Consider the following 57671-nt stretch of genomic DNA (forward strand, 5'->3'; position numbering starts at 1 on the left):
TGGCTTGGGGTTGGGACGACCGGGTACACAATCGGCTACTTCAGTGGAGGCTCCTGGCCGGATCCTTCGCACAGTCTGCATGTGCCGGTGCCTTTGCAGGCTGAGCACTTGTTTTGATTGACGGTGCCCTCGGCTCTCCACCCGGAGCCGTTGCACGTCTCGCACGCGGTGGTTCCTTTACAGGCCGAACAACGCATGATCGTTCTCCTTCTCTCAATTAGTAGGGGTGGATCGACCGGAGGATGCGTTCTGCCTCAGGATCGACACGTTTGGGACGGGCGTTACTGTTCAAGCCTCCGAGGCTGCCCATGGTTCGCAAAATCGTGTCGGCGAGTATCGCGCTGCTGTGCCACATATTTCGATCGAACTCCTCGGCGTCCTCAGGGGGACTGTCTTGGTCGTCTCGCTGCTCCCACGGAAAATCGAATGGAAGAATCAGGCGATGAGATCGGGGGAGCTGCTCTACCGCGTCACGGAGTTCATCGCGCCATGCGGTCCACTCTTCCACAGAGAAACGCGGTTTCCCGTTGTCCGACCGCAGAGCTTTGAAGCTCTGACGGGCGATCACCCTGTCGGATTCGGTCAGGAGAACCACGAACGGTAAGCGGTCACGGTACTCGACGTCGTCGATCATGCGGACTAGGGTGTGCGGTTCGGGGTATTCCCCGACGACCGCTCGACCTACGTGGTGGATGAACGTGTCCTGCGGTGGATCGAACAGAAGACGCGCGAGACCGTCGTTGCGCAACTTGTTCATCTCCTCGATATGGTCGTCACGGTCGCGCTCACGGGGCGGTGTTGCCGTTCGCTCGATCGAGGAGCTGTTGGTCAACCCCCAGCCGAGTGCTCTCGCGGCGATCGCAGCGACATGGTGGCGCCAGGATGACTGGGTGAGGGCGACGACCAGGACGGTTCTCGAGTTCAGCTTCGGAAACAAGATGGGCGCCTTCGAGGGAACTCTGTCGCGGGTGAAGGCGGGGATGGACAGGTAGACGACGTCATTGGGCGCCGCCTCGAGCGGCGGGGTGGGGCGTGGTCGAACATGGTCGGCCAGGAAAACGGCCCGATCGCGGATCACTGCCCCGAACTCCTCGATCAATGCGGCACGCACGCTTTGGCCAGGGGCAAGAAGTCCCGGACGTGCAGGTGTCACTGCAATTCTGGTACCCGACAGGACTTCTGCTTCGGGCGAGGGGCCGGAGCGGTGAGGCAGAATCCCCACAGCCCATCGTCCGGTAGCGGTAATGTCTTCGACGAGATCGAGCTGTACCCCTCCTGCCTGGCGGCGGCGGGCGAGTTCGTCTTCGAGTTCTTGGGCACGCATCTGCCATTTCTTGCCGTGAAGGATATGAGAACGTTCGTCTTCGAGTGCTGGAAGCAACGCGCGCAACAGTCGGTCCGGAGCGATCCCGAGTGCCTCAACGAACGTCGGAACCTCGTCGAGTCTCGGTCCGGAATTATTCGATGAGCCCCTCATCAAACGGCGCTTGAGGGTTGCTTCAGATTCGAAGTTCACCGCCCTTCTCAACTTGTCCCATGTCAGTCCGCGCTCTTGTCTCGCAGCTTCATAAAGGCTGGCGAGTCTCTCGGATGCCGAGAACGGTGAAGGATCGGACGTAGCGTTGTTCACGATTGTGGAGGTCCTCTCATGTCTGAAACACCATCTTCAGATGCGGTAGCACTAGATTCAAGATCAGGAATTGGCCGAAGTGGAACAGTTTCTGTTGACCTGTTTTGGGCAGAATCTGACCCTGTTCAGCCTCGTTCTGGTTCGTCATCGTTGAGAACGAGACGCCGTCCGGCAGCTCGACAACAGATCAGGAGGCTGATATGGGAATCGTGGACAAGGCCAAGGCTGCTGCTACAGCTGGAAGCATCATGTGGAACGTGGCCTCGGCACCGATCGAGAACACTGGTAACACTGCCGACACGAAGGCAGAAGGCAGCGCCCTGCTGCGCGACCGCGCGAACAACGAGGCGGCCCGCATGCGCAGTGAGACCAGCGCGAAGGGCACCCGCAACGGCGGCAACAGCCGCAACAAGTAGACCGCACTTCGGGGGTGGCCGGGACTTGCCGGCCACCCCCGGCTGTGCTTGACCAACCCGTCTCTGTGCTTGAGCGCGCGGTCGCATGAAACCACGTTCATGACACTGGACTCCGTTTACAAGCTCGGATAGGATTCCGACGTCTATTTGCCGAATGATTTTTCTGTTAATCGAAAGAAATGGCGATTATGGGTTTCCTTGATTGGCTGGGATTGACCTCGCAGAAGGAAGAGAGCGTCGCGCGGACCGCCCCTACAGCCCGGCCGCATAGTCGGCGTCGATCGCCTGATCAGCACCGGCTTGCGTCCTTTGATACATGGACAGATCCAGCAGCAAGTACCGGTTCTACCACGTGGGAGAAGCGGCTGGATTCGTATGCACTTAAATGCGCTGAGCAACTCCGAAATTCTGGTGTAAAGACATGGCGTTGCGCTGCACCACGTGACGGGAAAGGAACCTATCGGGATGCTTTCTGGCTGATCTCCGTCGATGTTGATCAGGCCGAACGTGGGTATCACCGGACCGCGCTGGCCGGTAGAGCCGATGTACGAGAAGGAGACTTCACCGGGCGAATCGCTGGAGACGCATTGCTTCTGTCCACAACCGGAAGACTATGTACGGCGAAGGCAGAGATGTTCTTTCCCAAGAACGGGCACTGCTCCGACACCGAGATGGACTCGATCTTTCACCATATCGGAAGAGACTTGTTTCTTCTGGGATCATCAGGGTGGGCCTGGAGTAACCGTGGCCGCTGGCGGCAGACATCACCATTAAAAGCGTACGGGTTGGTCATGGTGGAGCGCATCGAGTTCCGCAGTAAGTACCCTCCGTATAGTTTCGAAGGAAAAGATCCAGGTAAAGGCTCGAGCGCTGCACTCAACAGTTTCGTGAAGTCTGGCGGAAAAGTTCAATGGCCCAGGAATTTCGCCGGATTCGACTACTGAGAGGTGACCGTGGGATGCTCCAGGATCGGACTCGGGACGGCTGCATGAGGCGCCTCGGAATCACGGAGGCGGTAGGGCTGGACCTCGATCTGGCCGGGACGCGATGATGCCCGGATCTGCTTCGAAATCTCCCACCGCCTGTAGGTGGATTATAAGGATTATCCATCAATTGAGTCGCCGGATGACCGGCCCCGGACGGGTGACGCATTGCCACATCGTGGTCGGGGACCGTCGAGCGAGGCGCCGGTTACTCGCGTCGGCCCTCATCCGGAGGGGATGGAATCCGCTTTTTGTTGTCCCGGTCCACGAAATACAGCGTCCAGAAGATCGCAGCACCAACGATCGCACCTGCGAGGAAGCCGGCGTTGCCCATACGGGTTTCGCCCATCGCTTCATCCGGATTCACGACGGCTCCCATCCAGCCGGGTACTGCGAGCGTGAAGAATACCGCCCCGAGGATGCGCCAGTGCACCTTGAGGAACGGCCATATCACGCGTGCCCACACCCCGGGCTTGCTCACCCCTGATCTGGTCGAGGCAGGCGGTACGGACATCGACGACAATGCCCACCAGTTCCGCCACTGTTTTCCGAAGGCACTCTGGACGGTGCCGGTGCGGGCGGCGGTGACGGCCGCGTGCCGGTTTTTGGGGATGAGGGTTCCGTCCGGCTCGTAGATGAACAGCGCGATGGACATCACCTCGGCGTACTCGACGGCGTGTTGGGAGTAGTCGGAAGCGGCGAAGAAGAACAGCCTTTTCGACAACTCGTGCCCGCGTGCACTGACCAGGTTCTGCAGCTCGGGGCGACCGACTATACCGCCGCGCCACTTCACCTGGGCCAGGGCGCCGGACGAGCGTACGTCGGAGCCGCCAGAGGTCACGGCAGCATCGACAAAGCCCATCTCACGGTTAGGTCGGGTCGGGGGTCCGACGTCGACAATCCGTACTTCAGGTTGGTCCCGGTCGACGCATTCCTGCGCGTGACGATCGATGAACTCACACGCTGTGCAACCGGCGGGCGGCTGCTGCGTACTTGTTGCTCAGGTCGGTGTGGACCTCGGCGATGTACTCGAGCGACCTCTGGGTTGGATTGACCGCTCGTTCGCTCGTGTGAAATGTCGGGTACGACGAGATGCCTGCCGCACACGCCGGGTCGATCTCCTCGAGGACACGCCAAATACGCTTGGCAACAGCGCCGTTGAGGATCACAATCTCAAGGTTCGGGATCAGCAGGAGGAATCCGCGCAGCGCCTCGGCTGCCTCACGGTCCGATCGGTCGGTCTGGGGGTGCGGCTTCGGCCACGGGTAGGCATTCCACGACACGATCTCCGAAATGCGGATGCCGGCTTCATCCAAGAAGAACTTCTGCCGAGCGGCCGTGAGGTCGACGTTCTCCAGGCAGATCATGCCGGATCCGTCGGCACTGGTCAGGCCGGTCTTCGGGCCCGGGTCCTGCATGAGCGTGAGCAACCGCGCGTCGACGCCACCGTAGGTCGGCGCCACATACGGAATGGACACGCGACGCCCGGCCCGCAACTTGTCGACGTACTCGTTGATCGGCCGGACGCTCGGGTCGTACCGCCTCCTGTACAGATCGTTGCGATAGGCCTTATCGCGACACCGCTGCCCGGCAAGTGCTTCCTCGGATGTTGCGGCGGTCGGCACTATCCGCTTCTCCTTGGGAGGAGCGGGCGAATCGGCTTCCGGATTGATCTCAGCGCGAGAACCGGGGTGCCTGCGGAAACCGGGGATGATGCTGTCGATCACCAGCGGAGCTCCCGCGGGAAGTGCGACTTTGTCGCCTACCCTTCGCTTCCGGACGGCCTGGCCCATCGGTGACGAGTACGAGACGGTCTCGTACTCGCTGTCGGTGTGACGCTCGGTGAGCACGAACGTGTCTCGGTGACCGTCCAGGTATCGGACGGTCACGATAGACCCGGCTACCACCCAGTCCTCGGTCGGTCCCCACGCGGCGAGCCGGTCCCGGTCGGCGATGTACCGGGCATGAGCGACCGTCAGATCCCGTTGCCTCGCCTGCACCTGCCGGAGCTGACTGTCGTATCGCTGGTAGTCCACCAGCAGGTCACCGCCATCGCGGCACTCGTCCATCTTCACGCGGAGTTCCCGTTCCTGCTCCGCGAGTTCATCGCCGGCCATCCGATACTGATCGAGTTCGCGGTCGAACGACTCAGGACCGGTCGGCTCGGTGATCGGCCCCCTGAGGTTCCCTCGTCGACCGGTAAGTCAGTGTCGGGCAGGGGATCTGGCTCATTGGACGTCGTTTCGCTGCCAGTCGCGACCGTCATAGGTTGAGCATCTGATGTCACCGTGCCCTTTGGGGATGCCATGTCAGTTGGATCGTCGGCAGGTTCCTCTGGAACCCGCTTCAACGATAAGGACGGCAAGAGGCGCTTCGCTCGGCGGCGTAACTCCTGCAATCGAACACGGCGACCATTCACGCGCCACATCGTAGCGACGCATCGACTTGATCAGGGCGTACCTATCCACCACCCACTCGTCCCTCGCACGCTGTGCTGGGTCGGAAGTTGCTCTCGTAACGTGCTTTCAACACAACAATTCGGAATGAACTTATGAGACGTTGCGAGCTGGGGCGATCGGTCCTGCTTCCGTCGGCGACAGACCACCCCTCTACCAAGGTTTCAAGACGCGCAATCCAACCCGCACCTGTCGGCATGGCCGAGGACGCGACCGAGACCAGGATGATCCTGTGCGAGAGCATGTCCGCGGCTACGTGAACTGGCCACAGCCGAGGTCCGTGTGCACAGTGACTTGCGGACCGCTCGAGATGCGTGACACGACCGAGGCGCTGGGGTGGGTTCGGCCAACGGAGCGGCGACGACCAGCGACGTGGGGGCTGAACGGTCCGCTGGTGGTGGGTCTCTGCGCGGCGGCAATCCCTCTGGCGACGAGACGGGTGGCCGACTCAGACCGTCGAACATATGAGATCGTCTCGTCGAACACTCGCGACTCACAGGCCGAGGCGCGGACACTGAAGGAGTTGCTCGATGACGTCCGATGACCGACCGTCGATGACCAGCGGATACCCGCCCCACTGCCCGACCATCCGCCGCGGCGATCAGGCAATCGGGTTCAGTCCATCGCCCAACGGCTGCTTCATCCGCGCATGGTGGGCACACAATGGCCACCCGATCGGCGCCTATCCCACCGTCGAACTGGCCGTCGACGCCGCGCTCGCAGCCCTCAGGAGCGGCGACCTCACCCCGGATCACGGTGACGACCCCACCAAAGTCGCTCGGGAAATCACTCGCATCGAGACAACACTGCGCGAAATCGACTGACCACGCTGCAGTTTCGCAACGGAAACCAGAAGCTCGATACGCTCACGCCCCGAAAGGCGTCGGCGGCGTTCAGGTGGATTTTGTCCGGAGTCCGCACCTTTCCCTTGCATCCTGGCCCCCTCGCGTGCCGGGGCCACAGCACTACCCGCAACCGACTCACCCTGGTACGCCCACGGATGGGTCAACTGGAATCCGTACAGGTGCACAGGCTTGTGTCCGACGAGGGAGTCGATCAACGGGTCCGAGATCTTCTGGCCCGGAAGAAGGAACTGTTCGAGAGTTTCGCTCGCGAGAGCGACACTGCAGCGAGCGCGCCGGAAGCCTACGACATCACCGAGGCGGAACTGGCGCGCGACATCATCGCCGCGGAACGCGAGCGGCTCTTCGGGTACGGCGTGCCGGCGGCTCCGGCACAGCAACCGGCAGCCACACCCGCGCACGTTCCTGGCGCGTCGAGTCCCACGCGGGACTCGACCGCGCCGGAATCGGCGGCGACGGCGCCCATCACGCCCGCAACTCCGAACGCCGCCGGTGAGATGCTCGAGCCGCTACTCGACGAAGCGACTGTTCAACCGGTGGACGATCCAGCCGCCGATCGACCGTGCGGCGTGCCTGCTCGCGGCAAGGCAAGCACCGCACCGCGCACGCCAGCAGCGGAGTCGACTGTCCTGATGCCGTATCCCGTCTTTCGTCAAGCGCTGCCGTCGATCTCGAAGACACCCCCCGACACAATCGTCGACAACGTCGTATCGATTGTGTCCGTGGAAGGCCCGATGACGGGATGGCGAATCCACCAGGTGTACACCGAATGCGCATCAGGCCGCGACCTGAACGGTGAGGTCCCGCGCCTGCTCAACCGCGCGATCTCGGCTGCCGAGCGCAGCGGATTGATCGTTTCCGAGAATCCGTTGGGGCGATCCGGGAACAAACCGCTCACGTTCCGGCTCCCCACACAATCGACTGCGATCGCCCGCGAGCTCGGCCCCCGGACAATCGACGTCGTTCCGCCGAACGAGGTTGTGCAGTACGGCCGGATTGCGGCAGCGGGGAAGATGTCGGTCTCCGAGGAAGCGCTGATCGGCCGTGTGGGCAGGTTGTTCCAGAACCCGCCGCAGTCCGCAGATCTGCGGCGTGCTGTTCGAGTAGCGAAGCGAATCCACTCCCCCTGACGGCATGAACACGGGACCAGACGATCAGCATGGGAATCCCGACGTGGAGATCGCCACCCAGTTCTCCGTCTCTCTGCCGCGAGCAATGGCGGGTCCGTCGCGCATGCAACGCATTCACGGGCGCCCGTCGAAATCCTGATCGAGGGGACATCGCGGTGTGGTCTGCGAGATCGAGTCGTCGAGGCCCTATGGGGTGAGCGACGTGGCTGCTCATGGGACAGCCTGGGTCCTGCAAGGCACCGAGATGGTAGGGAGCAATCCCGGGGCGCAGCCAGACTGCCGAGCTGCCGCCGGCGGCGGTCGTGGACCTACGCCGAGCGGCCGGAGGCGCCGCCTCGCAGCATCCCCTGTGTCAGGGGCGAGGAAGTCGCCCGTCGCCGCATCCTTGCGGTCAGGTGACGGTGTACTTGTGGGCGCCCGGAACCGGGATAGGGGTGCCTTCGCGGAATCGGTGCGGTGAGCACTGGGCAAGGGCAATCAACCGTTCCCGTAAGGCGGTCGCCGGGTCCCATCCGGTTCCTCCTTTCAGAAGGAGGCGGCGGGCCCCCATCGCCGTTGCGTCACGTTTGGGGTAGGAGAAGATTTCCTTCCAGGAATGGTCGACGGCGTCGTGTCGCACGTAGAACGTGGCCTGACCAGCGAGGGGGCTGATAGCGATCGCGTCGTCTCCGACATGACGGCCGTTGCGGTCAATATGTCGGATGACCAACACCAGGTAGGAACCGTTGATGTTGCTGTCGAACGGCCCGGCAAGGTTGTTCCGGGAGGGGATTCCGCGTAGTCGCTGGCATCGGTCGGGTCCGAAGTGCTGTTCGAGATCCTTCAGTACCTGGAGTTTTTCCGGTGCAAGGCGGGGTCCCGAGTTCGGTGCGGTGCGGCGATGTTCTCTACGCGCATGCTCCTCCAGGTCGGTGCCTGGGGGCAGGACTTCGAAGTCGATCCGCTCTTCCTCTAGTTCGAACTTCCTGCGCGTGAGACTGTCCTCGTATCGGCGCAGGAACTCGTACCGGCCTTCACGCAGATCGCGGAACTGGTCCCGGATCTTCTGCACTGCCCGGCCAGGATCGTGCGCCCGATCGTCCAGCAGCGTCTGTAGCAGCGCGTTCGTGATGAAGGCACGTGTCGTCGATACACCGGCCTCGTCGAGGCGCTTGAAGATCTCCGTCATGAAGTAGTCGTGGACCTCGGAAGCATCCGGGATGTCGCTGACCAGGAGGAGAGCGATCATGTTCTCGAGGTGGCTAAGAGTCTCGCTTTGCGCTGTGATCGTGTCGACGCCGTGCTTCCATCGTTCCCAGGACTCTACCTTGGCCAAGAGTTCGGTTGCTTCGTCGACATACGCTTTATCCGGTTGCCCGTCACCGAATCCGGGTTCATCGAACGAACCATACTTTTTGGTCAGGTGCTGCCGGAGCGTCCTGCCGTCGTCGACGGTCATCGCGATGAACCGAAGCACGTCCACCGTAGGCAGCGAGCCACGCTGACCGTCGAAGAGGACCCGGAGACGGTACCGGTAGCCGAGATAGCTTTGTGGCATTTCGACAGAGAAGGCCTCGAAATGCCCCAGCGTCGTCCAGGTTTCGTCCGTGTAGGCACGATGGGGTTGGTCCTCGGCGATGAGGTCGGCGACCTGGTCGAGCAGATCGGTGGACGCGGTATGCGGGAGATTCTGCACCTTCACTCCTCGGGGTGTCTTCCGTCGAGCTGCGTTCATCGAAGCAGGTAGTGGCGCTAAAGTTCGTGTTCTTCCCGGTCGATACATCGTTGACCGGGAAGAACACGCAGGCGACCGGTGAACGGGTGCCGACGGATCGGGGTTGGGGCGGTGGGGAGCCGATGGTCCGATGCGGTGCGTTCCCGGTCGTTCAGCGGTGGCCAATACTGATTGTGAAAGCTGCATCGACCGAAACCGCTGCGGTGTGGACGAGTCCTGCGGTCAGCCGTAGTTGCGACTGCGCCAGCCGGGTGTTGTCGAAATCCGTAGCTGGGTTGTGCAACTCCGCTGTCGCGTTGGGGTCCAGTTGCAGCGCACCCGGGATGTGCACCTGCGCGAGCCGGACGCCTTCTGTGATCGCGGCGACGAGGTCACGCGCATGCATGGGCGCTCGATGCCGGCCGGCGTCGAGGCTGACGTCCTCGTCTTCGGTGACGTCATTGCCCAACGCGGCATCGAAGGGGTGCACCGCCACCGGGGCACCGAGTCCACACCTGTTGTAGGTCTGAGCGAAGGCGTACCAGGCGTGAGAGGAGCGTCGAGCCTCGTCCCGCGGCTGGTCGAACACCATCGTTTCGGTCAGCATCCACAGGCGGGTGAGGGTCTCGGCGCCTTGGCCGAGCACCGCCCATCCCGCGCGGTGGTGGCCGCTGCGGTGCAAGGAGGTGACCGCCTCGCAACTGTCGAGCAGCTGAGCGAACCGCACCACGATCGTGGCCAGATAGAACCCCTCGGTGTCCGGCCACTGATGACCTGACCTCGGCTCGCGCCGAGGATCTGTGGTCTCTTCTGCGACCAGGCGGCGTGCGGGCTCAAAAACGGTGCTGCGGGCTGCCTCGATGACGATCTCCGCCGCTTCCACGGTGCCCGCCACCGCGGCCCACGGCCCGTCCGGCGCCATCCGGTCGGACAGGACGTCGAGGAACTCGGTGCTGGTCGCGACGGTTCCGGTGTGCTGCTCGATCATGCGATGCCCCAGGTGGGGCACGGCACCGAGCACCGGGCGAGATCGGTTTCGTCGAGATAGAAGCACCACAGTTTCTCGCCCGGTAGCCACAGTCGGCTGGGTTGGCCGGCCCATCGTGCCAGCTGCACGGTCGCGCCCGGTGCCCGGTAGGCCTGTTCGAGTGCCGGCTCGAAGTCGGCGTCGGCGCTGAACAGCACGACCCCGTCGAAGCGGCCGGACCCTTGAGAGGTGCACAGATCCAACGTGATCGCGGTATCGACGCCCTTCTCGGTGTAGGTGCCGGTGACGGGATCGAACGCACTGGGGCGACTGCGGACACTCACGCGGGGATCGCGTTGCCACCGGCGAACCATCACCTGCTCGGTGGCGTATCGCTGGGGGTGGCGGTGGGGGTCGCATACCCCCATGTGGACGGTGATCTCGTCGAAGCGGATCGGCCGGTTCGATTTGGCGGCGATGACGTCGGCCATCCGGCCCATGTTCAGGTCGACGGTGTTGCTGGGCCGACCCCAGGGAAGTACGCTGACCATGCCGTCCAGCACGTTGAACAAGTCGACGACGAGCTTGAAAGACGCAGGGGTATCACTCACGAGTGTTCTCCTTACAACCGAATCCGAACGCTCGCCCTCCTGGCTACCAACCGATTCTCGGGCGGGGCATTTGTATATTTACAGCCGTCGCCGAATTCCGCAAGCCCGATCTGGGGTGAATTTTCTGTGCAGTCCTCCAGTGGTGCTGCGATAGGCTCGCTAGCGTGAGAGTCCACCGCCCGTGCGGGCCGATATTGGACCGACGAAAGCTCCTCTACCTGCGGGTTTGTGTTAATTTTGAGACTTTCCATTTGAAGCACCTCAAAACAGGGATGATTAAATACCCCTTCGGATATGGGATCAACAGAAATAGATCTGAGAGCTTCAGATTTTTCAGATTCGGATGATGTCCTAATGAACGAGTGAGATAAGGACGGACCTTCATTGCCGTTTTCTGGTTTGAATCAGTGTCTTATCTTCAAACGCAAATTTCGTACTTCGATTTGTCTTCTCATCAGAAAGATCGGGTTGGAAGGGCAGGGCGGTGTCGACCCGGCGCTTCGTCACTGTGACGCCGGACGTTCGGCCCGACGGTGCACGCCGATGGGAGACATCGGACGGGAGGTGTGTCGAGTCGAGTTGAAGCTATCGCGGGAGTTGCCGTGCCAAGGCCCTATCGACACCACGGCCGGTTTGAGGCGGTCGTGTCGGTCGGGCGTGTCTGAGCCGAGATGACGACTGCGGTGGGCGAGGGGGTGCGTTCGCAGACGTCAATTCTTGGTGGTGCCGTGGCCAGGAGTCACGAGTGCACCGGTACAGCCATGTGCGACCGCGGTGCAATGGTCGACGTTGTGGGTCGAGGCGCAACAGGAGATCTGCGTGTAGGACCGAAAGAGCGCTGCCGGTCGAGTAGGGACCGAGGCTGGATGCGGACAGGTCAGGTTTGACCCGCACGGCGATCGGGATCCTGTATTACACGAACCGGGTCGTCGCTGATGCGTGCGTGTAGGCAGGGTGGCGCAAACGGCATGCGCGGCGGAGATTCTTGTGGACAACGAACGCCCTGGTCACGTCTCCAGGCTGCGGCTGGGCGGGGCCTGCACGAGAAGACATGAGGGTACGGACCGGCGATGTGTGCACCATCTCCGTCGGGCGGAGTGGCTAGCAACCACCTCCGCCCCTGTGGGCTCCCACGGCGCAGGCGAGACCATCATCAGCGGGGACTGCATCGACGGCGATTCCGAAGGCTTCGACTATCACGCGCTTGCGTGGGGTTGACGCGGTCAGCAGGCGCGGGCGGGGAACACCAGAAGCGTTCCGTCGCTGTGCTTTTCGATCTCGATGACCATATCAGAGCTCGGGGAGGTTGTGCTGTGCGTGGGGGCGAGCGCACGCAGCCGGTACGACGTGTCGAGCAGATTGTCGACCTGCTTTCGGGTCATCACCTTGTCGATGAGTCGCTTGGGCGAGCGTAGTTCGAGCGCCGATAGCCGCCGAAGGATGTTCTCCACCCGGCTTTCCAGGTCGGCGATGCGCTGTTGGTCGTCTCGAAGGCTGCGGACGAAGTTCTCGAAGGGATTGGCTTCATCATCGCTCTGGCCGGCTTCGACGCCCTGCACGATGATGACCCGGCGCTTTAGTGCGATCGCGAGTGCGGCCAACTTGAGATGGGCACGGAACTCGCCACCGTCGGTAGTGAGGCCGGGGAAGGCCGCTTCGAGGTCGGCGACGTCGACGTGGCTACCGCCGAGCGCGTCGAGCGTCGCCGATGGGTGCACTGCATGCAATGCGTGCACGCATCGGTCCCGTCCGCAATCCCTGGGACCCGACGCGGGTCCCAGGGGGTTCGAGTGGAGGCTCCGGCGTGGCGGTCGCTGCAGGTCTGGTGGATGCCTCATTGGGCACCGACACCGGCGGATCGGTCCGTCTGCCTGCATCGGCATGCGGCATCACAGGACTGCGACCGACCTGGGGCTCGATCAGCAATGCCGGAGTCTTCCCGGTCAGCGACGCCTTCGACACCGTCGGTCCGATGGCACGGTCGGTGACCGAGGTTGCCCGCCTCTTCGATGTACTGCGTGTCGCCCCGGCCCCGTCGCCTGCCCCCACTCGACGGATAGGGTTGCCGTCGGTGTTCATCACCGACGACGTCGACGCTGCCATCAGCGACGCAGTCCGAGCGGCGGCACGACAACTCGGAGAACTGGGCTACGAGACAATACCGGTCACCGTCCCCGGTGCTGCTCGCGCACAGGACATCGTGTACACGTTGTTGTATTCGGATCTTGCTGCGCTGCACCGCAACCGAGTGCATTCCTCACCCGAACTGTTCCATCCCGACACCCTCGCACGCGTGTCCTTGGGTCTGTCCATCTCGGACTCCGAGAGAACAGCAGCGATAACCGGCGCAGCGGAGTTCCGTCGCGGACTCCGTGCACTGTTCACGACCGTCGACGCCGTACTGACCCCGACCATGCCGGTCGATGTGCCTCGCATCGCCGGTGGCGACGATGTCGTCGCACGCTCACGCCGCCTCGGACAGTTCAGTTATCCCTGGTCCCTCCACGACGGACCCACGCTCGCACTCCCGGTCGGATTCCATCCTCGTTCGGGGATGCCGATCGGCGCTCAACTGACGGCGGCCGCCCACCACGAATTGCTGCTCTTCGAGATCGGTGAAGACTTTCAGAGCACAACGGACTGGCATACCCGGAGACCGCCGCTACACATCACGCGGTGAGCCGCCATCGGAGGGGGCAGAGACCCGTCGAGGCAGAGTGGTGCGCCCCGGTTCCCGATCAGCCGCGCACGGTCACCATCAGGGCCTCCAGGGAATCTGCGGTGTGCAGCCCCAGTGCAGCTCGGACCACCGCTGCTGCACGCTCCGGCGACAGCCTGTTCTCGACGTTGAGATCGAACTTCATCGTGAGTTCCTCGTCGGAAAGCGGATTCACCGGACCACCACGATTGTGGTCGACCCGAGCCTCGTGCCAGACACCATCGCGAGTGCGTACCCGCAGCACTGCCGGGAACTGATAGGGGTAGATCTCGTCGCACCGGTCGTCGCTGCGGCTGGTGACCAGACCCGCGAGTTCGAGCGTGCGTGGATCCTTCGCGGCCTCGTCGGTGAAATCGGCATGTCCCACTCCGAGTCCCGATCCACCGAGCAGCGCTCGTGCGACGGTGAACGGACCCGAGAACGCTGCATGATATCCGGATTCGGGGGCCGCTTTCGAGGCGGGAGGTTCGGCGATGGTGCGCAGGACCGGTTTCGGAACACCGAGTTCGATCTCCGCGATGTGGGCGGGGTCGAGCCCCTGGCGGACGAGCGTGCGTGCAGCGTCGATCCCGGCGTGGGTGAAGTGGTTGCACGGATACGGCTTGAAGAAGATACCCGGCAGTTCCCAGCGTTTGCCCAGTCCATCCAGGACCTTCGCGGTGTCGGCCCGATCGCCGCAGAAGGCGTGCAGGAAACCGAAACGTCCTTCGATCACGGTGGGCGGTCCGGTGAGGCCGGCGCGAGCAAATTCTGCCGAGGTGACACCGGAATGTGCCGCCCATCCGCAGTGCGCGCGCTTGACCGTGCCGCCGGTGCGGTTGGCTTCGAGCAATCCGGCGCCGAAACTCGCGGCGATGCCCATGGCGTCTGCGATACCTTCGCCCGGTCGAGCCGTGTCGAGGGTCGGTGTGGCAGTCGGATCTTTGCCTCGTTGGTCTCGGGGTCGGTAAACGTATGCTCCCGCGGCCGGCGGACGGTGCCCCTCGCCCTGGCCAGGAGGGTGCCCCGGCTCGTCTGCGGTGAGCATCGGCTCTACCGATCCCCGGGGGCTCCGCCCCCGGACCCCTGTCCCTCCCTCCCAAGGTTCCCGCTGCTCCGCGTGCACCGCGCCCGGTCGCCACACACGGCCCTACCGGACCCGCCGACCACCGGGCAAGGGAAAACCCGCCCTTGCCCGGCAGTCACCGCGCCCGGTTCACCAGGGCAGCACCGACCGACCGAGGTACCCGCTCCACCACCGCCACCGGACCACCCCGATACACCCGCAAAACCGCAGGTCAAAGCCTAAAAACGTGTGACCAGCATCACCAGAAAAGCACCGACAAAGCACCAATAAAACATCGAAAAATCATCAAAAAAGATGTAAACTAGAGGCATGAACAACAACGAGAACGGCCCCGTTACCCGCCTCAACACCGCCCAGTTCATCGAAGGCATCCCCGCCTTCCTCGGCATGGTCCCGAACGAATCCCTCGTCATTGCCCTGTTCGATCCTCAGGGAACGACCGGCCCCTTCGCCCGCCTCGACCACGACAACGCCACCGCCGTTGTCGCTCTCGACAAGCTCATGGCCGCCGCCGAGTCCGCCGACTTCAACGCCACCATCGCCGCGCTCGTCAGCATCCACCCCAACGGCGACACCGCAGAGGAACCCCTTCTCGCCGCCCCCCGCCACGCCTACACGCTCGGTCTGGCCGTGCCCATCGCCGCCGTCCTGCCCGAGTACACCGCCGGTGAGACCTTCTTCAACTTCCCCAGCGCCGAATCCGGCGAACTCGGCGACATCCTCGCGAGCACCGTTGCTGTCCTCGGAGTCATCGACGGCCGCGCCCCCATTGCCCCCAGCCGCGACGCGCTCGCCGCCGAACTCGCACCCGCCGAAGACCTCGGAGTGTTGTTCGAGCGCCAGTGGGACGCGCGCCAGGCCCGCGCCCAGGCTCCCGAGATCACCGACGCCGCGAACCTCGAGACACTGCGTGACGCCATCGAAGCGCCCCGCGAGCTGACCTATCCCGAAGCCGTCGCCGTCGCGATCACCCTCACCGACAACCCCCGTGCCCGCGACGTGGCCCTGTACTTCTCCCGCAACGTCGCCGCCGTCGCCATCCTGACCGACGCCGCCCGCAAGACCTCCGGCTACGCCCGCTTTACGATCCTGTCCGTCCTTGCCGCCGTCGCCTACGCACACGGCTACGGAGTCCGCGCCGCCGTCGCCCTCGACGCCATCGAGAACGGAGTAGCCCACGAGACTCAGATCCCCAAGCTCGCGCTTCTCATCCGCCAAGTCGTCGACCACGGCTTGCACGCCAAGGGAGTGCAAGAAGTCCTCGAGGCCGGTCGAAACGTCCTCCCCGAATTCGGATTCAGCCCCGAGGACTGACAAACACACCACGAGGCCCCGCACCGACCGGTGCGGGGCCTCGCCCTATCTCCAACTCACTAACGAACCCGCCCGCACCTTCCGCAGCGCGCAGGGCCGAGCTCAGGGCATCGAGCCCCTTCGCCCGGCTTGTCCCGCAGCTCGCGCACGGATCCGCGCCACCGTGCCGGGACAACACCTAACCGCAGTGCGACCACCGTGCATCGTCACGGTGCGATTCAGGCGAGCCGTCAGAGAATGTCCGGCTTATCCGAGAAGCAGATGTCGATGCCGCGAGTGCGGGGTACGTCCAACACCGGTATGCCGGCGACCGCCGCATCGAGGGCCAGGTCCGAAATCGGCATCACCTCAAGCACGGCACCGAGCAAGGCCACTTCCGCTTCACTGCGCTGCATAAGAACCCCTAACGTCTCCGAAACCGCCCCGACTCGCGTGCAACGGTCAACTCCCATCATCGAATATTCACCGTGGCCGAACCAACCGCCTCGACACATCAGAAGACGATCGCCTGCCAACTACCACAGCGTTCCTTGCGCCCCGTCGTACAGGGCTGTCTCGATCGCGTGCTGATCCCAGCCATATCGCAAGACCGGCCTCGCGCACCGCTCGTGAGCGTCGAGCACATCCGGCACGGTCGGCGCCGAACCACAACCGCCGCCCCCCGCCGCGCCCCTTACGCCCCATGTCCGCCATGTTCTCAGCGGCCGACGCGAGCACCACATGGGCAGCGAAGGCATCACCGTCGCCCGTGTTGACGCACAGCGGGTTGTCACAACGCCGGTGCATCGCCACTTCGTTGTCGTCGAGGCCACGTTCCAGCTCCACAGCGAGCGCCTAACGGTGCGGTCGCACCACGATCTGATGACCGTCTCGAGCTATCCAGAACCGTCCGTAGCTGTCATCACCGAGTGCACCGACCCAGAGTGACAGGAATCCAAGTCCGGTCCGTACACCACGCGTTGGAAGAAGCGAGTCCGTTCGATCTCGTCTCCTGGATCCCACCGCACAGTGGCTCCGTCTCTGACCTTGCGCCGTTGCTTGCTGCCCGATCAGGAGCCGGAAGCAGCTACAGGCACCTCGGGCGTCGGTTCGTTCGCCTCACTGCCGCCCTCGCTCGATCCTTGTGCGGGAGGCGTCGAGTCGTTGTTCTCTTCGGCCAGCTTCACCAACCGGCGCACCATCGCCACGTCCAGATCGACGAGTTCGGAGATCGAGGTCGCGGTCTCGCCACGTCCAGCAACCTGCGCCAGCGACCTGCCCGCCGCGAGTTCGGCCGCAGCCTTCTTCTTTTCGAACTCCTCGTTCGCCTTGGCGATCGCTGCATCACGACGAACAGCGGCCTTGTCCACCTTCTCCAGCGACGCCAACGCGCGCTCGAGGTCGCGTTGGTTGTCGCTGATCCGCTTGAGCAATTCAGCGCGCCGTTCCGACAGCTTCGACCGTGCCTGACTGCGTGCCGAGATCACCTTGGTCTCGTTGTGCACCGCATCCCCCGAACCACTCACTGCGACACCCTTCCCTTCTAAAACACCTCACGCCGAGTCTAAACCAGCAGCCCGACCCAACCCGTCACTCCGTCGGAGCGGTCTGCGACCGCCGGCCACACCGATCTACATCGCACCGCATCCGGGCGCCAGCAACAGAAGAAAGGGGACACACCTCTTGCAGTTTTACTGACATTCGGGAATCCAGCTCCCAACCCGCGCGTTCGAACCTCTACGATCGAGCCCGTGATGACCCTCCACGTCCTGCACGCAGCGGACGGCTACGAATACCTGACACGTCAGGTCGCCACAGCCGACCGCGAGCGTGAACGTGGAGCAGAACTGACCGATTACTACACCGCACACGGCACACCGCCCGGCGAATGGTTCGGCTCCGGCGTCGACGGTTTGAACGACCTTCTCGACGACATCCACACCGAGAACGCCGACCGAATCTCCGCCGGAGATGTCGTCACCGAAGCGCAAATGAAGGCCCTGTTCGGCGAAGGACTCCACCCGAACGCCGACGCCCTGATCGCCGAACTCATCGACCGGGGCGTCCCCTCCGAGGACGCAATCAGGCTCGCCCGACTCGGACGCAAGTTCCCGACTTTCAAGAACAACGTCGAGCTGTTCGACCGACACACGGCCGAAATCGCCGAGTACACCGACACCCACGGACACGCCCCGAGCCCGGACGAATCCGCTGCGATCCTCGACCGCATCGCCGGAGGAATGTTTCAGGAAAAGCACGGACGTCCGGTCACGAACGAGGCAGAATTGCGGAACTGGATCGCCCACGAGAAGGGCAAAGTCCGCCACCCGGTAGCCGGCCACGACCTGGTTTTCACACCGCCCAAAAGCGTGTCGAGCCTGTGGGCACTGGCACCGAACGAGACGCGCATCGAGATCGAGCGCATCGTCGATGCCACGGTGAAAGACACCCTCCGGTGGCTCGAAGAGAACGCCTGCTTCACTCGCGTTGGCCGCAACGGCGAGGAACAGATCGACACCAACGGTTTCGTCGCGACCCTCTACAAACACTTCGATTCCCGCTGCGGGGACCCCAATCTGCACACCCACGCCGTCGTGTCGATCAAGACCCAGGCCGCCGAAGACGGCAAGTGGCGAGCCGTCGACGGATCGACCATGTTCCGCTTCGCCGTCGCCGCCTCGCAGCGATTCAACGCCGAAGTGATGCAGCGCCTGAGCACCGAACTCGGCCTCGAGCTGACCCACCGCGAGATCGAGCAGGGCAAGCAACCCGTGGTCGAACTGGCCGCCATTCCCCGCGACATGCTCGAGATGTTCAGCCCCCGCCGCAGCGCAATCGAGGCCCGCCGCGACGAACTCGTGGCCGAGTACCGCACCAAGTACCAGCGGATGCCTGACGCCAAGACGATGTATCAGCTCTATCAACAAGCAACCCTCGACACCCGCGAAGGCAAGGCCGACGCGAAATCACTCGCCGAGATGCGCGCAGAATGGCGCGAGAAGGCCGCCGAAATCCTCGGCGGCAACGAGGCCGTCGACCAGCTCGTCCGCGACGCCTTCGCCGCTGATCACGCCCCGAGGCCACAGCGCCGCAGCCTCGACGACGACGCCCGAGCCGTGATCACCAAGCTCGAGTCCAAGCGCTCGCGCTGGCAACTGCCACACATCGTCTCCGCAGTCCAGGCCCACCTCGGCGGTGAGACTTTCCCCGACCTCGACACCTACCGGACGGCAGTCGATCGACTCACCAGCCGGGTCGTGGAGTTGTCGGTCACCACCCCACGCGTGGAGCTGCCCGCGATCCCGAGGCGTCTGCGCCGACGTAACGGCGACTTCGTTCTGTCCCACCACGGCAGCCACAAACACAGCTCCCAGCGCATCCTCGACGCCGAAACGATGCTGGTATCGGCCACCAGCGAACCCACCGTCTTCACCGCTCGCACCGCCTCGATCCACGAGGTGTACGAGACGATGCGCGCCGAAACCGGGCGCAACCTCAACGCCGGCCAGCGCACCTTGACCGAGCACTTCCTGCAATCCGGGGCACTGCTGGCCGTCGGTGTCGGACCCGCAGGAACCGGCAAGACCACCAGCATGAAAGCCGTCGTGCAGGCATGGCAGAACGAAGGCCGGGGCGTCATAGCCCTCGCACCCTCCGCGGTCGCCGCCGAAACACTCGGCGAAGAAGTCGGCGTCACCGGCCTGACCCTGGCCTCCCTGACCTACCCCTGGCGTGGTCTCGTCGGCAGTCGCCCCGGCGCACTTCCGGCCGGCATCGACATCGCACCGGGCACGATGCTGCTCGTCGACGAAGCATCCCTTGCCTCCACCCTCGACCTCGCCGCCGTCGTCGAGATCGCCAAGGAACGTGGCGCAGTCGTCCGCCTGCTCGGTGACCCGGCCCAGCTCGACGCTGTGGAAACCGGCGGAATGCTGCGCTATCTGGCGCAGAACACCGACGCTCCCGAACTCGACACCGTGGTCCGATTCGGCAACGACACCGCCCAAGCCGAAAACTCGATGCTGCTGCGATCCGGTGACTCCACCGGCCTGGACCTGATCTACGAACGCGATCTCGTGCGCGAAGGAACGCGCGAAGAAATGATCGGCCAGGCCGTCGAGAACTACCTCCACGACCTCGCCGACGGCAAAGAATCCATCGTCATGCTGCCCACCCGCGAGGACGTCACGGCAGCGAACATCCAAGTCCAGGCCGTGCGCCGCCACGACGGAACCAGCGACGAATCCACCACCGTCGCCCTCGCCGACGAACTCACCGCAGGCCGCGGCGACATCGTGCTCACCCGCAGCAACCGCCGCGATCTGAACCCCTCCGGCGGAAAGAAAGCCGGAGCGTTCGTGCGAAACGGCGACCTATGGGAAGTGCTCGATGTCGTCTCCGAACGCGGCGCACTGACCGTCCGGCACCTCGAACACGGCGGCGTCATCACCCTGCCGGCCGACTACATCAGCACCCACGTGCAACTCGGCTACGCCTCCACCGTGCACCGCGCCCAGGGCGTCACCGTCGACACCGCCCACGCCATCATCACCCCCGACATGAACCGCTCCGGGCTGTATGTGGCCGTCACCCGCGCCCGCACCGACAACCGGATCTACGTCCCGGTCGACGTGCCCGTCAACCTCGACACCGAGCGTCCGCACCTCGAAGACAAGAACGTCTCCACCGGCCGGATGATCCTCGAAACCGTCGTCGCCACCGACAACGGCCACCGCACCGCCACTGAAGAACTCGCCGAACAAGCCGCCCACGCCACCGACCCGGAGCGGCTGCGCGAGGCATATCTGGCCGCCCAACGCCGCCTCCGCGACGACGCACTCGAGACCGAGATGCGCCGCACCCTCCCCGAACACATCGCCGCCACCATCGAAGGCACCGAAGGATGGGCACAGCTTCGCCAGATCCTCGCCGATGCCCATGACCACGGCTACAGCACCCGCACGCTCCTCGGACGCGCCCTCGCCGAAGGCCCCCTCGCCGGAGCGATAGACATCGGAGCGGTCCTTGCCCACCGCACCCGCGCCATCGTCGGCCAGTTCACCGAACCCCCGACATTGCCGCCGCTACCGATCCGCGACCCACTCCACACCGACGCGGACATGCACGACTTCGCGGTCGAATGCGCCCGCCGCTACACCGAGACCACCGACCGCGCCGCGGCCGCAGACACCGGCATCGGCGAGGTCACCCGCCGCTACCGCGACACCTCCGCACTGCTCGAAACAGAGAGAGTTCGCACCCTCGCCACCGCTGCACTCGGAGAAGAACTCGGTGCCCGCATCGCCGAAGAATCCTCCGCGCGACTGCTCGCCCGCCAGCTCCCCCGCGCCGCCCAAGCCGGCGTCGACCCGATCAACCTGCTCACCTGGCACCACGAACGCCTGGCCGAAAACGGCGTCGACACCACCGCGGCCGCGCTGCGCTCCGACATGGCCAAGCCCCTGACCAAGCTGATCGCCCGCCGCAACACCGCATGGCTCACCGAGCACGAAGAGACCATCGCCGAGCACCTGCCCACGCTCGCGTTGCAGACCGACGACGAACGCGCCCAGGACATCGCCGGACGCATCGAACATCTCCACCGCCTCAGCGGAGCGAGCATTGAGGAGGTCGTGGCCGATCTGGCAGAGCGGGCCGGAGCCACCGCCCCAGCGACCACGCTGCTCGCCGAACTCGACCGCATCGCCGCCGAGGGCCGAGACTTCACGAACCCCGACGCACCCGAATGGGTCGTCGCGCCAGTGTCCGACGCCGACACCATCGACCCCGAACTCGCCGCCACGATCCGCGAGGACTACCAGGCCATAGCCGAGATGCACCGCGACTACCGCGACCAGCTCACCGACGACACCGCACCGACCTGGGCGCACTCAAGCCTCGGTGCCTGCCCCGAGAATCCCGAACACGCTGCTCTGTGGCGGGGCGCCGGAGCGGACGCGGCGGCCTACCGCAGCACCCACCACATCACCGACGAGGACACCCTCGTTGGAGGCCGGCCGAAGGATCGTCGAGCCGCACTCGACTGGAACCACGTCCACCGTCAGCGCGAACAGCTACACGAACAGCAACGTCAGCTCCAGCACAGTCGTATCGAACGCGATCCGCAGCCTCGTTCCGAGTTCGAGCGCAGCAGGCAGTGGCGCCTCTAGCGTTGAATTGACGTCACACGTTTTCACCGTCGGATTGAGATTCAGTAATTGTGCCGGCCTCCGTCGAAACTTCAGCTTTCAGTCCGGGTTTAATGCCCTGCATGTGCGCCATTGCCTTGGCCTTGGACTGTTGATCTCGCGGCGAATCGCGATAGTGCCGGACTCCGGCTTGTCTGTCCTTGATTCGCGAAACATAGCCTTGAACAGCCCACCAAATCCTCGGTTCGCTATTCGGTCCTGGAGCTTCAGTCGGACCGTACACCTCGGTCCCTTCCACTTGGCGCATGTTCCAGACCAGCTCTAGCTCCGGTAGGACATCTTCGATGAGATGCGCGTCAGTCGTGTCGATATGCTGCAGAAAAGGGTGCTCATTCTCTCCCCACACATCCCGCGGGACATCGACTTCATACCCAATCTCGCGGGCAATCCCTGGCGGTAACGCAGCAGTAAGAAGCTGAACGCGAAGACGATTTCCCGGCGTGTCCGGGTTCGCTTTGTACTGTGCATAAGCGTCACCAAGCTGAAGAATCAGTGAACGGAGCTCGCGCCGGGTTTCCCGATCAAGATCTTTCTCCCTGGCCTCGCGAGCGTCCTTGTATTCCTGATCCTTCCCGCGGTCCGCGATTTCAGAGGCAGAGGGATAAAGCGCTTCCGTCCACGTCTTTTTCCCGCTCTCGCCTTCAGGGATCCACTCGAAGGCAGCACGTGTACCCACGCCCCCCCAAGAGGTGACCAGATCGACCGGGTATGACTGCCCAGCCGGGATGGTGACAGGACCATCTGCTCCTACGAACTCGGCATGCGCGAAGTCGCCCCTATTGGCGATGTTCACGTTTGTAGCTGTCACGGTTCCGGCATTGCGGAGTACATGCCGGTATGGGATGGGATGAGGTTCTAGAACCAACTTGTGCCGACGCCGCCGCTCCTCTGCTGAGGCAAGAGCAGCATTCTGCTCAGCAGCATCAGCCGAACGCTTCGACTGTCGGCGGGTCAGAATCGACACCGCAACAGAGGCGATAGCGACTACTCGCGTCACCCATTCGCCAAAAGACGCTGGTCCCGAAGCGATAAACAGCACGATCAGGACGGTGGCAACGAAGCAGAGTCCAGCCGCCCATGCGTACTGCTCCATGGTCGGCTTCTTGAACCAATTGATCGGCTTCTCGATCAAGTTTTTCACCTGGATAGATAAGCCGACAGTCTGCATTCTCGCAAGAAAGCTGTGGCGTCAGAGCACGAGCAATGTATTCGGAAGTTCTCCGGTGGAGCGTTGCGATCGATAGATCGTGGTGGCCGGCCATGACGCCTAGGCGGGCACTGTCGTGGCCGACCACCACACCGAGGAAGGCCAGGTGGTGAGTCCGGCATTGGTGTTCCTCGGCAGTCTCTAGGTCCGTACGTATCCCTCCGTGTCGTCGGACCACTCCCAAACGTGGCCGTCATACGAGACCGGCCCGAACTCGTCGTCAGCCTCAATCGGTTCGGCATCTCCCGAGTCGATCAGATCGACCATCCGCGCAGCGTCGATCACCGCTGGCCCCGCTCCGTGGCCCGAGTCCGGGAGCGATCCGGTGGTGGCGACCGCCGCCGCGATCGGGGTTGGTCGCGCCGCGATGTCGGCCGCGATCCACTCCCGCACCCCGTTGAGCAGCGTGACCTGCACGGTCGGGGGTTCGCAGCGCCCGTCGATACAGTCGCCGAACTCGTCGGAGTTGGCCGCCAGCCGTTGCAGAAGTGGTTGATAGACCTGGTAGTGCCAGCTTCCCGGCGACCACGAATGCACCTGACCGTCGCCGAGCTGTTCGTAGGCAACCTTGTGCGCCGACATCGCCGCCGTCAGTTCCTCGACCATCTTCGGGTGCCGATACCAGCAGCCCTTGATCCGATCGGTGAGCCGGTAGCAGCCGCGAAACCACTCCACCCAGTCGATCAACTCGTCCCACAACTGTTGTGCTTGTTCCTGGTCGAGATGTCGCCACGACAGCCGGCCCGGTGTGTACCCGCTCATCCGAGCACCACGTCCCCGCCCGTGCGGGACCAGGCCCAATCGGGCAGCTCCCCCGTCTCGCAGACCCAGTTGTAGACCTGTTGAGAGTCGAGCACCCGCTTTTTCCAGTGCGGAATGTCCCACACCAGCGGGAGATGAACCCGCGCCGGAGCCGCACCCCGGTAGATCATCAATGCCTGGTCAGCAGGCATTCCGCGAATCTCCGGGGCGGTCATCCCCTTCGCCTGCCGAGGAGCCTGCGTCGGAGACCACCACTCTTCGCGCTCACCGGTCAATCGGGAGATCTGCTCGAGTTCGTTCACATCACCGAGGCCGGGCAGGATGATTCGCACCGGCGAGTTCGTCGTGAACATCTTCCCCGCGCTCGGACCCCATCGCCGGATGTTCTGCTCCTGACCGTGGCAGAACGCCCAGATCGAGATCCCTCGCCCGGCGCTGTCGGAGACTTTGTCGGGCAGATCCGGGATGGGCGCGACATTGTTGACCTCATCGAGAACGAACCGCACCGGAGGGTCGATTCTCTCCTCCGGGTACTCCCGCGAAATCTCTTTGGCCAGGTAATACGCTTCCGCCGCCAACGCCGTGACGATCGGTGCACTCGAGCCGTAGGAGCCTTCGGAGATCAGATACAGCGTCCCGCCGTCGCGGATAAGTTGCGCGAGGTTCACCGACTCGTCGGCGGTGACGTTGACTGCCGCCATCAGCTTCGGTGAGGCGAGGGGATCGAGCAGCGTCGAGACCGTCGACATCACATCGTCGACCGAATCCGATCCCGAGCCGCCGAGCTGCGAATACTCCACGCTCCACGTCGGCAGGTCCCGGTCCAGAATCTCCTTGACCTTCGGCACCTGCCGCTGCATCGCCCAGCGATAGAAGGTGGTCACATCCCCACCGGACACCGCGGCCGCATACAGACAGCACCGCAGGTACTTCGCTGCATTTGTCGAGAAGTACCCACTGTTCTTGGTATCGCCGAGGGGAACAGCCTGCACCAGCGCATCGGCACGCCGGATCGCCGTGTCCGGGTCATCGCAGCCGGCCAGCAGGGACCACCGCATCGGCGTCGGCCACCGCGTGATGCCCTCGGGGTCGAACACCTCGACCGGGCCGGAGGCCAACCGTTGCCCCACCGTCGACCACAGCAGATCAGGTTTGGTGGTCGTGGCCAGCACGAACCCGACCGACTCGACGATCCGCTGCCAAGCCAACCGCCAGCTCTTGCCCGAACCGGTCGGGCCCTCGACCAGCGTGCCGTCCCGGTACTGGACGAACACCTCGGCATCTTTGCCATGCTCGCCGTAGAGTGTGCCGATCCGGGTCGCCACCTGATGCGCGTCGATCTTGCGGGCCGGAGTATCACCCAAGCTCGCCCGATTCGTCTTCGCGGCTTTCACCGCGCTCCTGCGATCGAGGCCGCGCCGCCGCAGCTCCGCCCGGTCCGCAAACCCTTCCTGGCGCGTGCGCTTAGCGCGCTGATGTGCCGAAACCTTCCCGTCGATCACGAGCACGACGGCGATATAGACCAGCATCGCTGCGATCAGGCACACCCACACCGCGACCGCCGAGCCCGGCCGCGAGTCCTCGGGCCAGCCCACCGTCGGATCGCCCGGCGTGAGCACCAACGCCCGCAACACCGACAACGTGCCGTACAGCCCTTCCGGGAACACCGGCCCCGCCCCGGTCACCAGGCCGGCAACCGCGCCCCCGGCGTACCCCGTCCACAGGCCCCCGCCGATCACCACGACCACCAGGCCGGTGCCGACCGGAATCACCGGCTGTGTCGGCCGCTGCTGACCCCGCTCGTTCACTGCACCGCCCCCACCAGCTCGGCCAATTCCTCGGCATCGAGAGTGTCCGGGAGCCGGGTCTGCCCGACCAGCGTGCTCGCCTCCCCCCGAATGACCTCATCAGTGTCGGTGAGGGTGATCTCGAGCGGGGACCGCTCGTGCTTCATCAGCACCGGATCGGACTTGCCCATCACCACGAGACACTGCCCCTTGTGCATCGACATCAGCAGATCGACGCAGTATTCGGGCAGGTGGTACATGCGAACCGTCTGCTCGGCATCGTCCACCCGATCCTGTCCATACAGGAACACGATCCCAGCTTCCTGCATCAACGCCCTGGCCGGAGAATCCGCAGGTAGATCGGCGATATGGTGGAACGCCGAGACCGTGGACAGGCCCAGGCCGCGAGAGAGCTTCATATTGTCGCGGAAAACCCGCCCGGTCGAGCCTTCCGCGATGTGCCAGCCTTCCTCGACGATGAGAATGGTCTGCTTGTGCTCGGATGCGCGAGCGGCGAGAACATTCGACAGCCACGTATTGATGACCGTCATCACCACCCGCAGCGCCGGTCCCTTGTTGGGCAGTTCGGAGACGTCGAAGTGCACGAGCGGATGGTCGAGCGCATGACGGACATCGGCCGAGGTCGGCTGATCGACCAACCCTCGCAGATCTCCTTCGCAGAGCTGCCGCAGCGCCAAGCCCGGATCACGACCCCACCGGCACGCTTCCTTCTCCCACACCTCGCCGAAGGTGACTGTCGCTTCCTCCGGCGTGGATAGCAGCAGATCGGCGACATCACGCAGGATCGGCTCGGTGCCCTCGCTGCGGGCACGTTCGTTGACCAGTCTCAGCGCCAGGTTCAGCGCCGCGATCTCCGTCTGCACCAACGTCCGCTGCATGGTGTCCTCGAGTACCGCGGCAATCAGCACTTCTTGACCGGCCGGCACGATGCCACCAGAAGTGGTCACCGACGACGAAATCGCCGGGTCCATGATGTTCAACCGCGCACCGTCACCGCCGGTCTTGAACCTGATCGACGGCACCCCCAGCGACTTGGCGAGCTCGGTGTACTCACCACCGCGATCACCCTGACGCTTCTTGTCGATCACCACGACCTGACGGCCGGCCGCGATCTGCCGCAGTCCCAGGGTGGTCTTGATCAGTGAGGACTTCGCCTTGCCGATGTCACCGACCACCGCGACGTTGATGTTCTCGATCTCACTTCCGTACAACGCGAACGGATCGGTGATGACCAGCGCATTCGACATCAGGTTCCGCCCCGACACGAGTCCTTCGTGCCGCACGTTCTTGCGGGTGGTCGCCAGATTCAGTGCTTCGGCCTGGCGAGTCGTCGACCACACTCCTTCCGGGCGCGGTTCGTACCATCCCCACCGGTCGAGCCACTTGTTGCGCTTCGGTGGACGCCGACGAGGAACCACCGGCGTGTCCGCCTGATCTACCTCCGGAGCGGTCGGCGCAGGCGCAGCGTCCTTTTTGCAGTTCAGTAGTGACGGCATCAGACCCCCTTGGCCCGGGTGTACTTGGTGGCCGCGAGTCCGCGGCCGAGCGGCAGAGTGAGGAATTGCGCGACATCGTGGCTGTCGTCGAACCAGGTGAACTCTTTGATGGCGGCTTGGTCGGCGGCCTGCTCGAGCCGCGCACACGCTCGCATCACCGCATCCTCATCCGGTGCGGTGACCGACACTGCCATCGACCAGATCACCCCGTGGTGTCCCGATCCCGGCTTGAGGTCTTCGCGGCGACGCAGTGATGCCGACGCCATGACCTCCGATGCACCGTCGGTGACCTGGCCCTTCTTTCGCTCTTTGTACTGGCGTGCTGCATCCTCGGTCGCGTCCTTGCGTGCCACCTGGCGCGCTTTGACTGCATCGACGAAATCCATCCGCACCTTCACCGTGCGGATTGTTGGCTGGGCCGGAATCCCCTCAACAGGATCGCCGGGGTCCGGGTCGACGCCGGTCAACAGCGGCGAGAGCCATTCAGCGTGCAGCGGGATCGGTTCGATCGAACCGGGCCGGATCAACCCGACTCGGGTATCCCATCGGTCGGACACCCGTGTCGACAGGTCTCCGCCGACATACGACGGCCAGCAGTTGCCCCAGTTCGCGCCACGATGGGCATCGAGCGCATAGGACGGATCGAGCATCGAGCGGAACACCGCACAGGCACGCTGTTGGCCGAGCACTTGCACCTGCCCGAGACGAGCCGAGGTCAGCGCCCCGACCGCCCGCATGGTCTCCTCGACGATGACCTGGCCGATACCGGCCCTCACCTCTACGCCCTTACGCTTGGCGACCGCTCCGGCCGCCGACAGCAACTCGACCGACTTCGGGAAGATCAGCGTGGCGCAGCAACGATGCTCTTCCGACTCCGGGGCCAGACCGTCGATGAGCTGGCCGTAGGACTCGACCGCAGGCATCACCCGGTGTGCATGAGGATTCGCACGCACCACCGATTCCATCCACGCCACGTGCGGAGTCAGATCGGCCGGCACCGAGCGATGCACCATCTCCAGCCCTCGAAGCAGCGAGGATCGGCGCGCGAATGAAGCCAGCGTGCGCGAGAACGCCTGCGAGGTCACCGCCCATTCCTCCGCACCGCGCAGTCCTTCGGCGAGCCCTTGAATCGACAGCACCACCGAGTAGTAGTTGTTGTCACCAGGCGTCCGGTGCTCGAGGATGAACATGTCATCGAGACCTGTATCGGTCAGATCCAGCGGAGCGACATCCCCGAGCGGCACCGGGAACTCCCAGCCCGGATCGGCTCCGAGCACCCCGTACAACTCATCACCGGGTGCCCGATAGACGTGTTCACCGTGCTTTCGCCGCCGCCGATCCCGGATCCGGTGTAGCTTCTCCCCCGCCCAAGACCGGCGACCGTTGATGTCGGTCGTCGCCCACAGCGTGCCGCCCACCACCGCGAGGACACCGGCGAGTGTCCAGATCGTCGATCCGAAGAAGACGAACAGGAACATCGAGACCATTAGCGCCGCTGAATAGGCGAACAGCACCGGTTCGGGAACGGGTATCAGTCCTCGGCGAGCGATTTCCGAGCCGAGGATCGAGGTGCGCTGCTCACTGTCACTCATCACTGATCTCCCATGTTGTCGGCTCGCTCGGGAGCGCTCTGCGCTGCCTGCGCCGCCTTGTTCAGTGCTGCACCGCCGACCGTTCCGGCTACTACCACCGCACCAACCCCGGCCGAGGCGGCCGTGCCGGAGACGCCCTTGGCTGCCCCCATGAGTTTGCGAGTGCTCGCCCCACCGTGCCCACCACCGCTATGACCTGCGGTAACACCCGAATGCTGGTGGGCGGTCGACCCGGCGGAACTATGGGACGTCGACCCGTTCGAGGTGGAAGCCACTCCCCCACCAACGCCCCCGCCGACAGGATGGGCGTGTGCCGCCCCTGCGGAGCGGGCCGCAGCGACCTCACCCCCGCCACCACCGCCGCGGGCCATCATCGCCATCTGCGCGGTCTGCAAAGTGCCGCCAAGCCCTTGTCCGGTCGCCGATCCGGTATCTCCGAAGCCTTCCGAATCTTCACTGGACGGCATGAACGGGGCGTACTTGAGCAGCGACCACGGAGCGAGCCCGACCAGTCCGATGCACACCGCCGACATCGCCAAGGCACCAAGCGATGCGAGGTCACCGTCGACGTAAGCCCTGGCGCTGCTGTCGATCAGCACCGTGGCCAAGAACCCCAGACCGAGGAAGATCACCGGCTTGGAAAACACGATCGAGATGAATACGAAGATCGGGCGCATCGCCTTCTTCCGCAGGTTCGGATGCACCCACAATCCGAACGCGACACCTGTCAGGCCGGCGAGGATCGGCAAGGCAGCGGCGTGCATCAACATGCCGAAGAACAACGCCAGCGACCCGAGAAACAACAACCCGAAGAACACGATGCCGGTCAGAGAGCCACCGACGACGGTGTCGCTCGTGATGCCTCCGAGCATTGCCGATACCGACACCACCGCCTGCTCCAAGTCCTGCTTGAGCAGTCCGGACAGGGAGGTGGTCAGTGCGTGCGAGAGCTGGACCAGCATTTCGGCGGCGGCCGGGGCGAACATCATCGACAGCACACCCAACGGGGCGTATCCGATCAGGCTGTGCGCCAGTTCCATTCGTGTCGATTTCTGTGCGGAGGTTCGGTAGATCGTGAACAGTGCGGTGATCGACATGACGAACACCCCGATTCCGCAACTGACCGCGTACCACCGCAGGAAACTTTCATCCCGCGGGTTGAACTCGTGGATGTTCGCCAAGCCCTCAAGGACCGAGGTGGTCAGCGATACCGCGCTTTCCTTGGTGCTGTTGGCCCAGTCGTCGATTACGCTGCCCGGATCCGCGATGAACGCGACTACATCACTGGCCTTGTCGACGGCCGCCATACCGAGGCCGACGCCGAGCTGGATCTGAAGGGGCGTGGCGGCCTTGAGGACCACACCGCCGACTCTGGCGAGATCGAGGAACCGGTCGGCGAAGTCCGTGTTCTGCTCTTTCCAGTTCCAGACGCCGCCGAACATCGCCCCCACTCGCGTGTTCCAGGCGCGGCACTGTACGAGTTCATCCGGCCCTGAAGTCTTGTCGCAGTCGAGGAAATAGGCCCTGTTGCAAAGCATCTCGTGATCGCTACACGGATTCTCGAAGATGTCGTCCGGCAGGTTGTCGACCCACTTTTGTTGCTTCATCACTGCGATCGAACCGGCGTCGGGTGCTGCCGCCCAGGTAAAGCCCCAGTGGTTCCCGCCCGGTTCGGACCACTTCGCCAGATCCGCAGCGCACACCTTGGCCGAGGGCGAGAACTCCGGATCGCCACCGGGGAAGGATGCCGGCCAGGTGGTCGGAGCCTTGCCATCGAGCACCGCTTGCTTCGCTTCGTCCTCTGAAACACCCATCAGTTCGGCGTACTGCGCGATGCGCTGCGTCACAGGGGACGCCCAGTAGAGAATTTGCTGGTCGAAGCGGAGGTACTGCGCGAGGTACTGCCCGAAGTCGCCACCCTTGTCCGCACACGCCGGATCGGTCGACCACCCGGCCGCCTCGAACTCCGGGTGACCGGGAAAGAACTCCTTGAGCTCGTCTGGCATCCCAGCAGGCCACCCTTCGGCAGCGCCACTGAGCGGCTGCGCCCACGCGGGAATCGCACTCGAGGCCAACGCGAGCACCGCCAGCAGCACCACAAGAAAAGTACGGACAAGGGATCGCATGATTACTCCACGAAGAAGGTGTAGAGGCCGTTCGCGCCGAACTCGGCGAGAGTGGAATCCCCTTCGGGGAACGAGACCTCTTCGGGCTCGGGACCGGACCGGAACGCCCAATCGACGGCCTTCCAATCCCCGTTCTCCCACTCCAAGGTCACCGTGGTCGTGGACCAAACCGTGAGGACGCTGACCTTGCCCGTGCCACTCAGATCGCTCTGGCTCGCCGAGACTGCCCACACCGACACCACCGCACGGTCATCCGAGTAGTCCGTGACGTTGACCAGGACCGGGATGTTGTTCATCACGGTGTTTTCGGAGTGCGAGACGTTGTCCTCGACAATGGCAATCAAAGCATCGCTAGCGCCGTCCCCGACAAGGTTGTTTTTCAGGTCGGCGGCGGTCACCCGGCCGAGGGCGATCTGGCTCACTGCCTGCACGAAGTTGGCGGCCGCGGTCTGTGCTCCGGCCTCGGTGTGGTCGTAGCCATGCGGAACACCGTTGGTGATCGAGGTGGGACCGTGCCCGGTCCGCACCGTGTCGGACTCCGAGCTACCGCCGCTCAACCCCGCGAGAATGCTCCCGAGGATCGTCACCACGAGCAGGATCACCAGGCCGTACTTGAACCATGTGGGCAGTCTGCCGAACGCTGCCTTCCATCCTTTGGTCTCTGCCGTCTTCGCCGAGGATGTCGGCGTCGGTGCTGCTGTTGCCGAGGGCGATTGCTGGGAGCCCGGCTTGATCGAGCTGAAATCTGGTGCCATCTGATTCTCCTAACAGTGCTGGTAGATCGGCTATCAGCCGTTGACGACGAACAAGATGGCGCCGACGATGATCCCGGCTCCGGCCACGCAACCGAACGCCACACCAGCGGTCTTGGCCGAATCCATCGAATCGCTCAATTCGCTCTGGTAGCCCCCGGCGCGAGCCTTACGGATCTTGTAGAGCGAAATGATCAGGTTGACTGCGGATACCGCCAGGACCGCACCCCAGATACCGCCCGCAATCCGCGACCAGGTGCTCTGGAACGTAGGACCGAACACCCCCAGGTCAGGGGAGATTCCGTCGAGTGGATTGTCGGTCTGAGCCGAGGCGGTACCGGCGGTGAGCAACACCGTGCCGATCGTGGCCGACAGCAGGGACGCAGCACGGGCCACGCTACGAGGTAGCGACCGCATCGAGGTATTGCGAGACATCACAGGGGTCCTTTCACACAGAAGGTCAGGCGTAGGGATCGAAGCTCGACGGCTTCGGTGGTTGCGGCCGTCGGGCCGGGGCCGGCGGTTGGTGCACCTCAGCAGCGGATTCGCTTGAGGAGTCCGGTTCGGGGGCCGCTTCCGCCGCCTCGGCGGTGGGCCGGTAGTCCAGGGGCAGGTCCCTGGCCGGGTCCGTCTCAGGCACCCGGACAGCAGGAGCGGCAGCGGGTTCCACTACCGGGGCCGGGGGCGGCTCAACTGCGGGAACCGACTCGGGAGCCGGGGCCGGCTGGCGCGCTACGAAGCTCGGAACGTCCGCCGCGAACGTCGGCGGAGCCGGTTCCGGGGCGACCGCCGGAGCCGGTACCCCCTGCTGCCGGAGTCCGGCCTGCCGCTCGACGATGGCCTCGGCCAGCGCATCGGTCACCATCGCCGCGACATTCGTCCACGCGATGATCGAACTCTGCGACAACGCCTCGAGCGTGATCCGCTCACCGGTGGCGAAGACCGGCTCGAACGGGACCCGAACGTAGGTCTGCACACCGAGAGAGTCGAACTCGTCGACAATCGCAGTTTCGAGGTTCGGATCGGACCCCGGCGTCGCGCACAGCAGCACGATCGCAGAGCGCACCAGATGCTCGAACCCCCGCTTACGGAGGCCGTCGAGCATCGCGTAGGCGTGCTGCGCCATGTCCCGGCGCATCGGCAGCGGCACCACCAGCACGTCGGCGTGGCGCACCGCCCACTGCCATGCCCCGGCCTGCGGAGTGGTGGCTGTGTCGATAATCAATAGGTCGCGATGGCGACGAAGCACCGCGCCCAACGCCGCGCACTCGTCCTCGCCGAGCATGTCGTCGTAGGAAGAATCGGTGTCCCCGGCCAGGATCTCGTCGTGGGTGGGCTGGAGCCGCAGATACGCCGCCAGCTCCCCCGCCTCGACGTCGGCCGACATCAGCCGCGATGCGTTGTCAAGGACATCCCACACCGTGCGTTCGATGGGTGCGGTGCGCGCTGCGCGAATGCCGAGGGTGCCGCCGGCCTCGCTCATATCCACCGCCACAACCCCGCGGCCGCGATGCTTACCGAGCATCGCTGCCAGCGCAATCGACGTCGGAGTTTTGCCGGCTCCGCCCTTGGTGTTGACCACAGCGACCGTGCCCGAACCCGGCAGCGTTCGCTGGATCGCTTCGACCGCCGCCCGGTGGCCGGTCTCTGCCGAGGCCGCCTTCGGGGCCAGTTTCGTTCCCAGAGCTGCATTGATCCGACCCCGCCAACCCCACTGAGCAGGCTGAGAAAGTGCCGGTGAGGCGGCCTCGTCGAACAGTGCGCCGTGCCCGGTGGACGGCATTGCTGTCGGCGCGATCGGCTCGTTGACGGCCGCGAGAGCATCTACTCCGACCCCGTACGGATCGGCGATGTCCTCGGTTACAGGCTCAGGAGCCGGGGCCGGTTCGGGTTCGACAGCGGGACGGTTCGGGCGTAGCCGCAGCCGACGCGGGTCGATGGTCGGTTCGTGGTTGTAGTCAGCAATGTCAGCCATCACGCTCACCTCACAGGGTGGTGACGGACGAAACGCGCCATCCGTCGCCGTTGTCGGTCAGCACCACGGCGACGTACTGCACGTCTGTGCCGATCTCGGTGCCGCTGGAATCGGTGACCGTGCTGGTCACCTCGTACATGCCGTGATACTTCGTCGCGGTATTGGCCTGTCCCTGGTTGGGGACCTCCACCGCCACGGCGGTGACCGTCGCGCCCTGCGACGCCCACTGTGCCCACTCACCGCTGGCCTTGACCGGGATCTGGACATCGGCGCGGACCTGCGCGTCGAGTTCGCCGGTCAGCACGCCCAGATCGGCGGCCCGCACCGGCGCGTCGTTGCGATTGGTGTCGGTACGGGTGTCATAGGAGAACCAGGTCTCGACGACCGTGCGGCCGAGCTCGCCCGGATCGGAGGTGTCCACACTCGGTGCCGTCGGAGCGGGGGTGGACTGCTCGGTGGGTGCAGCCGGTACGGTGGGAGGCCATGCCTCCGTCGACGACGGCTGTGCCGACGAGTTCGTAGTGCTCTGGTCCTGGTCGGTCTCGGAGCTGCATCCGGCCACCGTTAGGGCTCCGGCGAGGACACCGATCAGTGCCAGTCGGCGGATCATTCGGCCACCACCAGATCCGACAGGCGGATCGCCCGCCATTCGCCGTAGCCCGGTTCGAGGCACCACTGCTCGGCCGGATTCCCGGTCGGCGTCACCTCAAGATCGAGGATGACCTGCTTTTTTGCCGCGAGATCGGCCAGTTTTACCCCGTCGATGCGTTCACTGCTCACCCGCAGACGCAACCGAACCGCCTCGACCTCAAGGTGGTCGCGGACTTTCGCAGCGAGGAACACGGCTTTACCGGCGCTGGCTTCATCCGCCGAGTCCTGATCGCCGGGCCGGAAGATCCGATCGTCCTTGTGGAACGATCCGTACCAGGCGACATCGCTGGTGTCGGCATCGCCGACGACGGCGAACGAGCCACGTTCGTCGCCGGCCGAGGCCAAGGACACCACCGGAGCCGATGCGGCGGCCGCGGCCAGCTTTTCGGCCCGTTCACGCTGCTCGCGTTCTCGCAGGGCGTCGTAGTCCACATCGAACTGCTTGTAGAGCTCGCGCTTGATCTTCGGCCACTGGGTGCGCGTCATCAGGTTGTTCTCCGCAGCCCAAGCCCGCAGGTCCGAGGCCGTCATCGCCCGGACTGTCCGGGTCGATCCGAGGGTGCGGACGGCCGATTCCGCCTTGTCCCACTCTTCGCTCACGGTGTGGTGTTTCCTTCCTGGTGTGTCATCGTTTCCGATGTTCTGGCGTATGAAATCCGTTGTGCATCAGGTGAATCTGATGGCTCTGACATGTTTCGGGGGCGTCCATTCGGTGATCCGGACTTTCTCTCCGGACTGGGGTGCTTCGACAACTTTGTTGTCCCCCATCCAGATCCACACGTGGCCGGGGTAGGGCTGCACGATGTCTCCGGGTTGCAAGTCCGTCGCCTCGGTTACAGGCGTCCCTCGAGGATCGTTGACCTGAGCGGAGTCCTGGTGTGGCAGAACGATTCTTCCGTCCGTCGCCTGCGCCACCGCGTACACGACCAGGCCCGAGCAGTCGAAGCCGACCTTGTTGTGGTCGCCGTGCTCATCAGCGACACCGCCATCGGCGATGCCGCGAGTCGGTCCGGTGGCATCCCCGCCGCCCCAGGCGTAATCGGTGCCCAGCCATCCAAGTGCTGCATCGACCACCCGCGAACCACTCACCGACGGCGGCCGAGGCTGGTCGACACCGGCGAAGTCAGCGCGGCCGGCCAGGATATTGCGGACGTAGCTCGTGGTCTCCGCGTTGCCGCACACCCCGCCGGAAGCGAGTGTGTTGCCCGGCCCGCAGTTGTAGGCCGAGAGCATCAACTCGGTGCCGTCACCTGAGACTTTTCCCTCGCGGAGCCACTGCTGCGTCTGCTCCCACATCTGGCAGTCGTAGGCGGCCATCGCCATCACCGAGTCACCGATGGAATTCACGTCGGCCACGCCGTCACCGTCGTAGTCCTGGCCGATCGAGGCCCAGGTTGCGGGCATGAACTGCCCCGGTCCGCGTGCCCCCGCCGGAGACACCGGCGAGGAGGGACCGTAGCGGAACTGGTTCTCGGCGTAGAGCTGGGAGGCCAGCAAAGGAGCGTCGATCGCCTCGCAGGTCTGAGCCGCCTTGACGATCCACTCCCGGAACTCCTCGGGGACCGATCCCGGCGCGAGGGAGCGTCCGCCGGGGCGCGTCAGGCCGGTGCAACCGGCACCGAGCGGAGTCTCGGCCGCGACCAGCTGCACATTCGGCGAGGTCGGACGCTGTTGCGGGGCGTCGAGTTCAGCCGCATCGGCCAGCCACGGCATCGGGTCGATCGCAGATCCACCGTCGAGTCGGCCCCCGGGCCAGACCTCGAAATGCAGGTGCGGTCCGGTCGAACCTCCGGCGTTGCCGACCAGACCGATCAGATCCCCGGCGCGCACCTCGTCACCGACGGAGACGAGAACACCGTCCGGGAACATGTGCCCGTAGACCGTCGAAATGGTCGACCCGTCCGCGGTGGCCGAGTCGACGATGATCCAGTTGTCGAAACCGTTCTCATCGCTCGCGCCGGAATCTCCTGCTGCAACAACGATTCCGTCGATCGGTGCAGAGAAGGGTGTACCGATCGGCGCCGCCAGGTCGATGCCGTTGTGCGAGGTACCCCAGCGCGGGCCGAAACCGGAGGTGAACGTGTAGGTGCCGGTGACCATCGGCTGCACCTTCTTGCCGGTGGCAGCACGCAGACTGTTCGGTGACCGGGACACACCCTGCGTCGGCAGGCAGTTGTCCGGATCGGGATTGTCGCTGCCGCACATCACCAGCGCACCCATCAGGGCCACGACGCTGGCTGCCAGCGTAATTTTCGTCGTCGAAGAAGCCACGTTCTCACCCCCTTTGCATGAGTGCTTGTCGCTAGCCCGCCCAGGCCATGCACGTGAGTGACTTCGCATCCGCCCGCCCGAGGTCGGATGCCGCGTTAGTGGAAGGCTCCCGGTCCTGGCAGCGGCACCACCCGCTGACCAGGACCGCCCGGCCTCAGCCGATCGCCTTGGCGAAAACCTTCACCATCGTGTCGATCGCGTTGTCCCTCCCATCCGGGGACCAGCTCGGATACGCAATGTGCGAATTCGAGGCGTAGAAACTCGCCGCGGTGAATCCTTCGGCCACCAGCTGCCCCAGCTCGGCCGCACTGTCACTGCTCGCCAGCGTCATCACCGACTGGCCCAGGCCGGCCAGATCACTGTCCTGTGCCTGCACCGCCATCAGCGAGCCGATCGGATCGCCCGGATCGTGCAGTTGATCGGGACTCATCTTCTGGCCCGGGGTGAGCACGCCGAGAGCCACCTGCGCCAGCTCCACCGCCACCGGCATCAGCCGAGACAGCTCGAGCACGTTCCCGCTTTCGGCCACCGACCAGGCGATTTCCTGAATCTCACCGACATTGCGGGCCAAGCGGATCACATCGACGTTGCCGAGCAGATCAAGCACCAACGCGGCGATTGCGGCCGTGCCGGACGGGTCCGGAACCATCGCCACCAGCCGTGAGAGTGTCTTGAAATCCACCCCGGCAGCCATCTTCACCAGCGGGGAGAGCTGATTGTTCAGATCGCCCGCGACCGCGTGCGCCCCGTGCACATCGCCGGTGGCAATCTTGATCGGAAGCTGCTGCAACCCGGCCGCCACCGCCGGATAGTCGACCGAGGTCACGCCGGAGACGACGCCCAGCAGTTGATTGATGATCGTCGTCGGCTTGGCCACCGAAAGCACCTGCGTTGCCGTCCGCAACTCCACCGGACCCGAGGCCGCCAACGGCGACAGACCCGCGACCAGCGCATCTGCCGACCCTGCCAGCGTCGACACATCGACCGACTCACCCGAGGCCCGGGACTTGAGCAAGGCCGTGCTCACCCCGGTCACCGCTTCGGCGGCCGACAACACTGCCGGGACATCGACCTGCTCGAGCATGTCGAGCACGCCCGCCGTCGTCGCCTCCGGCGATCCCTCGGGAGCCGAGGTGAACGTCTCACGCGCGCCCGGATTGCTGTCGATCCACTCTCGCGCCTGGTCGACCGGCGTCAAAGTCTCCGACACCAGCCGCGCCTGCTGCGTCATGCGGGCGATGTTCGCCGCCGAGGTGATCGACGTCGGACCAGCGGCATCGAGCGACGACACCGACTGGGCCAGTTGCGAGGCTGCCCCGAACACCGCCGACAGATCCGCGTTGCGCCAGGTCCCCGGCGAGGACAGCTCATCGACCAAGGAGGATTGCGCCACTGTCGACGTGCCGGTGATCGTCGGAGTCTGGGGTGATGCAGTCGAGGCGAGTTCGGCAGAGACATCGACCGCTCCCGGCGGATTGGCGATGATCCGGCCCAGAGACGCCAGGAACGGCGTCGACTGACCATCGGTGTTGCAGTACGCATCGTCCGGGTGGCAGATGTCGAACACCTTGCCCGCGAGCTTGCCGAACCCTTCTGGGGCCGGCCCAGCGATGCCCTGACCGCTCAGGGGCGGGCCGATCAACGTTGCACCCTCGGTGCCCCGCTTCGGATTGGCGAGCAGAATCACCGCCTTGACCTGCTGCGGAGTGACGGGGCCGAGACCGTGGCCGATGTTGACGGCCAGATCGTTGCCGATCTGCGCGCCCTGGCTGTACCCGGCGATGAGGTACGTCGACGACGGGCACCGCTCCATCAACTCCGCTGCCGCTTTGTCGCCCCGCGACTTCGATTCGGCATAGGACGTGCCGTTGAAGAACGCCTCGCCCGGATACGGCACGTACACCACGTCGAGGTTCTTGCCGAACCGTTGCTCGAGTGCGTCACCGACCGCCGCGAGCATGCCCGTCGGCACGGTCGGATCAGCATGAGCGGACGTTTCCGTCGTGCCGGGAATCATCAGCGCGATCGTGCGCGCACACCCGTTCGTTTCCGCTGCATGAGCAACCGTCGGTGTGCTTACCGCGGCCGCGGTGGTCACTGCTGCCGCTGCCAGAGCGAGACTTGCTTTCCTCATGACCCGACCTCTTCGATGGAGCGGATCATCACTCGGCCGTCCTCTGCCGTGGTCGTTGTGATGCGCTGTTTGAACTCGTTGCGCCGATCCGGGCGGACCTCGGTGATCTGCGCGCTGTAGGTGTTCGGCCCGATGGCCGTGACTTCGAGGCAGTGCGTGGTCCCCAGCGGCACGGTGTCGATGCCCTGCTGGATCATTGCCGCGTCGGGCAACGGCGCATCAGGGGCCATCAACTCACGCACCGACTCACCCGAACGCAGCAGGTAATAGCGGTGTTCGAGCGCCGCGATCACCCCTTCGCCGGAGAGTTGGTCACCCTCGCCCGGTGAGCACGGGTCATCTGCCGCTGCCGCTGCCGCTGTCGGCGCCGCGGTTGCGGTGTCCGGGACCAGGCCACCGAAGTCCGTGTCGTCGTCACCGCCGCCGACGAGAGCGGTGATGCCCCAGCCGGCCAGTCCCACGACGCCCACGGCCACGAGACCGAGACCGGCGTAGGTCAGTCCCTTCCCGACAGGGCGACGCGTGCTCACCTGCGTGGTCGGGTGAGTGGCGCGGCGACCGGCATCGGCCGCCGCGACCACTCGAGACGCCGACTCACGGGCGGACGCGGTTCTCCCGGAGGAAAAGCGCTCTTCGGCCGCCGGTACCGACACCGGCACCGACTCCCGAACCATGCGGGTGCGAGGTGCGGTCGCATCGAGCACCCGAGGTGAGCCCGTTCGGTCGTTCCGCTTCATCGGTTCGTCTCCCTCTTCGACTGGACTCAGGCGTCGACTGCCGGAGCGGGCGCGCCGAGACCCAGACCGACCGCCTCGCTGACCAGGCGCGATGCCAGTCCCGGCGTCGCGTCGGTGAAGAACGAGTCGAGTGCCTGGTCGACCTGCTCGATGACCTGCTCACCGCCGGGCTGTGCCTGAACGAAGTTGCGGACCTGCTCATCGATCGCAGGTGCGGTCTCGGTGGCGAAGGTCTGCACAGCGTCGACCGCAGCCGCACCGATGGGATCCTCCGACCACTGCGCGAGCGTGGTGTCGACCTGTTCGGTGACCTGTTCGGCCTCGATGTCGGGCACCTCGGTTTCGATCGGCGTGGCATCCTCGCCCGCGCCGTAAGCCGTGCCGACCCCGTACCCGGCCAGACCGCCGCCGAGTGCGCCCAATCCACCACCGACCGCGCATCCGAGTCCGAATCCGGCCGCCGCACCAGCGGCGGTAGCGGCAACGCCCGAGGTCACGGGAGCAACCCCCGGAATCGGCAGAGGCACCATCGTGCCTGCTCCAGCCCCGACGATGCCCGCGACCGTGCTCACTGCCAGTGCGGTCGGGACACCAGCCGCGAGGCAGCCGGTGCCGAAGCCGGTCGCTGCACCTACGGCCGTGCCTGCGACCTGGGCCGAGGCGATCTTTTCGGCCTCTTCGGTCTCCATGCCGGTCGACCGGTGGTAGTCGGTGACCATCGCCTCGACCACTGCGGTCGTGCGGTTGGTCTTGTCGGCATCGACGTCCGAGACCCAGTTCGGCTGGTCGAAGATCACCCGGCCGAAACGCATCTTGTTGACCGGAGCCTCGATCGGCAGGGTCGGGCCTTCCACCACGACCGGCGCCTGCGGAGCAGGAACGCTGTAACCGGAGTAGCCGGAGTTGTCGCCGCCCGAATAGCCGTTGTACTGCGCCATCGACACACCGCCGCCGGTCTGCGGGTTGTAGGCGCGGGTGCCGCGGTTGTACTCGGCCGGAGGCGCTACCCAGAAGTTCTCGGCGGGCTGCGGATCAGGAGTCGAGGGTGCAGGAGCAGAAGTCGAGGGTGGCGTGGAGGTGATGCCCGCCTGCCCCCCACCGGACTGCGGCGGGGACGTGATCCCTGCCTGCCCGCCGCCGGAGTCGCCGGTCGGCGCTGCTGCTGCCGTCGGCGCAAAGGCAATGAGCAACCCGGCTGCCGCCGGTGCCAGAGTCGCGGTGCTGAGCACCGCACTGGTCGTTCGGCGGCGCCGGTGTCTGCCGGTGCCGGAAACCAGCTGATCTTCGTTGGATACGGACATGTGCCTCGCCTTTCCTGCGAATGAATCGAGTCCCGAATGCGTGAAGGACCTGAGCGAGACAGGGATCCGTCAGGGCCGAGAAGATCGGGTGGTCACCACAGGGAGGTAGTCCGCTTGTGCACGTGTCGGCAGCGCCGGCTAGGTGCGGGAACGCTGCCGTTGGCGCGCACAGTCGAGTAACGCCAGAACAGCAGCGCCCGACAAGGAAGTGGGCTCTCGTCCGCAGTGACCTGGTGCCCGAGCTTGCGTAGTCAGCCCGGACGGGTTGGTACGTAGGTGGTTCAACCCCGGATACGTGACACCGACGCCAATCACTGACACGTGTCCGGGGTTTCCCCTTTTTGCCGGTGGCTTCACCGTTTGCTCGCGCTGGTTGCCGGCCAGACGCTTCCCCTCGGCTCAGCCGATCGCTACCCCCTTCGCCACAAGATCCGTCGATGAAACTCTATTCCAGAAGACTACATCAAAATCTATTCCAGTGGAAGATGACGCAAGCCATTCTGTAGGGCACTGTTATGCCTCGTGGAAAGGTTTCGGGCATGACGAGACGGCCTCTTCGGGGATTCGACCGGGAGAGGCTGATCGAGCTGCGGACGAAGAAGGGTTACACCCGTGGCGACCTGGCGAGGTTCGCCGAAGTGAGCGTGGCCGCCGTGCGCGCCTGGGAATCCGGGCAAGCCACCCCGCAGGTGGACCGTCTGGCCCGTGTCACTGCCGCCCTCGACGTTCCGATGTCCGAGCTGGTGCGCATCCCCCCGCACGAGCGGTACCTGGGCGATCTGCGCGTCCAGGCCGGCCTGACCCAGCCCCAGCTGGCGCTGCAAGTCGGCATCTCCACGGCCTCGCTCAGCAGCCTCGAGCTGGGGGAAACATCGCTGCGCGAGCCGGTAGCCGACGGGCTCGCTCGAGCACTGGGAGTGGACACAGCAGAGATCCGTGCCGCCTACGAACGGACCCGAACCCGACCGCCGGGCGCACCCGTCTGACACGCGCCACACACTGTGTGCCGACGCACGACAAATACGGATCACCACGTCTGAACTCCCCCCGCGGAGATAGCAGCCCACCTCACGCAGGCCATGCGGAAGCGGCCGAAACCGGCTGTGCTACATCCGAGGCCGAGTGAACAGGCCCCGGGAAATCCCCACGGGCGGGGACGCGGAAGACAAATTACCAGATCACGCCCACGAGCCCGGGACCAACCTACCCGCCCGACGACCCCTGATCGGAGCCCTGAAAATTCTCTGTGGCCGAATCGAATTCGTCCGACATCGTTGAAATCTGAACAAGTACCAGACGGTCGCTGAGTGGACCGGGATACGGGCTGATCGACAATTGCGCTGCCCGCCATCCCGATTCGGAACGCAGACGAGCGCGGACACACCGAGCGGCGGTATCCCCCGAACGAAACGTTGCCAGCGCATCGGCCAGCACATGCCGGTCGTCGGGATGCACGATCTCGTTTCCGCTCTTGATATTTCTCCAGGCCACCCACGGCGGGGCATCGGGCAGCCACATCGTCAACACAGCGAGGTCGGCGGCGAAGACGCCGGTGTAGCCCCCCGCCGATCGCAGCATCTCCTGCATGCCCAGCTCACTCAACGTCGGCAACTCCGGCGTCGTCGTATCGGAGACGTCGTGCCACAGCAGCCGCAATCCCACGTTGCCCGGATCAGTGCGGCCCTTGCCCCAGCAATACCAGCGCATCACCCGACCATCGGCGTGCAGAACTGACATCGGAGCCTCCCACCGGCGACCGTGCACCGGGTCGATGCCCAGCTCGAACAACGACGCCGAATCGTCGAATTTCACCGCCTTGGCGATGTACTCCGCAGGAGTTCGCTCCGGAACGTGCTCTTCCGGAAGTACCCCGGACATCATCGATGCTTCGACCGTCTGGCCGATCATCATCCGCTTGAGACTCCACGCAATCCCCGCTGCGATCCGAGGCGGGGCGGGAACCCGGCCGGGCTCCCCCACCCACACCTGGACACCGTGCGCCTCCCCGCTCGGGCCGAGAACGGGCAGTGCCTCGATGTGAAACGCCTTCTGCGCCCCCTTGCGCGAGCGCAGATCGATCTTGATCGGCCGACGAGTGCGGATCACCTCGTCGATGATCGGCGTGACCGGAAGATCCGGGGCCGGCTGAACATGCCGGGTCACCGACGCCCAATCCTTGACTACGCCACCGCAGCTGACCACGGACATCTCGCCGTCGACCAACGTCTCGACCAGATGCCACTCGTTGAGAACCATTTACTTATAACCTTCCCCGAACTGTGGGCACAGTACTGCTGCCCAGGGGGAACCTACCTGTCGGCCGCACCCATCACCGACGCGAGAGCTTGACCTTCAACCCCCGCGGCTTGAGAGTGATCGCCTCATGCACGTCGAGCTCGTAACCCGGTTCCGGAGCGAAGTCGTACCGCCGGATCAGCGACGCGAGCGTGAGCACCGCCTCGTGCAGCGCGAACTGCCGACCGATACAGGCCCGGATGCCGGTGCCCCACGGTTTGAAGATGTGCGCCGGCCGTTCGCGCACGGCCGCGGGCTCGAACCGGTCCGGGTCGAACCGCTCGGGATCGTCGCCCCACAGCGGGTCGCGGTGCAGTTGCGGCAACAGCACGAACACCCACGAACCCTTCGGCAGCGTCCGTCCGCCGAGGGTGGTCTCACCGCGTACCTTGCGGAAATAACCCGGGGCGGCCGGCCACAACCGCAGCGTCTCGTCCACCACCCGCCGCACATACCGCAGCTTGGCGACCTGCTCGTACCCGATCCGGCCGTCGGCACCGACGACCTCGGTGATCTCGGCGCGTGCCTTCGCCACCACCTCGGGATGTCGGCTCAGGAAATGGACCGCGAACCCCAGGGTGGCCGCGGTGGTCTCGTTACCCGCGACCAGGAAGGTCAGCACCTGATTGCGGATCGATTCACGGTCGAGCTGCTCGCCGGTGTCGGGATCGACGGTGTGCATCATCAGGTCCAGCAGATCGCCGTGCTGCTCGCCGGAGCGCATCCGCTCCTCGACGATGCGATCGACCGTCTCCTGCATCAGCGCGATGTCGTGTTCATGCTGCTCCCTGGCACTGCGGCCGAACAGTGTCCGGAGGATGGGGATGTCGTTCGACGAACGGTTGATGTACTCGAGCGCCCGGCTCATCGCCGCGATGAACCGATCGGGTTCAGTGCGGCCGAACGAGTCGAAGTCGTAGCTGAAGCCGCACCGGCCGATGACGTCGAAGGTCAGCGACGTCATGCTCTTCGGCACGTCCACATACTCGCCGTCGGCCGCTGCGCTGTCCCAGCTGTCGACCAGTCGGTCGACGACCGTGAGCATCGAGTCGTGATAGCCACGCATCGCGGCCTGGCTGAAGCCAGGCCCGAGGATGTTGTGGGCTTTGCTCCAGTTCGGTTCGGAGTTGAACGCGGTGAACAGTCCGTCGCCGGCGATGACGCGAAGCTTGCGCAGCGGCTTGCCGAGGAACTTCGCCCACTTCTCCTCGTCGTTGACCTCCCGCACCAGATCGGCGCCCGAGACCACGATCAACCGGTGCTGCAGGATCTTGCGTTCGAAGATCCCACCGAGTTCCTGTGCCATCTGCATCTCACGCTGAACCGGCTTGGCCACGTCGATGCTGAGCAGATCACCCACCAGCGGCAGTCTCCATCGAGGTTGCGGGATCGGCTGGGAATCGGTGGTGGTCGCAGGGCTGCTCGTCGAAAGCTGCGGTGACGCCATTCGTGAGAGTGTGCCCCACTGGCTGTGCGACACACACCGCCGCCTCCCACCCGCTCAGGGGCTACGACTGTCGTCCCACGAGTCGACACGCGCCACGCCGATGTACGGAGGTAACTGACATCCGCGCTCGCAGCCGCTAACCTGAGTCAGATTCAACGGGCCGATCTTGAAGAACGGGGGTTTACGCATGGCACAGCCGCATAAAGGCGACCGCGCCGCGATGACTCTACGCATCCCAGCTGAGCTGCACGAACAGCTCCGCAACGATGCCAAGGACGCCAAGGTCGCACTCTCCCAATACGTCGCCGACCTGCTCGCACTCCAAGCCGGTCGACCGGACCTTGCCCGCGAGATCAAGGCGGTGACCGTGTAAACGCCACCAAAGAGGGCCGCTAGCCGCCAACTAGACCGCCCTCAGATGCAGAAACCCCCCCGCCTGCCAAGCGAGGGGTCTTCCAAACCGAATATGTGACCGAGCCAAGTCGCCAAACTCTCTCGGGCCACTCGAACTTTCTTCCCAGAAAGCCTTCGTTATGCATATTAGCGAGCGCTGCTCGTTTGGGCCAACTTCCGCCTCCAATCACACTCCTGCGTGTCGCCCGCAGCGAAGCACCCATTCCTCCCGCGACGACCGTCGAAGCCCCGGTCGCACCGCTCCCCAGACCCGCCGTGGACGCCGTCGCGGTAGCTACAACCTGCGCGTAGCCGATGGTGCCTACTCCCCCATCCCGGTCTGGGACTCCCGCGCCGGATGGATGCGCCAGATCATCACCTTCGCCCGCAGCGAGACCGGCATCAAAATCTGCCACGAGCACCGCATCGCCCCGGACAAGTTCATCGCCGCCGCCAACGCCCACGCCGCTTACGCCGACGAATCCACTGGTCGTAACCTCACCGCCGCCCGCGACACCCTCGCCGAATACGCCGGCATCAGCACAGACGTCCTCGACCGAGCCCGCCAGATCCTTCGCCGCATCGGAGCCGCCGTCGAACTCGTCCGTGGCCGCTACCTCACCATCGCCGAACGCGTCGAAGCCAGCCTCACCCACGGCGGAAAGCAACTCCGCGCAGCTTCCGTGTGGGCTTTGAGCAGCAAGTTCACTGCCGACTCTTCTGTTTATCCACAGTTTCCGAATCATGCGGATCTACCGGAGAACCCTTTGGGTTCTACAGGTATCTCTCGTTCTCAAATAATCACCAACGCGCGCGCTACGCGCCGCGCCCGGGCTTCGACAAGAACCTCGGGCGGCCCACGACCCCTACACGCCCAGATCGCCGCAGCGCGACTGGCCGACCGACTCGGTCCCACGATGCCCGAATACCGCGGCGTGAACCGAAATGGTCACTACGTCCCCGGAACCACCCATCACCACGTCGGAGCGATCGCCGACGCCCTGACCGCCGCAGGCATCGACACCACCCGATGGACCGGCGACGACATCGCCGACCAGATCACCGAGTTCCGCCGCGACCGCATCCTCCCACACCTAACATCCCCGACCGCTTTCCTGCGCTGGCAGCTCCGGGTCCTCGCCGAGGTGTGGGCCGGACCCACCCCTACTGAACGTCGTGCCCAGCTCCAGGCTGAACGCGCCGCTGTTCGCGAAGCCGAACTCGCTCACCGTGCCGCTAATCCTCCAGCCAGCAACGAGACCCGGGCTGCCGCCTACGCCAAGATTCGACGCGTGCTCGCTTTGCGTAGGAACTCAACCTCGTCTCCATCCGTCCGTGACGGTGGGACGAATGGTCGCAAACGCTGACTCTCGCATCTGAGGAAATACGTGTTTACGGATATACGGGTCGTTGAAGACTGTGTCGGATGAATCCCGAAGAGCCTAAGATCCTGACTTGAGGTCGGCCGAGCGATCTCTGAGTGGGCAACCAGCACGATCCGGAGTGGACACTTAAGGCCCCGTATATAAGTAAATGCGGATTTACGTTTCTACATGGTAGATGTCCCTTTTCGGAGCCGGCCTGGCACGAAACAGCTCTCAGATCGGGCCAAGGAAAGGAGTGAGAGACAGTCCCTTGAAACTCCCTAGACCGGACTGTCCGCACGATTGCTCTGACACTCCCACGGGCGACTTGCGGATATCCGTAAATACGGAAAGACGCTGTTGCTGAAACACGGCGTGGCGGAAGTACGGATACACGGATGAACGGATATGCTCATCCGCGCAGCTACGAATTTGCGCTCTTGCGCCTCCACGAAGATGCGGAGATGCGGAAACGCGTAATGGAGAAACCCCGTAAATACGGAGATGAGTAGTTCCGTAGAGACGTGCTCTCACGAGCTACATAGGGAAGGGAAGCCTCGCCGCATGATTACTATCGCCGTGCTGAACCTCAAAGGCGGTTCGGGTAAGACGACTTCTGCTGCCTTCATTGCGCATGCACTGCACGAAGCCGGCCTGCGCGTGCTCGGTGTGGACGCCGATGGAGAGAACGAGTCACTTGTCCAGTGGCAATCGCTAGGGGACTGGCCGTTTCCGGTGGTCGGTATGGCACAGCCGAATCTGCACAAAAATCTTCCCGGTGTTGCCGATGACGATCGGTACGACGCTGTCGTCATCGACACGCCGCCGATGAAGGAAGCGCGCAACATCGTTCTGTCGGCAGCCCGAGTTGCAACCCACATCGTCTGTCCGATGGCCCCGACCGGGATGGAGCACAGTCGACTTCCCGCAGTCAGGGAATTGGTGGCTGACGCCACCGACCTCCGAGACGGTGAGAAGCCGGTCTTCGTGGTGCTGTTCACCCGCACCGTTGCGAACGCTTCATCAACCGAGGTCTACCGCGACATCGTCACCGAAGAAGGCGACTACGTTCTCAAGGTCCCGGTTGCGCGTAAAGAGCAGTTCGCTCAAGCCTTCGGATCACCTATCGAAAACGCTCTAAGCACGGCCTACGGCGACGCGGTCACCGAACTTCTCGACTTAACGATCGACCAAACCGGAAAGGTGACATCAGCATGACCAGCGCCGCAGATCGCATCCGCCAACAAGCTCTACGCAACAAGAAGAAGCAGACCGACACAACCCCCCAAGCGGATCAAACGTCGGAAACCGAGGTCGACAAGCAGCCCGTACCGGAGCCGGCGTCCTCCACCCCTACACCCGAGCTCAACGCTTCACCGCGGCAGGGGCGAGGAACACATTCCCCACGGTTGCGCCCGGTCCGCAAGAACGTCGACCTGTCCCCAGAGCTGAATCGCAAGTTCGGTGACTGGCAGCGTGATACAGCCGTCGAGTTGGGATTGGCCCGTGTAACGGCGCAAGAGGTCCTCACTGAACTACTTGTTGAGCTGCTGGACGACGCCCGCCTCAGCGAACGGATAAAGGAGCGGATCTACAAATCCGCAAATAAGTAAATCCGCGTCTCCGTATTTCCGCGTTCGAACGACGACGGGCGTCCTGCCTGGAATTGCCGCTCCGCAGGACGCCCTGACCAGAAACCAACTGATAGGAGATTCCTCGGTCATGTCCGACGATACAACTCAGCTTGCGATCGAGTTGCAGCCCAAGTTGCCGATGAGTCGCGCCCTGCAACTCGCTTCCGCCGGCGTTGCAGTTTTGACCCTGTTCATTGCAGCGTTGTCGTTCATCCTCTCGTTCGATGCGTTGCGTGCTCTGGCGATCGAGATCGGTATGCGGCCGGGTCGTGCATGGATGGCACCGGTTGCAATCGATGTTGCACAAGCCGCTGCTACCGCCGGTTACGTCATCTTCCGTATCACCGACAAGGGACGGTACTCACTCGTCTACTGTGCAGCCCTGGCTGTGGTCACTGTGCTGTTGAGCGTGATAGGCAACGCTTTCCATGCCTGGCAGACTGCCGAGCGCAATATCGCTCGTGTAGCAGCGGGGGAGGACCTGGGCTTCGTCCCGCAGTCACCATGGATTGCAGCGGTGGTTGCGGCGATCTTTCCGCTGTTGTGGCTGGCGTTGTTCCACCTGTTCGTCATGATGATCCAGCGCAACGACGCCCCCGCTGTTGCCCGGCAGCGAGCAACAACGTCCCCAGTTGGCGTTCCGGCAGGCGCAACCCCCCGGCCCCCCGTTGCGCCGTACAGCGAGCGTCCTCGCGAGGTTGCTACTACGACGCAATCGACCCCCATGCACCTCGACAACCGCGAAGATGTCTTCGAGACCGAGCGGATGAAGTGCGAGCCGGTTGCTGCAACTCTTCCGCGTACCGTCACCATCACCAACAACTCGATCGCCGCGCCTGCAACCGGGGAAGTGCTCCAGATTGAGGCAACGCGCAACGGTTACCCGCAGACGCGAGACGGGTTGCTTCGGTTTCTTAACGACTCTGACTTCCATGAAACCGTCAAGATCGTTGCGTCCCTGATGGTCCAGGATCCGACGCTCCGACAGATTGATGTGGCCGACCGATTGCAGATTGACAAGTCCACCGTCAGCCGACGGTGGCGACATTTCCGCCAGGAAGCCGAGGCCGAGGGATTCTCGGTGCCACCTCTGCCGGTCGCAGAGACCGGTGATCAGGTGAAGGAAACATCCCAAGCCTGATCCCTGAGTCGTGGTTTCTCGCGCTGGTGGCCGCAGCCTGCAACCCAAAGTCGTCCGAACGTCTCGATCTCCCGCCCCCGCCCTCTGGAGAAGCTAGAGACCCATGCTCAAGGCGATGTGTGGACATACGGGATCACGGTTCCTGGGTACGGATGTTAGGGATTCGAATCCAGCAGGACTTCGACCCCCCCTGATGACGCACCGTGATCGGAGCGCAGCTCAGGGGTGGGTCGTTCCGAGATGGGCTCGGTCGGTGGAGAAGATCCCCTGCCGAGGTGTTCGTCGCCGATCAGGGCCGGATCGCTGCCCACCCGCGGAGGACGGTCGCAGCACGACCGCGTGTGAAACCGGGTAGATGACCCGAAAACGCAAAAAAGATGCCTGTCTCGGCACGGGGCCGCGAACACCCCGGTCAGCGGATCTGCTTGCGGCCGTGCCGTCGGTCCAAGATCGCCCGCAGCACGATCGTCGAATCGTTCAGGCTCGCGGCCACCTCCTCGTGACCGGCGGCGAGGAGGTCGCCGTGCCGGGCGTGCAGTGCGGTGATCGCCGTGTCCAATTCCTCATCGGTCATCGCCTTGGCTGCCCGCTCGACAACCTGCCTCGTTCCGGTCATGAACCCAGCCTATTGCTGGGCCGGCGGTGCGCCGCTCCGGGAGGTGGCGGTGGCGATGACCCCGACGGTGAGGGTGCCGGGGGTCATCGCGCCACCCGCCCAGGGAAACCTCGACCTGCCCGGGCAGCTGGGGGTGATGGCGTAGCCACACCAGCGAAGGGTGCTCCCACCGGGAAGGTGAGCACGCCCGGAGGCTACTGCCCTGCTCCGAAAGGGGTCTCCACCGGTGGTATGCGCGGACACGGCTCGCTAGTGGAGGGATGCTGATCGTCGCACTGTGCCCGAACTCCGCCGCGGGTGGGGCGGTGGGCGCGCCACCCGCGAATGAACCGCACGTCGAGGGGCGCGGCGCCCGGTGCATCGAGCGCGGTGGTGTGCCCGCCCGTGCTGTTAGAGCTCGAACAGCGGGAACTGCGCTGCGTGCGCGTCGCGGTCGAGATCGTGGCGATAGCGGTCGGCCATCGCGCGAGCGACGGTCTCGTCGCATCCGAGTTCGCGGCCGATCTCGCGCCAGGTATGGCCGTCGTGGTGCATCTGCCAGGCGGTGTGGTGGAACTGCTCGTCGAAATCCATTTGCTTGTTCCCTTGCGCACGAAGCCGATTGCGACATCCCGGTCGGGACAGTGCCCGTGCCCGGCACACTAGCGTCTTCCGGGAAGGATGCGGTGCAGGCGCACCGGAGCACCTTGTCGCGTCGCCTCGCTGAGTTCTCCTGCGAGTGCGGCCCGCGATGTCCGGTCGCCCTCGGTCCGGTGTCGACGACTCGGTGTCCGCGACAGGCTACAGATCGATCGCGGATGGGGGCGTCCGCACTCAGCAGGGGCGTGCGCGGCTGCCACCGACGCATACCCCCGTTCACCGCAGGTGACACTGCACCCTTTCCGACACTACACCCCTTCGGCGAGACGCACAGTGCGTGCAGCGCGGGCATGCGCTCGTCTTGCCTTGCCGTGCAGAGGCTCCTACTTCCCGGGATCCGGCCCTGGGGTCATCTCTACGATCGTGAGCACCTACACCGCCCACGACGGGGAACAACCGGACCCGCGTCGGCGTTGAGCTGTCGGATCGGGTGCGTATTCGTGTCCTGTGGGCTCACCCCTGTGCCTCACGGAAGTGCCGTACGGCTGGAACCGTGTTGCGTCTTTCGTCGAGAGGCGACCGAACGCGCCCGGTCCTCCTCTTCGGACTGGGACCGCTCGTGCAGACAGGGGCGCGGTCGAATTCATGGCCCAGTGGTGCACAGCGCGGCCAGCGCCGGTGTCAGGCTCTCGGTGATGTAGTCCAGGTTCTGCACGCTCGGATCGCTCAGCGCGGTGGCGAGCGGTCCGTCGACCGTGACGGCATGTCCGGATGACCATGACGGCAGTGCACGACCCCCGCGTTCGCGGACCAACGTCAGGTTGGCCCCGGCAAGGACGGCGGACTGCTCGTAGGACATGGTCAGTCGGGTCTTTCCCTGAGCGAGGTCGATGACCTCCGGCAGCAGCTCCATGCCGAGTTCACCGAACAATTCGGCCGCCGGATCACGGGGATCGGCGACGACACCGACAGCCTCGGCAGACACCGTGGCGAACAGGAAGGATGCGCCCTGCACACAGGGAAACGCCGTGCGGATGTCGTCCAACTCGGTCTCGGCCGCGGCGATCAACGCATCGGCGTCCGCCGGTCGGTCGAGGATCTGTCCGAGAACATCGACCTGGTCGCGCCAAGCATCGACGTAGCCGGAGTCACCAAGGGGAGCAATCGTCGGGGCGATCTCGGAGAGTCGGTGGTACACAGCGCCGTTACGCGCGGAGAAATCGGCGAGGATCAGATCGGGGGCGGCGGCGGCGATGGCCTCGAAATCGGGGTCCCCGAGCAGCGACAAGGCCACCGGCGTCGGGTGATAGTCACCCTGCCAGGGGAATCGGCCGTCCGCCGGTGCATATCCGGTCAGCACCCCCACGGCGACCGGGTCGATGTCGAATGCGCGCACCGTATCGGCCCACGAGGTCGACAAGGCCACGATCCGCTGGGGTGCAGCCGACAGGATGGTCTGCCCTTGACTGTGAGTGACGATAACGTCATTGCGGTGCTGTACCGAGGGGTCCGGATCCGGTGTGCCGGTGCACGCAGCCGTCGCCCCCAGAACGAGACAGGCGATGGCCGCCGACCACCGGACCGACGAGAAGAACGAGATCATGACAGTGCGCTTTCATGCTGGTCGACAGGGCGGGGCGGGGGAGGGCTCTGTGCCTTCGGTAGGCGGGTCGAGAAGTCGCAGAGTCCGTGCGGCGGCAAGGGCTTCGGACTTCGAGTGGGCACCGAGTTTGCGGTAGAGACTGCGCACCTGGGTCTTGACGGTATTGGGCGAGACGAACTGCTCGATCGCGATCTGCTGCTGTGACAAACCGGCATTCAGACTTACCAGAATTTGACGTTCACGGGTCGTCAACTCCACGAACGTCATTGCCTCGGGAAATACCGAGATCTCCACGGCGCGCGCAGGTGCCGTGCCCGACTCCCTCGCCAGACCATCACGGACGGCGGCGGCGAGGGTGGTGAAGGGCCGGTAGCACTCGGACTGCTCGGCCAGCTCGCACGCGGTGCGCCAACACTGCACGGCAGTCTCCGATGCCCCCAGCGCCCGCTGCGCGGCAGCTTGGACGAGCAACGTTTCGATGTGCACGCGCGGTGCCCCCGCCTCCGGCGAAGAGGACTGCGCGACGATCGCCAATGCCCGGTCGGGATCCCCAGTGTGCAGCGCCACCCGTGCAGCAGCGGTGATCAGCAGGGGATGGTCGAGCGCGATCTCGGCGACACAGGCAGCTGCGAGGTTCGCCTGATCGAGAGCCAGATACAGATCGATCCGCGCTGCCGCGATCAGCACCCGGGCGCGCGAGCTCGGCGAGCACTGCGGCGCACGTTCGGCCGCCAGTCGCTGCACCAGCGCCAGACCGGAATGTGCGGTGCCGCTCAGCAGGGCGTACTGGGCGTGCGCGTACGCGATGTACGCCCACAATTCTTCGCGGTGGGTCGGTTCTCCGAGCGCCTGCAGGCTCGCGCGGGCGGCGTCGGCGTCGAGTTGGTCCATCGATGTCAGGGCGGTCGCGACCGCACCACCGACCCGCACCATCGGAGCCAGAACTGCGCCGCCGTCACCGAAGTCCATTTCGCGAGCCAGCCACATCCGGGCGCGGGGAATGTGTCCCGACAGGGCCCACAGCAGTGCCAGATTGCCGGCGCAGTTGCGGGCCACGAAATCGATGTCGCCGGCTACTGCGCCCCGGTAGGCCTGCATGAACTGGGCGCCGGCGTCGACATCGGCCCCGGCGAGTTGGAAAGTCAGAGCCCACTGCAGACGCAGGATCGGTAGTTGTCCGTGGACGAGGCCCGGTTGTCGATCCACCGCCGCACAGGCCAGCGCGTCGACGCGGCGGGTCATGGTCGCCGCGTCGACATAGCGCCCCGCCACCCGGAGCCCGATGGCCTGCACGGTGGCGACGTGGATCACCGTGGCTACTGCCGGATCCGCCGCGAGCGCGAGCAGATCGGTGTCGGAGTCGGGCAGGGCGGGGCCCAGGGCCGGGGCGTGTGCGAGCATGCCGACGAAGACAGATTTTCCCGCTTTGACGCTCGGTCGCTGCTGCAGACGATCGTCGGGTACTTCGTCGAGCAACTCCCGTAACTGCGACAGGTGACGGGTCACCATGACGACCCAGTGTTGCTCCAAGATATCCAGCGCTACAGGCCAGTTCCCGGCGTCGGCGGCATATCGTGCCGCCAGGACGTGATCGTCGTCTTGACCGGCGCGTCGGGACAAGGCCATCAAGGCGGACTCGACACGAGCGCTGTCCTCTCGGCGAGCGATGTGGAGCAGAGCGTGGCGCACCACCTCGGGGAAATGCCATGTCGGGGTCGAGGTGATGTCGTCGTCGAGAGGTGTGAGTAGCTCGAGTCGGCTCGCAGTGTCGAAGACTTCGAGTGCCGAGACCTCGACAGGCAGCAGTTCGGCAGCGATCGCCCGAGTCAGAACCCGAGCCGGTGCGCACGCGAGCACATGTGAGCGCAATCGCGGTACGGACGAGGCGTCGAGCGCACCGGCCAGTGCTGGGACGAGCGTCTCGGTCAGCTCGCTGCTCGGTCGCCCGTGAGCGTCGACGACCGGTTCGGTACTTCGGATCGCCGCCTCGATGGTGCACTGGATCCAGCGAGAGATTCCGTTGCAGGCTCGATGTATTCGCTCACCGATGATCTGAGGATGAGCCAGTCCGGCTTCGCGGCACAGCTGGACGGTCTCGACGAGGGTGAACAACAGTTCCTCCGCTTCCAGGGTGTCGTGCGATCGGGACGAACGCTCGAGCACTCGAGTACTGATCGGGCCTACAGCGCGATACCGCGGTGGTCTCACTCGACCTCGCAGGGGCGAGCTTCACGACATCGGTCCTGGACCGACTTCGTCGTGCCCCTCGACGTCCGGTCCGCGGCGCCACACGACAGTGCTGCCGCTCGGTCCCACGGACCGGTGAGGACGGGCCGACAACGCAGCCGGCGGCAGAGACCGTCGGGACGCCGCAGTGGTCGACATCACTGTCCGGCACCGCATCCCACCAGAGCGCAGCGCTGATCGTCGAAGACCGGGATCGCAACACCGCCACGACTGCCGGTGTGCGAGGGGCGGGACGGGCCGTGAACCAGTAGGTGTGCGTGCGCGGAAGAAGGATGCCGACAGCGGCGCCGACATGCGAGAACACCGGCCGATCCACCTTCATCGCTCACCTTTCTCATTACCGTCCCGCCGATCGGCCGCGTCCCGATAGCGGCGCAGGACCGCCGCATTCGAACCGGAAAAGGGGGAACACGAAACCGTCCCTGACATCTCGGATCGGTTTCGGTTCGTTACATTCGGGTCCTAATGCTCTAGGCAAGCGGACGATGGTTCGCTTCGTCGACGCAGTGGTGGCAGCAGGTGTTCGAGTTCGGTGCGAGTCGCGCTCGTCCCCGATATCGGTACCCAGGATCCGTGGCAGAGCAAGAAGCCGACGTCCCTATGATGCCCACCGCGGGTGATCCATTGAAAACGCACGACCTCGGCGAGGTTTGCCGGTCGGATCGGTGCTCCACGTGCGTGATCGGTGGTGTGTACGCGGGCAGTGTCCCGGCGGTGGCGGGACTCGACGCGATCACCGCGGTCGATCTGCACCGCCGACAACCGCCCCGGCCCGAGGTGGCGGCGAGAGGCAGGGACGGTCGGCGAGATACAACGACACTGCGCCGCATCCTCGTTGCTCACTCTACGGCCCGCGTGCAGGGCGCGTCGGGAGCGAATCTTGCACCCCTCACGTGGTGTCGCGGCGGTGGGAAGTCGAATCGCCTCCGACGACGACACCGCCGACACACCACCAGCATTGTTTTTCCTCAGCGCAGTCCGCGCATCGGAGGTGGCCATCGACGCCCCGAGGGCATCATCGCGGCACAGATCGTCTGTCTCGCCTCGAGCATCGACCCTGCAACCGGTCCGCACAGCGAGACGAACGCCGGTCGCCCTGTTGCCGATACGCCCAAGGCGCGCCCCGGTGGTTGGGTAGACAGAGACGATGTCCGGGGCGTGGGTCGTCTGGGGAAGAGACGCCCGCGTCCCGGATGTGCCACGTCGGTGGACTATCACGGTGTGCGCTCGCCCGGCGTGCCCGCCCACGGGGCCGGGGTCGGCGGTTGCCCGGTACGTGGCGGTGGCGCTCGTTGTTGTGACGGCGACCGGTCGAAAGCGTACATTCAGTAGAGTTTGCACTGCTCACACGATCTCGATGCAGCCTGCTTCGAGGTTCGGCGCTGCCCGGACCGCACCCCGTCGAGCACGTCAATTGTGAGGAACGCATGCCCAACGTACTGCACCACACCGGTTCGAGTGGGTGGGTGCTGGCTCTGGCCTATCTCACCTCCCTGGTCGGCTGCTACGTCGGAGTGCTGTGCACCGTGCGCACCGCCCGCCCGTCCGGAAGCATCCCCCGGTGGGCCTGGCGGGTCATGGCGGCCGCCGCCGTCGGCGGTGTCGGTATCTGGCTCACCCATTTCATCGCGATGCTCGGTTTCACCGTGCCGGGCACCCTGATCCGCTACCGACCGGCACCGGTGCTGCTCTCAGCGGTGATCGCCGTGACCGCAGCAGGTGCCGGACTGTGGTTGGCCACGACCCGGCCCACGGAGCATCGCCGAGGGCCCCTGCTGGCCAGGTCGGTGTCCGGGGGTCTCGTGCTGGGCGGGGCCGTCGGTGCCATGCACTACATCGGCATGGCCGCGGTCGATGTCCAAGGCGCGCTGACCCACACCCCGGCCGTCGTCACCGCTTCGCTGCTCGCCTGCATCGTCGCCGCCACGGTAGCGCTCTGGCTGATCCGGATCAGTCCGCATCGTCGCCCCTTCGGACCCGCGATGATTCTGGGTGCGGCGGTGGCGACGGTCCATCTGATCGGCATGGCCGGGGCGAGTGTGACACTCGATCCGGACGCTCCGATACCGCACGGGTGGACCGTGATCTCGATGCTGCTGCCCGCCTTCGTGTTCGGCGCGATCGCGTTGGCCGTGCCGCTGGTGGCGTTGGTCTCCGCCCCGTCTGCACCCGATCGTCCCCAGGCGCCGGTAGCCGAGACGATCACCTTCTCCGAACCCGAGAACAACTTCGACGCCGACGCACCCCATCCGTCGTCGCGCGTACCACCCCCGATCTATGAGGCCGGTCGTTTCCTCGACGCCCGCCGATATGTGCCCCGACCTCGCCCGCACCCACCGACCGACAAGCCCTGACGGCTGCCCCCACGGTCACGCCGCCGCTGACCGTGCCCTCACCGAGAAGGTCGCGAGGGGCGCGGCCGAAGGCAGGATCACCGATCACCACACCGGCCGAACAGTGTCACCGGTGGCGTCCCCCTCACGAGGACTTGTCCCCGGGCGGGGCAGTGCCGAACAAACACCCCCACACCGCCGCGAGATCGGCCTCGGTCGGGGTGCGCCCGGTCAACGACTCGAGTACTGCTTCGAGATCGCTCCTGGTCAGCGCCGGAGCCGGGTGCTCCGGGGAAGGGAGACGGCGACGCGGGACCATGACAACTCCTCGAACTACGCCCTGCGGCCTGCGCAGGCATCACGGCGAAAAAGGTGACCGCGTCCGCCCCCTCGACAGGGGCGGACGCGGAGTACGGATGCGGTCGAAGGTGGGGTCAGAGCACGATGCCCAGTGCCGCGAGCAGGCCACCGAGGGGCAGAGCGAGAGAGCCGAGAAGGATATGCAGTCCTCCTGAAGCAGTTGGGGATCGGGTGGTGCAGCCGGTGTCGGATGCTGATGCAGGGATACCCGTCGTGTCGCTTTCGACACCTGACCGATATCGCAGTGCTCGGTTCGTTATCACCCGAGTCCTCGGCGTGGCATGGGCCGATGTGTCTTCCCCTGCCCTGCGATGTCCGATGAGGATCGCGCTCGGACAGAGGATCGCGGTACCGGGTCAGCGGCGACCTGGTTCGTCGGATACCGAGCGATGATGGCGGCAGCCGAGCAGGTCCCACCGCCGACTGGATGCCGGGCCCCCGACGGTGAGGGCCCCCGCGGGTCCTCGCTCGACCCGATCAGAGAGAACTCGCCTGCCCGGCGAGCGTGGTGTGCTCACGTCACCACCGTCTCGAAGGGGCCACGGCGATATCGGCGTGCGGTTCGACATCCTGCCCCTGCTGGGGCCGGCGAACGGGTACCGCTTCCGACCGCCGCGGCCGGGCCTGGGGTCGGCGGGCGCGGTGCTGCTGGTTTACTAGCGCAGCTCGGCGGCGGCGCTTGTCGTCGACTGCACCGGGTGAAACTGCGGGTGAGTTTCCTACCGACCGGTAACAAAAGGGTTGCTGGGGTCGTTATCCACGATGTGAACTGGGTGTTCTGGCTGATCGTCGGGTGGCTGGTGCTGTCGGT

The 57671-nt window shown here is 64.8% G+C and carries 46 protein-coding genes and 2 pseudogenes; 16 read left to right on the plus strand and 32 right to left on the minus strand.

Annotated elements, in window-relative coordinates; translation table 11 throughout:
- Window positions 1-217: 217 nt before the first annotated feature.
- The gene (locus IM25_RS26205; protein WP_157127004.1) at window positions 218-1630 is read right to left on the minus strand and encodes a hypothetical protein; all 1413 of its coding nucleotides are present in this window, start codon (window positions 1628-1630) and stop codon (window positions 218-220) included.
- A 200-nt stretch (window positions 1631-1830) separates the two neighbouring features.
- Between IM25_RS26205 and IM25_RS23390 the strand changes: the two genes are divergently transcribed.
- Entirely contained in the window at window positions 1831-2046 is a 216-nt protein-coding gene (locus IM25_RS23390; RefSeq protein ID WP_033098771.1) for a hypothetical protein, read from the plus strand.
- 179 nt (window positions 2047-2225) lie between these two features.
- The gene (locus IM25_RS26210; RefSeq protein ID WP_157127005.1) at window positions 2226-2990 is read left to right on the plus strand and encodes a hypothetical protein; all 765 of its coding nucleotides are present in this window, start codon (window positions 2226-2228) and stop codon (window positions 2988-2990) included.
- A 247-nt stretch (window positions 2991-3237) separates the two neighbouring features.
- On the opposite strand, the gene IM25_RS23395 is transcribed toward IM25_RS26210, so the two are convergent.
- Together IM25_RS23395 and IM25_RS23400 are read right to left on the minus strand one after the other, a co-directional pair.
- A complete protein-coding gene (locus IM25_RS23395; protein WP_052040207.1) occupies window positions 3238-3891 on the minus strand; it encodes a restriction endonuclease in 654 nt (217 codons plus the stop codon).
- A 94-nt stretch (window positions 3892-3985) separates the two neighbouring features.
- Window positions 3986-5146 carry a GreA/GreB family elongation factor gene (locus IM25_RS23400; RefSeq protein ID WP_232333501.1) on the minus strand — a complete coding sequence of 387 codons (1161 nt, stop codon included), beginning with the start codon at window positions 5144-5146 and terminating at the stop codon, window positions 3986-3988.
- A gap of 869 nt (window positions 5147-6015) precedes the next feature.
- On the opposite strand from IM25_RS23400, the gene IM25_RS23405 reads away from it, so the two are divergent.
- Together IM25_RS23405 and IM25_RS27520 are read left to right on the plus strand one after the other, a co-directional pair.
- Window positions 6016-6309: a hypothetical protein gene (locus IM25_RS23405; protein WP_157127006.1), complete on the plus strand. Its 294-nt coding sequence runs from the start codon at window positions 6016-6018 to the stop codon at window positions 6307-6309.
- Between the two features lie 173 nt (window positions 6310-6482).
- Window positions 6483-7478 (plus strand): annotated as a pseudogene (locus tag IM25_RS27520) (ATP-dependent helicase); the annotation flags it as partial.
- A 391-nt stretch (window positions 7479-7869) separates the two neighbouring features.
- Here IM25_RS27520 and IM25_RS23415 read toward each other — a convergent pair.
- From IM25_RS23415 to IM25_RS23430, 4 genes are all read right to left on the minus strand, one after another.
- Window positions 7870-9153, minus strand: a complete 1284-nt coding sequence (locus IM25_RS23415; RefSeq protein WP_157127007.1) for a hypothetical protein — start codon at window positions 9151-9153, stop codon at window positions 7870-7872.
- Between the two features lie 190 nt (window positions 9154-9343).
- A complete protein-coding gene (locus tag IM25_RS23420; RefSeq protein WP_157127008.1) occupies window positions 9344-10159 on the minus strand; it encodes a hypothetical protein in 816 nt (271 codons plus the stop codon).
- Complete coding sequence (locus IM25_RS23425) at window positions 10156-10749, minus strand: NYN domain-containing protein (RefSeq protein WP_052040208.1); 594 nt, start codon at window positions 10747-10749, stop codon at window positions 10156-10158. Before IM25_RS23425 ends, IM25_RS23420 begins: the two co-directional genes overlap by 4 nt.
- Window positions 10750-11972: 1223 nt before the next feature.
- Window positions 11973-12485: a hypothetical protein gene (locus IM25_RS23430; protein ID WP_232333502.1), complete on the minus strand. Its 513-nt coding sequence runs from the start codon at window positions 12483-12485 to the stop codon at window positions 11973-11975.
- Between IM25_RS23430 and IM25_RS23435 the strand changes: the two genes are divergently transcribed.
- A complete protein-coding gene (locus IM25_RS23435; RefSeq protein ID WP_232333503.1) occupies window positions 12476-13429 on the plus strand; it encodes an amidase in 954 nt (317 codons plus the stop codon). The genes IM25_RS23430 and IM25_RS23435 overlap by 10 nt on opposite strands.
- A 58-nt stretch (window positions 13430-13487) precedes the next feature.
- On the opposite strand, the pseudogene IM25_RS23440 reads toward IM25_RS23435, so the two are convergent.
- Window positions 13488-14348: pseudogene (locus IM25_RS23440) on the minus strand (MmgE/PrpD family protein); the annotation flags it as partial.
- Window positions 14349-14843: 495 nt separating this feature from the next.
- Here IM25_RS23440 and IM25_RS23445 point away from each other — a divergent pair.
- Window positions 14844-15848 (plus strand): DUF4192 family protein, encoded by a 1005-nt coding sequence (locus IM25_RS23445; protein WP_065996584.1) that lies wholly within the window; start codon window positions 14844-14846, stop codon window positions 15846-15848.
- 230 nt (window positions 15849-16078) lie between these two features.
- Here the strand turns inward: IM25_RS23445 and IM25_RS23450 are convergent, their stop codons facing one another.
- Window positions 16079-16243: a hypothetical protein gene (locus IM25_RS23450; RefSeq protein WP_157127009.1), complete on the minus strand. Its 165-nt coding sequence runs from the start codon at window positions 16241-16243 to the stop codon at window positions 16079-16081.
- Between the two features lie 325 nt (window positions 16244-16568).
- Here IM25_RS23450 and IM25_RS26215 point away from each other — a divergent pair, with 325 nt between their 5' ends.
- Window positions 16569-16775 (plus strand): hypothetical protein, encoded by a 207-nt coding sequence (locus IM25_RS26215; protein WP_033098671.1) that lies wholly within the window; start codon window positions 16569-16571, stop codon window positions 16773-16775.
- A gap of 122 nt (window positions 16776-16897) precedes the next feature.
- Here the strand turns inward: IM25_RS26215 and IM25_RS23460 are convergent, their stop codons facing one another.
- Window positions 16898-17353: a hypothetical protein gene (locus tag IM25_RS23460; protein WP_232333504.1), complete on the minus strand. Its 456-nt coding sequence runs from the start codon at window positions 17351-17353 to the stop codon at window positions 16898-16900.
- 228 nt (window positions 17354-17581) lie between these two features.
- On the opposite strand from IM25_RS23460, the gene mobF reads away from it, so the two are divergent.
- Window positions 17582-21997, plus strand: a complete 4416-nt coding sequence (gene mobF, locus IM25_RS23465) for a MobF family relaxase (protein WP_065996586.1) — start codon at window positions 17582-17584, stop codon at window positions 21995-21997.
- A 13-nt stretch (window positions 21998-22010) separates the two neighbouring features.
- Here the strand turns inward: mobF and IM25_RS26220 are convergent, their stop codons facing one another.
- The 15 genes from IM25_RS26220 to IM25_RS23535 form a co-directional block, all read right to left on the minus strand.
- Window positions 22011-23168 (minus strand): hypothetical protein, encoded by a 1158-nt coding sequence (locus IM25_RS26220; RefSeq protein WP_157127010.1) that lies wholly within the window; start codon window positions 23166-23168, stop codon window positions 22011-22013.
- A gap of 216 nt (window positions 23169-23384) precedes the next feature.
- Entirely contained in the window at window positions 23385-24005 is a 621-nt protein-coding gene (locus IM25_RS23470) for a hypothetical protein (protein WP_033098668.1), read from the minus strand.
- Window positions 24002-25813 carry a type IV secretory system conjugative DNA transfer family protein gene (locus tag IM25_RS23475; protein WP_065996587.1) on the minus strand — a complete coding sequence of 604 codons (1812 nt, stop codon included), beginning with the start codon at window positions 25811-25813 and terminating at the stop codon, window positions 24002-24004. The genes IM25_RS23470 and IM25_RS23475 overlap by 4 nt, the downstream gene beginning before the upstream one ends.
- Window positions 25810-27231, minus strand: a complete 1422-nt coding sequence (locus IM25_RS23480) for an ATP/GTP-binding protein (RefSeq protein WP_232333505.1) — start codon at window positions 27229-27231, stop codon at window positions 25810-25812. The genes IM25_RS23475 and IM25_RS23480 overlap by 4 nt, the downstream gene beginning before the upstream one ends.
- A gap of 77 nt (window positions 27232-27308) precedes the next feature.
- Window positions 27309-28499: a hypothetical protein gene (locus IM25_RS23485; protein ID WP_232333506.1), complete on the minus strand. Its 1191-nt coding sequence runs from the start codon at window positions 28497-28499 to the stop codon at window positions 27309-27311.
- A gap of 401 nt (window positions 28500-28900) precedes the next feature.
- Complete coding sequence (locus IM25_RS23490; RefSeq protein ID WP_033098664.1) at window positions 28901-31027, minus strand: hypothetical protein; 2127 nt, start codon at window positions 31025-31027, stop codon at window positions 28901-28903.
- Window positions 31028-31029: 2 nt separating this feature from the next.
- Window positions 31030-31782 carry a hypothetical protein gene (locus IM25_RS23495; protein WP_033098663.1) on the minus strand — a complete coding sequence of 251 codons (753 nt, stop codon included), beginning with the start codon at window positions 31780-31782 and terminating at the stop codon, window positions 31030-31032.
- A 33-nt stretch (window positions 31783-31815) separates the two neighbouring features.
- A complete protein-coding gene (locus IM25_RS23500; RefSeq protein ID WP_225623901.1) occupies window positions 31816-32133 on the minus strand; it encodes a hypothetical protein in 318 nt (105 codons plus the stop codon).
- A 106-nt stretch (window positions 32134-32239) separates the two neighbouring features.
- Window positions 32240-33754, minus strand: coding sequence for a MinD/ParA family ATP-binding protein (locus IM25_RS27420; protein WP_033098677.1), 1515 nt, complete (start codon window positions 33752-33754; stop codon window positions 32240-32242).
- Between the two features lie 10 nt (window positions 33755-33764).
- The gene (locus tag IM25_RS23510) at window positions 33765-34364 is read right to left on the minus strand and encodes a hypothetical protein (RefSeq protein ID WP_033098662.1); all 600 of its coding nucleotides are present in this window, start codon (window positions 34362-34364) and stop codon (window positions 33765-33767) included.
- Window positions 34361-35005, minus strand: a complete 645-nt coding sequence (locus tag IM25_RS23515; protein WP_033098661.1) for a hypothetical protein — start codon at window positions 35003-35005, stop codon at window positions 34361-34363. The genes IM25_RS23510 and IM25_RS23515 overlap by 4 nt, the downstream gene beginning before the upstream one ends.
- 66 nt (window positions 35006-35071) lie before the next feature.
- Window positions 35072-36676, minus strand: coding sequence for a peptidoglycan DD-metalloendopeptidase family protein (locus IM25_RS23520; RefSeq protein ID WP_232333483.1), 1605 nt, complete (start codon window positions 36674-36676; stop codon window positions 35072-35074).
- A 154-nt stretch (window positions 36677-36830) separates the two neighbouring features.
- Entirely contained in the window at window positions 36831-38774 is a 1944-nt protein-coding gene (locus tag IM25_RS23525) for a cutinase family protein (RefSeq protein ID WP_232333484.1), read from the minus strand.
- 32 nt (window positions 38775-38806) lie between these two features.
- Entirely contained in the window at window positions 38807-39340 is a 534-nt protein-coding gene (locus tag IM25_RS23530) for a hypothetical protein (protein WP_232333485.1), read from the minus strand.
- A 233-nt stretch (window positions 39341-39573) separates the two neighbouring features.
- Window positions 39574-40848, minus strand: a complete 1275-nt coding sequence (locus IM25_RS23535) for a hypothetical protein (RefSeq protein ID WP_033098658.1) — start codon at window positions 40846-40848, stop codon at window positions 39574-39576.
- A gap of 539 nt (window positions 40849-41387) precedes the next feature.
- On the opposite strand from IM25_RS23535, the gene IM25_RS23540 reads away from it, so the two are divergent.
- Window positions 41388-41834, plus strand: a complete 447-nt coding sequence (locus IM25_RS23540) for a helix-turn-helix transcriptional regulator (RefSeq protein WP_033098657.1) — start codon at window positions 41388-41390, stop codon at window positions 41832-41834.
- 217 nt (window positions 41835-42051) lie between these two features.
- On the opposite strand, the gene IM25_RS23545 is transcribed toward IM25_RS23540, so the two are convergent.
- Window positions 42052-43104 (minus strand): GAF domain-containing protein, encoded by a 1053-nt coding sequence (locus tag IM25_RS23545; RefSeq protein WP_065996588.1) that lies wholly within the window; start codon window positions 43102-43104, stop codon window positions 42052-42054.
- A gap of 73 nt (window positions 43105-43177) precedes the next feature.
- Window positions 43178-44590, minus strand: coding sequence for a cytochrome P450 (locus tag IM25_RS23550; RefSeq protein ID WP_065996589.1), 1413 nt, complete (start codon window positions 44588-44590; stop codon window positions 43178-43180).
- 187 nt (window positions 44591-44777) lie between these two features.
- On the opposite strand from IM25_RS23550, the gene IM25_RS23555 reads away from it, so the two are divergent.
- The 5 genes from IM25_RS23555 (at window position 44778) to IM25_RS23575 (ending at window position 49122) form a co-directional block, all read left to right on the plus strand.
- Entirely contained in the window at window positions 44778-44963 is a 186-nt protein-coding gene (locus IM25_RS23555; RefSeq protein WP_033098656.1) for a toxin-antitoxin system HicB family antitoxin, read from the plus strand.
- Window positions 44964-45345: 382 nt separating this feature from the next.
- A complete protein-coding gene (locus IM25_RS23560; protein ID WP_052040212.1) occupies window positions 45346-46350 on the plus strand; it encodes a hypothetical protein in 1005 nt (334 codons plus the stop codon).
- 561 nt (window positions 46351-46911) lie between these two features.
- Window positions 46912-47565, plus strand: coding sequence for a ParA family protein (locus IM25_RS23565; protein ID WP_033098798.1), 654 nt, complete (start codon window positions 46912-46914; stop codon window positions 47563-47565).
- The gene (locus tag IM25_RS27150; protein WP_232333508.1) at window positions 47562-47960 is read left to right on the plus strand and encodes a hypothetical protein; all 399 of its coding nucleotides are present in this window, start codon (window positions 47562-47564) and stop codon (window positions 47958-47960) included. Before IM25_RS23565 ends, IM25_RS27150 begins: the two co-directional genes overlap by 4 nt.
- 109 nt (window positions 47961-48069) lie before the next feature.
- On the plus strand, window positions 48070-49122 hold the full coding sequence (locus IM25_RS23575; protein WP_052040213.1) for a DUF2637 domain-containing protein: 1053 nt from the start codon (window positions 48070-48072) through the stop codon (window positions 49120-49122).
- 412 nt (window positions 49123-49534) lie between these two features.
- Here IM25_RS23575 and IM25_RS26225 read toward each other — a convergent pair whose 3' ends face one another.
- On the minus strand, window positions 49535-49738 hold the full coding sequence (locus IM25_RS26225; protein ID WP_157127011.1) for a hypothetical protein: 204 nt from the start codon (window positions 49736-49738) through the stop codon (window positions 49535-49537).
- On the opposite strand from IM25_RS26225, the gene IM25_RS26230 reads away from it, so the two are divergent.
- Window positions 49737-49883 carry a hypothetical protein gene (locus IM25_RS26230; protein ID WP_157127012.1) on the plus strand — a complete coding sequence of 49 codons (147 nt, stop codon included), beginning with the start codon at window positions 49737-49739 and terminating at the stop codon, window positions 49881-49883. The genes IM25_RS26225 and IM25_RS26230 overlap by 2 nt on opposite strands.
- Window positions 49884-50128: 245 nt before the next feature.
- On the opposite strand, the gene IM25_RS23580 is transcribed toward IM25_RS26230, so the two are convergent.
- The 3 genes from IM25_RS23580 to IM25_RS23590 form a co-directional block, all read right to left on the minus strand.
- Window positions 50129-50311, minus strand: a complete 183-nt coding sequence (locus IM25_RS23580; RefSeq protein WP_033098799.1) for a hypothetical protein — start codon at window positions 50309-50311, stop codon at window positions 50129-50131.
- A gap of 649 nt (window positions 50312-50960) precedes the next feature.
- Window positions 50961-51737, minus strand: coding sequence for an ABC transporter substrate-binding protein (locus tag IM25_RS23585; protein WP_198162596.1), 777 nt, complete (start codon window positions 51735-51737; stop codon window positions 50961-50963).
- 195 nt (window positions 51738-51932) lie between these two features.
- Window positions 51933-54083 (minus strand): helix-turn-helix transcriptional regulator, encoded by a 2151-nt coding sequence (locus tag IM25_RS23590; RefSeq protein WP_052040216.1) that lies wholly within the window; start codon window positions 54081-54083, stop codon window positions 51933-51935.
- Window positions 54084-55594: 1511 nt separating this feature from the next.
- Between IM25_RS23590 and IM25_RS23595 the strand changes: the two genes are divergently transcribed.
- Window positions 55595-56521 (plus strand): MHYT domain-containing protein, encoded by a 927-nt coding sequence (locus IM25_RS23595; RefSeq protein WP_052040218.1) that lies wholly within the window; start codon window positions 55595-55597, stop codon window positions 56519-56521.
- A gap of 124 nt (window positions 56522-56645) precedes the next feature.
- Here IM25_RS23595 and IM25_RS26235 read toward each other — a convergent pair whose 3' ends face one another.
- A complete protein-coding gene (locus IM25_RS26235; RefSeq protein ID WP_157127013.1) occupies window positions 56646-56819 on the minus strand; it encodes a hypothetical protein in 174 nt (57 codons plus the stop codon).
- Window positions 56820-57671 lie beyond the last annotated feature (852 nt).

Origin of the sequence: Rhodococcus sp. p52 (genome assembly GCF_000763325.2) — a bacterium.
Lineage (GTDB): Bacteria > Actinomycetota > Actinomycetes > Mycobacteriales > Mycobacteriaceae > Rhodococcus > Rhodococcus pyridinivorans.

What these genes read in the sequence shown, in the direction of transcription:
- IM25_RS23390 (WP_033098771.1), top strand. Translation starts at nt 1,831, where the DNA reads ATGGGAATCGTGGACAAGGCCAAGGCTGCTGCTACAGCTGGAAGCATC.
- IM25_RS26215 (WP_033098671.1), top strand. Translation starts at nt 16,569, where the DNA reads ATGGGCAGCGAAGGCATCACCGTCGCCCGTGTTGACGCACAGCGGGTT.
- IM25_RS23550 (WP_065996589.1), bottom strand. Translation starts at nt 44,590, where the DNA reads ATGGCGTCACCGCAGCTTTCGACGAGCAGCCCTGCGACCACCACCGAT.
- IM25_RS23495 (WP_033098663.1), bottom strand. Translation starts at nt 31,782, where the DNA reads ATGGCACCAGATTTCAGCTCGATCAAGCCGGGCTCCCAGCAATCGCCC.
- IM25_RS26225 (WP_157127011.1), bottom strand. Translation starts at nt 49,738, where the DNA reads ATGACCGGAACGAGGCAGGTTGTCGAGCGGGCAGCCAAGGCGATGACC.
- IM25_RS23575 (WP_052040213.1), top strand. Translation starts at nt 48,070, where the DNA reads ATGTCCGACGATACAACTCAGCTTGCGATCGAGTTGCAGCCCAAGTTG.
- IM25_RS23510 (WP_033098662.1), bottom strand. Translation starts at nt 34,364, where the DNA reads ATGATCCGCCGACTGGCACTGATCGGTGTCCTCGCCGGAGCCCTAACG.
- IM25_RS23535 (WP_033098658.1), bottom strand. Translation starts at nt 40,848, where the DNA reads ATGTCCGTATCCAACGAAGATCAGCTGGTTTCCGGCACCGGCAGACAC.
- IM25_RS23400 (WP_232333501.1), bottom strand. Translation starts at nt 5,146, where the DNA reads ATGGCCGGCGATGAACTCGCGGAGCAGGAACGGGAACTCCGCGTGAAG.
- mobF (WP_065996586.1), top strand. Translation starts at nt 17,582, where the DNA reads ATGACCCTCCACGTCCTGCACGCAGCGGACGGCTACGAATACCTGACA.
- IM25_RS23445 (WP_065996584.1), top strand. Translation starts at nt 14,844, where the DNA reads ATGAACAACAACGAGAACGGCCCCGTTACCCGCCTCAACACCGCCCAG.
- IM25_RS26230 (WP_157127012.1), top strand. Translation starts at nt 49,737, where the DNA reads ATGAACCCAGCCTATTGCTGGGCCGGCGGTGCGCCGCTCCGGGAGGTG.
- IM25_RS23420 (WP_157127008.1), bottom strand. Translation starts at nt 10,159, where the DNA reads ATGATCGAGCAGCACACCGGAACCGTCGCGACCAGCACCGAGTTCCTC.
- IM25_RS23560 (WP_052040212.1), top strand. Translation starts at nt 45,346, where the DNA reads ATGCGCCAGATCATCACCTTCGCCCGCAGCGAGACCGGCATCAAAATC.
- IM25_RS23595 (WP_052040218.1), top strand. Translation starts at nt 55,595, where the DNA reads ATGCCCAACGTACTGCACCACACCGGTTCGAGTGGGTGGGTGCTGGCT.
- IM25_RS27150 (WP_232333508.1), top strand. Translation starts at nt 47,562, where the DNA reads ATGACCAGCGCCGCAGATCGCATCCGCCAACAAGCTCTACGCAACAAG.
- IM25_RS23545 (WP_065996588.1), bottom strand. Translation starts at nt 43,104, where the DNA reads ATGGTTCTCAACGAGTGGCATCTGGTCGAGACGTTGGTCGACGGCGAG.
- IM25_RS23470 (WP_033098668.1), bottom strand. Translation starts at nt 24,005, where the DNA reads ATGAGCGGGTACACACCGGGCCGGCTGTCGTGGCGACATCTCGACCAG.
- IM25_RS23485 (WP_232333506.1), bottom strand. Translation starts at nt 28,499, where the DNA reads ATGTTCATCCTCGAGCACCGGACGCCTGGTGACAACAACTACTACTCG.
- IM25_RS23450 (WP_157127009.1), bottom strand. Translation starts at nt 16,243, where the DNA reads ATGCAGCGCAGTGAAGCGGAAGTGGCCTTGCTCGGTGCCGTGCTTGAG.
- IM25_RS23435 (WP_232333503.1), top strand. Translation starts at nt 12,476, where the DNA reads ATGCGTGCACGCATCGGTCCCGTCCGCAATCCCTGGGACCCGACGCGG.
- IM25_RS23540 (WP_033098657.1), top strand. Translation starts at nt 41,388, where the DNA reads ATGACGAGACGGCCTCTTCGGGGATTCGACCGGGAGAGGCTGATCGAG.
- IM25_RS23405 (WP_157127006.1), top strand. Translation starts at nt 6,016, where the DNA reads ATGACGTCCGATGACCGACCGTCGATGACCAGCGGATACCCGCCCCAC.
- IM25_RS26235 (WP_157127013.1), bottom strand. Translation starts at nt 56,819, where the DNA reads ATGGTCCCGCGTCGCCGTCTCCCTTCCCCGGAGCACCCGGCTCCGGCG.
- IM25_RS23395 (WP_052040207.1), bottom strand. Translation starts at nt 3,891, where the DNA reads ATGGGCTTTGTCGATGCTGCCGTGACCTCTGGCGGCTCCGACGTACGC.
- IM25_RS23555 (WP_033098656.1), top strand. Translation starts at nt 44,778, where the DNA reads ATGGCACAGCCGCATAAAGGCGACCGCGCCGCGATGACTCTACGCATC.
- IM25_RS23580 (WP_033098799.1), bottom strand. Translation starts at nt 50,311, where the DNA reads ATGGATTTCGACGAGCAGTTCCACCACACCGCCTGGCAGATGCACCAC.
- IM25_RS23490 (WP_033098664.1), bottom strand. Translation starts at nt 31,027, where the DNA reads ATGCGATCCCTTGTCCGTACTTTTCTTGTGGTGCTGCTGGCGGTGCTC.
- IM25_RS23565 (WP_033098798.1), top strand. Translation starts at nt 46,912, where the DNA reads ATGATTACTATCGCCGTGCTGAACCTCAAAGGCGGTTCGGGTAAGACG.
- IM25_RS26210 (WP_157127005.1), top strand. Translation starts at nt 2,226, where the DNA reads ATGGCGATTATGGGTTTCCTTGATTGGCTGGGATTGACCTCGCAGAAG.
- IM25_RS27420 (WP_033098677.1), bottom strand. Translation starts at nt 33,754, where the DNA reads ATGGCTGACATTGCTGACTACAACCACGAACCGACCATCGACCCGCGT.